The following is a 57,671-nucleotide window of genomic DNA, read 5'->3' as shown; positions in this document are numbered from 1 at the left end:
GGCTGGTCATCATGGCCATCCTGCTGGCCTTCGGCATGCCGCGCATGACCGACTGGCTGGGGGCGACCAGGGCCGCCGGCGCCGCCGGCTTCTACGCCGAAGGTTTTACGGTGGCGCGCATGCAGGCGCTGTCCAACAACAGCCAGAGCCGCCTGGTATTCGTCGCCAACGCCGGTGGCCAGCCCGACTGGCGGGTCGACATCTGCCTGCGCACCACCGACGTGCCGTGCACGCTCGACAGCGACTGGTCGAGCGAAAGCGCCGGCCCCAAGGACGCCAGCGGCGCGCCGGCCGCCTTCCGCTCGATCCGGCGCAGCGCCGCGACCCTGCCGCCCGCCACCCGGCTGGCGGTGACGCTCGGCCCGGGCCTGGGCAACACCGTGTATTTCACGCCGCTCGGCTGGGTCGATGCCAGCCGCGCGCCGCGCGTGACCCGCGTCGGCCTGGCGCCGCCGGCCGGCCAGAGCGACAGCTTCAGGCCCTCGGCCGTGGTCCTGACGCTGGCCGGAGTGGCAGTCACCTGCGATCCGAATGCCGCCGACGGCGCTTCCAACGGGTGTCCGGAATGACGCGCCTTTCGACCATGCTCGTTCGCCGGCGCACCCAGCGTGGCGTGGCCCTGCTCGAGGCGCTGCTGGCGGTGGTGCTGCTCGGGATCGGCCTGATCGGCACCCTGGCATTACAAACCCGTTCGGTGGCGGCGCTGTCCGAAGCCGGCCTGCGTGCCGAAGCCACCATCGCCGCCAACGAGCTGCTGGGCGTGATGAACACCGACCAGGCGCGCTTGGCCGACTACGCGGTCGCCAGGAACGCCAACCCGGGTGCGCGCCTGAAGCCGTGGCACGACGCCGTCAAGTCGCATTTGCCCGGCGCCACCATTGAGGTCACGGTGACGCCGGCCGCCGGCACCACCCGCACCGCGGTCGGCATCTCGATCGGCTGGCAGCGCATCAGCGGCGGCGAAGGCAACGTCCACGAGATCACCTCTTATCTGTCGCAGTCGGAATGAAGCATTCACTCTTGCGCGCCCGGCGCTTTCACGGTGGCTTCTCGCTGGTCGAGCTGATGGTCAGCGTCGTGATCGGCCTGCTGGCGGTGCTGCTGGCCACCCGCATCATGACCGACAACCAGCGCAACAAGGACGCCGCGCTGGGCGGCTCGGACTCGATGCAGAACGGGATGCTGGCCATGTTCTCGATCAGCGGCGACATCGAGCAGGCCGGATATGGCCTCAACGATCCGCTGCTGGTCGGCTGCAATACGCGCTTCACCGACAGCGGCGGCTACCAGCTCGCCAGCGCCAGGCGCGGCGAAGCCACCGTGCGTCCGTTGGCGCCCGCCATCATCGAGCCGGGCGGCGACGACGCCTCGGACGTCATCACCCTGTACGCCGGCAGCGCCGCCGGCGGCACCGCCACTCTGCGCCTGACCGGCAACTACGTCGGCGGCACCACCCTGAATGTCGACCGCCGCCCCTACGGCTTTCGCCTGGGCGACGTGATCGTGGTCGCGCCCGAGCAGGCCGGCGGCGACTGCGCGCTGGCCCAGCTGGCCACCGATCCGGAAACCCATCCGGTGCCGCCGGCGGCCCAGTACGTGCGCATCGGCGGCTCGGGCCTGCGCTTCAACAGCGGCGCGCTCGGGGTCCAGTACCAGGGCAATACGGCGCGCATCTTCAACCTGGGGCAGGGCGCGCGCCTGGCCTTCCATACCTGGTCGGTGGAAGGCAACTACCTGCGCCTGCGCTCGACCGACATGGACGGCGCCGGCGCCAATCCGCAGGCGGTGGCCGACAACATCGTGCTGCTCAAGGCGCAATACGGCTTCGATACCCGCGCCGGCCAGGCGTTCCAGCCGACCCAGGGCACCCGGGTCGGGCAATGGTCGTCGGCCATGATCGACGCCGACGGCGATGGCGTGAACGGGAGCGCCGGCGACTATGGCCGCGTGGTCGCGCTGCGGCTGGCGCTGGTGGCGCGCTCGCGCCATCCCGAGCGTCCCGCCGCCGATGGCAAGTGCAGCGCCACCACCGAGATCAAGCCGCTGTTCGCCAGCGAACAACCGCAAGGCGTGCAGCCGCAAGAAGTGGAGGTCGACCTGGGCACGGCGGCCGATCCGGAAGGCTGGAAGTGCTACCGCTACCGGGTGTTCGAGACCATCGTCCCGCTGCGCAACGCGGGGTGGAGGCCCGCATGAACCATCGTTTCGTGCGCACGCGCGAGTCCGGCATTGCGCTGCCGGTCATGCTGATCATGCTGCTGGTGATGCTGGTGACCAGCATCTACCTGCTGCGCTCGACCAATTCGACCACGCTGGCCGTGTCCAATATGGCGTATGACGCGTCGCTCAGCCGCGCCGCCGACCTGGGCCTGCACACCGGCTTCCAGTGGCTCAAGGAGCAGGCGCTGCTTGATAAGCGCGCCCTCAACCTGGACGTCGACGCCAAGGGCTACAGCGCCATCATGAACCCCGGCGCCACGCCGCGCGACAGCGGCTTCTGGGCCAGGAAGGTGGTGATCCCGGGGCCGGACAACACCAGCGTCGAATACGTGATCCACCGCATGTGCACCATGCCGCTGCCCTATGACGACGCCCGCAACGCCTGCGTCCAGACCGCCGAGGTCAGCGCCGACCTGGGCAACCCGGTGCCGGTCGGCCAGAGCCTGGCCTCGGACGCGCCGACCTTCGCCGGCAGCCCGCAGCTGCACTACGTGATCACGGCCCGTATCGCCGGCGCTCGCGGCGGCAACGTGGTCAACCAGATGGTGGTCATGCTCGGCGTGTGACGCCGCATAGCCGAACTATCCGCACAACAAGCATCATTCGAACCAACCTGGAATGCGCATGCATCGCTTTTCGCACCAACGACTGATTTCCTTCCTCGGCCTGCTGCTGGTCGTGCTGACGTTCGCGCCGGCCAGGGCCGACCCAACCAATATCTCGACCCTGCCGCTGTTGAACATCAGCGGCAGCGGGGCGGTCAAGCCGAACCTGATGCTGTTGTACGATAACTCGGGGTCGATGAACTTCACCTACACCCCCGACTACGTCGCCAACGCCGACACCTGCCGCGCCGGCACCACCATCGCCGACGGCACGCGCGGCTGCACCATCGGCGACCCGCCGTTCGCCAGCAGCGACTTCAATCGCCAGTACTACAACCCCAGGACCCGCTACCGCCCGCCGGTGAGGGCCAACGGCACGTCGTTCAACGACATGACGAGCGCCAACACGCGCCAGTGGACCCAGGTGCCGAACGACGGCTTCGGCATCAACAACGCCGACCTGCTGGGCGAAGACCGCTACAGCACCACCAACCTGGTCAGCGGCTTTCCCGACCTGGCCTGGTGCGACCGCAACCGCGAGAACTGCCAGCTCAACACCACCGGCTACACTTATCCGACCAACGCCCGCTACCGCGCGGCGTACGTCAATGGCGCGCCGTACTACTACAGCATCAACGTGGCCGAGTACTGCACCGACAACACCATGACCAACTGCACCTCGACCGCGGTCAACGGCGACGCGCCGGACGGCTATCCGGTGCTGGCGCGGGTGCGCTTCTGCGACAGCAACAAGCTGACCCGCTGCCAGGCCAAGTTCGTCGGCAACTACAAATACCCGCGCTTCTCGGGCGAGAACCAGAACGCGCCGTGGTGGGGCACGATCACCATCGGCACCTCCAGCGGCAGCAACGCGCTGCGCATCAACAGCGTGACCGCGGTCGGCCTGTCCGGCACCCAGGTCATCACCAGGAGCCATGTCGACGCTGCCAACGGCACCGATACCGCCGACAAGCGCGCCATCGTGGCCAGCGCGCTGGCGGCGCAGATCGTCGCCCAGACCGGCCTGGACAACCCCTTCACCGCCTGCGTCACCACCCCGCGCCACACCTCGGTGCCGGCCTGCTCGAGCTACGGCATCACTTTGGGCGGCGCCAACGTGCTGGCCGTGATCCCGATTTCCTGCCCGGCGGGCGCCGCCGACAAGTCGATCAGCAACTGCTCGCCGGTGACGGACAACAGCCGCGCCGGCGACAACCTGATGGTCTCGTCGGGCACCGGCGCCACCGCGCTGCTGTTTGTCAGCGGCACCACCAACAGCGGCAACAGCCAGATCCTGAAGGGCCTGTACCTGGGCCAGACTTCCCTGATCACGTCGCTCACCCTGGGCAAGGGCATCGGCGCGTCGAGCGTGGTGAGCGCGATGAGGAACGCGATCGGCACCCGCGGCACCGTCACCGCCTACGTCGGCGGCACCCGCCCGTCCTCGCCGCTGTGCGAGGCGCAGAGCAACACCACCCTGTGCCTGATCGATACCGCCTCCAACGCGGCCGGGCGCGACATCTCGCTGAGCGACCTGACCAACAATGGCTCGGGCAACAACACGCGCCTGCGACTGTCGGTCAAGGAAGCGGTCAGCGACGTGGTGCCGACCGCCAGCACCGGCCTCGGGGCTTCGATCTTCGTGCGCACCAACATCGTGTCGTCGCGCCGCGCCTACCCGCGCGACCCGGCCCGCACCGACTGCCAGGGCGAGACCTGCAGCTACGACGAAGAGATGACCAACTTCGCCAACTGGTACGCCTACTATAAAAGCCGCAACCAGATGATGAAGACGGCGGTCGGCCAGGCCTTCGAGCCGGTCACCGACAAGTACAACGTCGGCCTGGTCTCGCTGTCCGAGGCGGCCAGGCAGGGCACCATCAACAAGCCGCTGCCGTTCGCCGGCCAGGACCGCAGCGACTGGTATACGAACCTGTACGGGATGACCACCAGCGGCGCCACCCCGGTGCGCCTGGCCCTGAACGCGATCGGCAAGATGTACGCCAATCGCGAGCCCTACGTCCGGCCCAAGGGCCAGGAAGCGGTGCGCTTCCCGTGCCAGCAGAACTTCACCTTCATCACCACCGACGGCTACTGGAACGGCGAAGCGCCGACCGGCGTGGGCAACACCGACGTGCGCGAAGACCCCGCCCGTTTCTGCCTGCGCTCCAAGGGCTGCGTCGACCCGCGCGCCCAGAGCGTGCCGTCGCTGGCCGACATCGCCCTGTACTGGTACAACGGCGGCAGCAACGAGAACGTCGACAGGCAGAATTCGCTGCGCCCCACCATCGAGGACTGGACCAAGCCGGGCGTGGTGCCGGCCGCCGACGGCGAGAACACGCGCCTGCACATGAAGACCTACGCGCTCGGCCTGGGCGTGGACGGCATCATGACCTATGAGCCGAACTACGACAGCGCGCCTCGGCAGGGCGGCGACTTTTATAAAGTGATCACCGGCGCCACCTCGGGCTGCCCGTGGAGCAGCGACGGGCGCTGGACCTGGCCCGACGCCCAGACCCACCTGGACGGCGGTTCGCTGGCGCTGCAGTCGCGCGTCGACGACCTGTGGCACGCCGCCATCAACGGCCACGGCAAGTATTTCTCGGCGTCCGACCCGCTGCAGGTGATCGAGGGCCTGCGCTCGGCCCTGAGCAATATCGAGGTGCAGGTCGGCGCCGCCGCCGCCGCCGCGACCTCGACCCCGAACATCTCGGCCATCGACAACGACATCTTCGCCGCCACCTTCACCACGGTGCGCTGGAACGGGCGCCTGTCCAAGCGCAAGATCGACCTGAGCACCGGCGCGGTGAGCGAAGACGAAGTCTGGAACACCTCCAGCCTGCTGGGCGCCCGGGTCGACGCCCGCGCCGACAGCCGCCGCATCCTGATGATGGACCCGGGCACGCGCGCCCTGGAAGACTTCACCTTCGCCAACTTCACCGGCACGGTGGAGCGGAGCTGGTTCGAGAACAAGTGCAACGCGTTGCCGCAGTGCGCCAACCTGTCGGATGCCAACCGCACCATCGTCAACCGCGGCGCCACCATCGTCGACTGGCTGCGCGGCCAGCAGCAGTACGCCGACGACACGCTGCTGCGCGCCTACAGCTTCACCGACGCCGCCGACAGCGGCGCGGACGGCGCGCTGCCGATCGTGCTGGGCGATATCGCCTCGTCCAAGCCGGCCTACGTGCGCGACCCGCGCAAGAACTACGACCGCGACGGCTACGCCGATTACCGCGCCGCCAACACCGGGCGCGAGCCGACCGTGTACATCGGCGCCAACGACGGCATGCTGCACGCCTTCCACGCCACCACCGGCGAGGAACTGTGGGCCTACGTGCCGCGCATCACGATGAAGAAGCTGTACCTGCAGGCCAGCACCAACTACGGCGGCAGCCACCAGTACACGGTGGATGGCTCGCCCGAGGTGGCCGACGTCCAGATCGGCGGCAGCTGGAAGACGGTATTGGTGGGCGGGCTGAATCGCGGCGGCCGTGGCTACTACGCGCTGGACGTGACCGACCCCGACGCGCCCAAGGCGCTGTGGGAACTGTGCGCCGACCCTGCGGTGTGCAGCGGCGACAACCTGGAGCCGGAACTCGGCTACACCTTCGGCAACCCGCAGTTCGGCACGATCCAGGAGGGCGACAGGGAGACCTGGGTGGTGTTCCTGACCTCGGGCTACAACAACATCCCGGGCAGCGATGGCGTCAACAGCGGCACCGGCGCCGGCTGGCTGCTGGTGGTGGACCTCGCCACCGGCAAGGTCAAGTACCGGATCTCGACCCGTGTCGGCGACGCCGCCACCCCTTCGGGCCTGGCCAAGATCACCGCGATCACGCCGGATCCGCGCAACGACCCGAAGGTGACCTACGTCTACGGCGGCGACAACACCGGCAAGATGTGGCGCTTCGACTTCACGGTTGCCGGCGCGCCGAGCGTCAAGCTGATGGCCGATGCCGGCGCCGGCCAGCCGATCACCACCCGTCCCGAAGTGACCACCTGCCGCGTCGGCGCGGCAGAGGGCAGCCTGGAGCCGGCCGCCAGGCGCATGGTGGTGTTCGGCAGCGGACGCCTGCTCGACCTGGAAGACGTGGCCGACCCGGCGCTGCAGAGCCTCTATGTGCTGAAGGACAGCGGCGACACCATCGGCTCTGGCGGCTGGCGCAAGGAGCCGACCATGGTGCAGAAAACGCTGGCGCGCCAGAGCGCGAACGACGCCGACTCGCCGTTCGTCTTGTCCGGCAATACGCTCGACTGGGCCAGGCACAATGGCTGGTTCGTCGACTTCAGCGTCAACACGGGCGAGCGCGTCAACATCGACCCCAAGGTGGTGGCGGGGACGCTGAGCGTGGTGACCAACCTGCCGACGTCATCGACCGAGTGCTCGGTGGGCGGCACCAGCAACATCTACCAGTTCAACGTCTGCGCTGCGCTCAATGGCCTGGTGGGCGAGCCGCTGTCGGGCAACGCGGCCGTCGGCACGTCCGAGGTGCGCACGCCGGACGGCGAACTGAAGGTGATCGTCACCGACGCCAAGGGCAAGATGATTCCGAAGGACCTGGCGCCGTCGATCAGCAGCGGGGCGCGCCGGGCCGGCTGGCGCCGCGTGCGTGACTGAGCGGCACTGAGCGGCACTGAGCGGGACTGAGCACGAGCGAGCGACTAATTTACACGGGGCGGTGCGGAAACGTTAAAATCCCGGGTTTCCTTTCACGGGCCGTGACGCGGCCCGACTACTGGGCTCGAACATGGCCAACGACACCGACAACCTGAACGCCGAGAATGGCGTGGACGCCACTCAAGTGGCAAGCGACGCCGGCACCGACGTATCCGCAGCGCGCCAGAGCGGCGCCATCGCGCGCGAAGTGCAGCGCCGCCGCACCTTCGGCATCATCTCCCACCCGGATGCGGGTAAAACCACGCTGACCGAGAAGCTGCTGCTGTTTTCGGGCGCGATCCAGCTGGCCGGCACCGTCAAAGGCCGCAAGAGCGGCCGCCACGCCACCTCGGACTGGATGGACATCGAGAAGCAGCGCGGCATCTCGGTCGCGTCCTCGGTGATGCAGTTCGAGTTCCGCGAGCACGTGATCAACCTGCTCGACACCCCGGGCCACCAGGACTTCTCGGAAGACACCTACCGCGTGCTGACCGCGGTCGACTCGGCGCTGATGGTGATCGACGCCGCCAAGGGCGTCGAGGAACAGACCATCAAGCTGCTCGACGTGTGCCGCATGCGCGACACCCCGATCGTCACCTTCATGAACAAGATGGACCGCGAGACCCGCGATCCGCTCGAACTGCTGGACGAAGTCGAATCGGTGCTCAAGATCGAGTGCGCGCCGGTGACCTGGCCGATCGGCATGGGCAAGAACTTCCGCGGCGTGTACCACCTGCTGAAGGACGAGATCATGCTGTTCAAGGCCGGCGAGGAAAAGGCCGACGGCGCCTTCGAGATCGTCAAGGGCATCGACAACCCGAAGCTGGCCGAGATGTTCCCGCTCGAGATCGAGCAGCTCAAGATGGAAGTGGAACTGGTGCACGGCGCCTCGCACGTGTTCGATATCGAGCGCTTCCTGTCGGGCGTGCAGACCCCGGTGTTCTTCGGTTCCGCGATCAACAACTTCGGCGTGCGCGAGATCCTGTCTGCGCTGGTCGACTGGGCGCCGGCGCCGCGCGAGCGCGACGCCACCGTGCGCGCGGTCGAGCCGGTCGAGCCGAAGTTCTCGGGCTTCGTGTTCAAGATCCAGGCCAATATGGACCCGGCCCACCGCGACCGCATCGCTTTCCTGCGCGTGTGCTCGGGACGCTTCGAGAAGGGCATGAAGGTCAAGCACCTGCGCCTTGGCCGTGAAGTGAAACTGTCGTCGGTGGTGACCTTCATGGCGTCGAGCCGCGAACAGGTCGAGGAAGCCTACGCCGGCGACATCATCGGCCTGCCGAACCACGGCAACATGCAGATCGGCGACAGCTTCTCGGAAGGCGAGCTGCTGACCTTCACCGGCATCCCGTACTTCGCGCCGGACCTGTTCCGCACGGTGCGCATCCGTAACCCGCTCAAGGTCAAGCAGCTGCACAAGGGCTTGCAGCAGCTGGGCGAAGAGGGCGCGGTGCAGGTGTTCAAGCCGGTGCTGGGTTCGGACCTGATCCTGGGCGCGGTCGGCGTACTGCAGTTCGAGGTCGTGGCCAGCCGCCTGCTCAACGAGTACGGCGTCGACGCCGTGTTCGAAAGCAGCAGCATCAGCAGCGCGCGCTGGATCTCGAGCGAGGACAAGAAGTCGCTGATCGACTTCGAAAACCAGCTCGGCCACCAGGTCGCCTACGATGCGGCCGGCAACATGGCCTTCCTGGCCACCTCGGGCGTCAACCTGCGCCTGACCCAGGAGCGCTGGCCGAAGCTGACCTTCCACGCGACCCGCGAGCACGCGGCCAAGCTGGGCTAAGCTCCGGCTACGATGCTGGCCCGATCGCGGCCAGCGTCTGCGTGCGCGCCGCGCCGTTCGGTTCGTGGATGCGCAGCTGCACGGGCATCCACGATTGGCCCGGCGCCAGCCATACCTCCAGCCGGCGTTCGCCGGCTTCCCCGATGCGCGCCAGGCGCACCGTCTCCATCTCGCCGGCGCCGGTCGCGATCCGTTCCGGTCCGATCACGCGATAGCGTTCGATATGCGCGCCGTTGGCGCCGGCGACCCAGAACTCCAATACGTCGCGCATCTGGCTCGGATCGGCCAGGCCCATGCCGGCCAGCTGCGCCAGCAGCGAGGCGGTGTCCTGGCTGCCTTCGGCCAGGCGCTGCGCGTGGGTATCCAAGCCGGTTTGCACGGTGCCGGCGGCGCGGTCGAAGCGGGTGGTGACCGAGCCGGCGCCGTGTTCTTCGGTTGCCTGCGCGGGCGCGATGCCGGCGTCGTCGATCCTGCCGCTGCTGCTGCGCGTTCCCAATATCCCGTCCATTTGCAGGTCGTAGCGATTGCCGTCGCTGCGCCAGGTCAGCGTCGCATCGCCCGATGCACCGGTGACTGTGTAGCTCAGGCGCATCGAGGGCGGCGGCGTGACGCGATAGCGCGCCGGCATCCGGGAGCGGAAGGCGACGCCTTGCTGACCGGGCAGCGCGTCGGGGGCGACGTCGGGCGCGATCTCGGGTGGCGCTGCCGCGCGCGCGTCGGCTGACGGTGCGCGCGGCACCAGGAGCGGCGGCTCGTTGAGCGGTTCGGGCGATGGAGCGGGCGACGCGGGGGCGGGTTCCGGTTGCGTCGACGCCGTGGGCGCAACCACATGCGCCAGGCGCACGGCCAACGTGGTGCTGCCAGCGCTCGGCGGCGGCAAGTCCAGGCGGCGGTCGATCCAGGCCAGCGCCAGCAAGTGCAGCAGCAGCGACAGCAGGCCGAGCGCCAGCAGGCGCCGGTGCCGCGCCAGAAGGACGGAAATGCGGGAAACACTCATGGCGCTAGTGTAGCCGCTGACTCCTGCGCGCAGTCAATCGCGTGACATTGCGCGAGTATCTTTGCGGCACGGCCGATCTATACTCGTCCACTGTATTGACATCGCAACAGGAGCAGCCCATGGAGATCGACCAGTTCCAGCGCATGGTCGCGCGCCTCGAACAGGAAAGCGCTGCCGCGCCCGGCCGCTACCGGGCCAGGGTGGCGCTGCTGGCGGTGCTGGGCTTTGGCATCATCGCCGTGGTGCTGGCCACGCTCGGCTTCGGGCTGGTGGCGCTGGTCGGCGTCGTCGCCGCGCTGGCCTGGAGCGGCGGCGGCCTGCTGCTCCTGCTGCTGGCCAAGCTGGGCAAGCTCCTGTTCCTGCTCGCGATCCCGCTCTGGTACACGCTCAAGTCGGCGCTCGGTTCGCTCTTTGCGCGCTTTCCCGAGCCCGAGGGGCGCGTCTTGCGGCGCGACGAAGCGCCGGAATTGTTCGCGGCGCTGGACGATATGCGCCGGCGCATGGCCGGGCCGCGCTTTCACCGGGTGCTGGTGATTAACGAGGTCAACGCGGCCGTGATCCAGCGTCCGGCCTTCGGCCTGGTCGGCTTCCCACGCAACTACCTGCTGCTGGGATTGCCCTTGCTCGAGTGCCTGGCGCCGGAAGAAGCGCTGGCAGTGGTGGCCCACGAATACGGCCATCTCGCCGGCGCCCACGGGCGCTTCTCGGCATTCATCTACCGCCTGCGCCATACCTGGAGCACGATCCAGGCCCACCTCGACCACTTCCAAGGCTGGTCGGCGAAATTGGTCTCGCCGCTGGTGCGCTGGTACGCGCCTTACTTCAATGCCTACACCTACGTGCTGGCGCGCGCCGACGAATACCGCGCCGACGCCGCCTCGGCCGAGCTGGTGGGCGCCGCCAGCGCCGCGCATGCCCTCAAGCGCGTCAACCTGGTGGCGCCGCACTACCAGCAATACGTCGAGGCGGCGCTGGAGCGCGCTGACCACCAGGCCACGCCGCCGCCGGACCTGCTGCACGGCTGGGCCGAGGATGCGCGCCTGCGCTGCGAAGACGCAACGCTGCAGGGCTGGCTCGACGAAGCGCTGGACCGCGAGGGCCATTTCGCCGACACCCATCCGACGCTGCGCGCGCGCCTGGCCGCATTGGCCCACGACGCTGCCTCGCACCAGCTGCTGCCGCCGGCGCTCGGCGGCGCGTCCGCGGCCCAGGCCTGGTTTGGCACTGGCCTGGCCGGGCTGCGCGCCGAACTGCAGGCGCAGTGGGCCAGCGACCTGGCCGAACCGTGGTCGCAGCGCTTCACCCACGTGCAGGGCGAACGCGAGCAACTGGCGACGCTGCGCGCGCTGGAGACGCGCGACGCCGGGCAGGAACTCGAGATGCTGCGTCTGACCATGAACCGTGAGCCCGACGTCGACCTGCGTGAGGCGCTGGCCGCCTTCAATGTCGTCAATCCGGACCACGCCGTGGGACTGTTCCTGGAAGCGGTGGAACGTCTGAAGCACGATGAGCGCGAAGGGCTGGCGCTGTTCGAGCGCGCCATTGCGCTCGATCCGGATGCGACCGGCGCCGCCTGCGAGCGCGCTCACGCATGGCTCGGCGCGCGTGGCGAAGAGGAACAAGCCGAGGTCTGGGCCGAGCGCTGGCGCATGCACGCGGCATGATCGGCGTTCGCACGCTGCACCTGCATGGGGAGGGCACTGTCGCGCACGCCACAGTGGAGACACGGCGGGCGCCATTCCAAAAGTCGATTTGCGCCTGAGCAAATAATTCCCAAGATCAATGCGGTAACGTCGTCAGGTGCATCGAGCCGCTTCGATGCACCTCAACCGGAGAACGACATGCCCATTTCCCTTTCCGCCCGCACTCCGCGGCTCAAGAGCGCGCCGATCTCCCACTGCCAATCGCGAGTCTGAGCCATGCTGGCCCGCCTCCGCATCGGTCCCAAGTTGCTGCTCGCGCCCGGCGCCGTGCTGCTGTTGCTGGTGCTGCTGTCGATCGCCTCGTACTACGCGATGCTGCGCCAGAACGCGTCGCTGGAAACCATCGTCGGCCAGCGCGCCGCCAGCATGCGCGCCGCCAGCGGCCTGGCCGCGCAGTCGCAGAAGGCGCACGCCGACATCTACCGCCTGCTGAGCTGGATGGGCGGCAGCTTCCCGTTGGCGCGCACCGAACCGCTGCGCCAGGACATCCTGGCCCAGCACCAGCGCATCGCCGCCGGCCTGGATGCGCTGGGTCGGTCCACCGCCAGCCCGGCCGAAGACCGCCACGTGGAGCAGGCCGCGATCGCGCACCGGCGCTATGCGCGCGCGGTGCGCGAGGTGATCGAGATGGCGCCGCTGGACGGCTCGATCGGCGCCAACGCCATGCTCAAGGCCGAAGGCGCGTTTTCGCTGGTGGCGCAGCGCCTGAGCGACCTGACCGCGCTCGAAGAAGCGCTGTCGCGCCAGGCTTCGAACAGCGCCAAGACCGACTTCCGAATGATCTCGTTCCTGACGCCGGCGGTGGTGCTGCTGGCGATCGGGCTGTCGCTGGCGATCACCTTCGCCGTGCGGCGCTACCTGCTGGGCGAGATCCGCGGCATCACGGCGGCCGCCAGCGACCTGGCCAGCGGCGACCTGACGGTGCGCGAGCGCGACTACGGCAGCGACGAGATCGGCGACTCGTCGCGCCTGCTGGACGCCAGCATCCGCCACCTGAACGGCACGCTGCGCACCATCGTCGAATCGGCGCGCCAGATCGGCGCCGCCTCGCGCGACATCAAATTGGGCAGCCTGAGCCTGGGCAGCCGCGCCGTCTACCGCGCCGGTTCGCTGGCCGGGGCCGAAGGCAGCATGCAGGACCTGGCCGTCACCGTCAGCCTCACCGAGGGCGACGCGCGCGCCGCCAACCGCCTTGCGGTGAGCGCGGCCGACGTCGCGCACCAGGGCGGCGACGTGGTCGAGCGGCTGGTGGCGACGCTGGCCTCGGGCAAGCGCAGCGCGCAGCGGGTGGCCGACATCGTCGACCAGCTCGATGCGGTGGCCAGCGAGACCGGCACCCTGGCCCTGAATGCGGCGCTGGACGCGTCGCGCGTGCGGATTGAGGCCGACGATGGCGCCGGCGCCGGGCTGTCTGCGGTGGCGGCCGAGGTGCGGGCGCTGGCGCGGCGGGTGGCGGCGTCGGCGCGCGAGATCCGCACCCTGGTGGCGCAGTCGGTGGCCGAGATGGACGGCGGTGCCGCCTGGGCCGCGCAAGCCGGCAGCAGCATGGAGCGCATCGCCAGCTCGGTGCGCGAGGTGGAGGACATTGTCAGCCGCATCGGCGCGACCAGCCAGGGCCAGGCCAGCAACCTGCAGGAAGTGAGCGGGGCGATCGTCAGGATGGACCAGGTGACGCGCCAGAACTGCACGCTGGTGGAGGAAGCCGCCAGCGCGGCGCGCACGCTGCAGTTGCAGGCGCTGACCCTGTCGCGGACCATGGCGGGGTTCAGGCTGGAGGAGGGGGCGCCGAGCTTGCAGCCGATGCGGCGCAGCAGTGACGGCAAAAGCGCGCTCGACGAGGCGGCGCGCGAGCGGCAGCCGACGCGCGAACGGCGGCGCCATCCGGCGTCGCATTTGCGGCTGGCGTCGAGCCGCAAGTAATCCGGTTTTCCTTCACCACGAAAAAACATCCCCGCGCTCGGCGGGGATGTTTTCATGACTGACGCACGGTGTGCGAGCGATTATTCGTAATCGCTGATCGGCGCACAACCGCAGAACAGGTTACGGTCGCCATACACGTTATCCGCACGGCCCACCGGCGGCCAGTACTTCTTCTTGCGCAGGCCGGCCACCGGGAACGCCGCCACTTCGCGGGTGTAACCGTGGGCCCAAGCGTCCGCCATCACCACTTCGGCGGTGTGCGGCGCGCCCTTGAGCGGATTGTCGGTACGGTCGTACTCGCCGCGCTCGACCTTCACGATCTCGGCGTGGATGGTGATCATCGCCTCGATGAAGCGATCCAGTTCCGCTTTCGATTCCGACTCGGTCGGCTCGATCATCAGGGTGCCCGGCACCGGGAAGCTCATGGTCGGGGCGTGGAAGCCGAAGTCCATCAGGCGCTTGGCCACGTCTTCGTTGCTGATGCCGGTCTTGTCCTGCAGCGGGCGCAGGTCGATGATGCACTCGTGCGCCACCAGGCCGTCGTGGCCGGTGTACAGCACCGGGTAGTGCGGCGCCAGGCGGCGCGCGATGTAGTTGGCGTTCAGGATCGCCACTTCGGTCGCGCTGGTGAGGCCTTCGGCGCCCATCATCGCGATGTACATCCACGAGATCGGCAGGATCGAGGCCGAGCCGAAGGCGGCGGCGCTGACCGCGCCGATGCCGTCTTCGCTGCGCACGTAGCCGGTCGACATCTGGTTCGGCAGGAATTTCGCCAGGTGGGCGCCGACGCCGATCGGGCCCACGCCCGGGCCGCCGCCGCCGTGCGGGATGCAGAAGGTCTTGTGCAGGTTCAGGTGGCTGACGTCGCCGCCGAAGCTGCCCGGCGCGGCCAGGCCGACCAGCGCGTTCATGTTGGCGCCGTCGACGTACACCTGGCCGCCGTGGCTGTGCACGATCTCGCACAGTTCCTTGATGCCTTCCTCGAACACGCCGTGGGTCGACGGGTAGGTGACCATGACGCAGGCCAGGTCACGGCTGTACTGCTCGGCCTTGGCCTTCAGGTCGGCCAGGTCGACGTTGCCGTTCTCGTCGCAGGCGGTGACCACCACCTTCATGCCGACCATGCTGGCCGAGGCCGGGTTGGTGCCGTGCGCCGACGACGGGATCAGGCAGATGTTGCGGTGGCCTTCGCCGCGCGACTGGTGGTACTTCTGGATCACCAAGAGGCCCGCGTACTCGCCCTGCGAGCCGGCGTTCGGCTGCAGCGAGATGGCGGCGTAGCCGGTGGCGGCGCACAGCATGGCTTCCAGCTGGTCGATCATCTCGCGGTAGCCGACGGTCTGGTCGTTCGGCGCCAGCGGGTGGATGCTCGAGAACTCGGGCCAGGTCACGGGAATCATTTCCGAGGTGGCGTTGAGCTTCATGGTGCACGAACCGAGCGGGATCATGGTGCGGTCCAGCGCCAGGTCCTTGTCGGCCAGCGCGCGCAGGTAGCGCAGCATCTCGTGCTCGGCGTGGTAGCGGTTAAAGGTCGGGTGGGTCAGGTAGGCGCTGCTGCGGGCCAGGTCTTGCGGGAAGGCTTCCTGCACGCTCGCGTCCAGGGCGTCGATGTCGACCGCTTTGCCGTTGCCGAAGATGGCGAACAGGTTCTCCAGGTCGTCGCGGGTGACGGTTTCGTCGAGCGACACGCCGACGTGCCTGGCGTCGATTCTCCGCAGGTTGATGTTGCGCGCGGCAGCCTGCTGGTGGATCGCGCCAGCATCTTCCACGCGCACGGTGACGGTGTCGAAGAAGGTGGCGTTGGCCAGTTCGAAGCCCAGCCCCTGCAGGCCGGCGGCCAGGATCGCGGTCTGGCGGTGCACGCGGCGCGCGATGCGTTCCAGGCCGTGCGGGCCGTGGTACACCGCGTACATGCCGGCCATCACGGCCAGCAGCACCTGCGCGGTGCAGATGTTCGAGGTCGCTTTTTCACGGCGGATGTGCTGTTCGCGCGTCTGCAGCGCCAGGCGGTAGGCCTGGTTGCCTTGCGCATCGACGGTGACGCCGACCAGGCGGCCCGACATGCTGCGCTTGAATTCGTCGCGGGTGGCCAGGTAGCCGGCGTGCGGGCCGCCGAAACCGAGCGGCACGCCGAAGCGCTGGCTGTTGCCGACCACCACGTCGGCGCCCCATTCGCCCGGAGGCGTCAGCAGGGTCAGGGCCAGCAGGTCGGCGGCCACGATCACCATGCTGCCTGCCGCATGCAGTTTTTCGCAAGCGGCGCGGTAGTCGCGCACTTCGCCGTTCACGCCCGGGTACTGCAGCAGCACGCCGAAGCAGGTTTCAGTGAGGTTCTCGACGTCGCCAGCGGCGATCGAGCGCACTTCGACGCCGATCGGCAGCGCGCGCGTCTCGATGATCTCGCGGGTCTGCGGCAGCACGTCGTCGGCGACGTAGAACACCTTCGAGGCCGACTTGCCGACACGCTGGATCAGCGTCATCGCTTCGGCGGCGGCGGTGCCTTCGTCCAGCATCGACGAGTTGGCGATGCCCATGCCGGTCAGGTCGGTGATGGCTTGCTGGAAGTTCAGGATCGCTTCCAGGCGGCCCTGCGAGATCTCCGGCTGGTACGGGGTGTAGGCGGTGTACCAGGCCGGGTTTTCGAAGATGTTGCGCAGCACGACCTTCGGCGTGTGGGTACCGTAGTAGCCCTGGCCGATCAGCGACTTCACGACCTTGTTCTTCGACGCCAGGCCTTTCAAGGTCGCCAGCGCTTCTTCTTCGCTGCGCGGCTCGAAGAACTGGCCCAGGTCCAGCTTGTCCTTGCGGCGGATGTTGGCCGGGACCACCGCGTCGATCAGGGCGGCGCGGGTGGCGTAACCGAGGGTCGACAGCATGGCTGCCTGTTCGGATTCGGACGGGCCGATGTGGCGCGGGATGAACGAATCGCGTGCTTCGAGTTGGGTGAGGCTGGAGCGGGTCATGGTAGGGACTTGGTCTGGCGCCGTGCGGCGTCGTTGGATGGAGAAGTCGGTGCTGCGAAAGTCGGTGCTGCAAATTGCGGCCGCCCCGAAGAGCGGCCGGTACTACATGGCTCGATCAGTGATCGGTGGTCTTGCCGTAAGCGTCGGCATCCAGCAGCTTGTCGTAGGCGGCGGCATCCGACGGCTGCAGCTTGAACAGCCAGGCGCCGTAGGCGTCCGAGTTGATCGAGTCGGGCGCGTCGGCGACCGGCTGGTTGACGGCGGTGACGGTCCCCGAGACCGGCGCGTAGATGTCGCTGGCGGCCTTCACCGATTCCACCACGGCGGCGTCGTCGCCGGCGGTGAATGCCTTGCCGACCTGCGGCAGCTCGACGAACACGATGTCGCCCAGCGCGTCCTGCGCGTACTCGGTGATGCCGACGGTCAGGGTGCCGTCTTCTTCGCGGCGCACCCACTCGTGCGATTCGGTGTATTTCAGGTCGGCTGGGATGTTCATGCTGGAGCTCCTAAGGATGGTGAGGCTATGAATATATGGGTTTGTTATTTTGTCGCGGCCTGAATTCAGGCAGCCAGGATTTTACCGTTGCGCACGAACGGCAGCTTGACCACGCTGGCCGCCAGCTGCTTGTCGCGGATGATCACGTGCACGGTGTCGCCGACCGCCACGTCCATCGGCACGCGCGCCAGCGCGATCGCCTGCTGCATGCTCGGGCTGAAGGTGCCGCTGGTGATTTCGCCGAATTGTCCCGATTCCTTGCCCGAGGCGGCGACCACGCGCTGGTGGGCGCGCAGGATGCCGCCTTTTTCGCGCAGGATCAGGCCGACGAACTGCGATTGCTGGCCCTTGGCCTGCAGCGCTGCCTTGCCGATGAAGTCGCGTTCCGAGACCAGGTCGATGGTCCAGGCCAGGCCGGCGTCGAGCGGGTTGACGGTTTCGTCCATGTCCTGGCCATACAGGTTCATGCCGGCTTCCAGACGCAGCGTATCGCGCGCACCCAGGCCGGCCGGCTTGATGCCGGCGGCGGCGAAGGCGTTCCACAGCGCTTCGGCCTGCGATGCCGGCACGCCGATCTCGAAGCCGTCTTCGCCGGTGTAGCCGGTGCGCGCGACCATCGCTTCGCCGAATGCGGTGTCAGGCACGATGGCGGCGTTGAACGGCTTGAGGTTCTCGGTCGCTTCCCTGGTGGTCGGCAGCACGTCCCACACCTTGGCGCGGGCGTTCGGGCCCTGCACCGCGATCAGGGCGATCGGGTCGTTGCCGTCGCGGCGCTGGGTGATGGTGAGGCCGCTGTTGGTGGCGGTGTTCTGCTGGTTCATCCAGGCCACGTCCTTGTCGGCGGTGCCGGCGTTGACGACGATGCGGAACCAGTCTTCGGCCAGGAAGTAGACGATCAGGTCGTCGATCACGCCGCCTTCGGGATTGAGCATGCACGAGTACAGGGCCTTGCCCGGCACCTGCAGCTTGTCGACGTTGTTGGCGAGAAGGCCGCGCAGGAAGGAGCGGGTATTGGCGCCCTTGATGTCCACCACGCACATGTGCGAGACGTCGAACATGCCGGCGTCGCCGCGCACCGCGTTGTGCTCTTCGATCTGGGAGCCGTAGTTGACCGGCATGTCCCAGCCGCCGAAGTCGACCATCTTGGCCCCAAGGGAGCGGTGTGCGGAATTGAGCGGGGTCGCTTTGAGCGTCATGGAATCCTCGGGCAGTAATAGGGGGCGCGCACGGCGGTTCGCCATGCGCTGTCGACCCCTCTGTCCTTGGTACCTGAGAGATAGCGGCCGGTGTCCGGTTCCGCCTGCCCCTTCGGTGGGCCGCGCTGCGACCGCTCTCCAGAGTTGAGCCGGCCGCGCAGTGCGCCGCCGTTCCCTGACCGGTCCTTTTGCCTGAGAGTTTATGGGTAAGTGCCCCTTCGGCGGCAGCCTGGCTGCGCTCTCCCTGTCAAGAGTGCGGAGGATATGTCAGGCAAGGGTGGCTGTCAACCGGAGAAGGGGCCGCCCTCGCTTGAATACCGTGAACCGGCAAATTTGGTTCCTGAAAGCATTGCTTCGCACTATTGATAGTTGGCATCCAACCGGATTTACGTGATTTGTTAAACTTGTTCCATCCAATTTGCAAGCGGAACAATACTATGAACGAAGATACCTCAGTGCAGGAAAAGGAAGCCTGGTTCACGCTGTCGGGCGACGTCAACAGCGATATGGTGCACCGCATGTTCGAGGCCGTGGCCGGCATGACCGAAGACGGCATCGACACCGCCCACGTGCTGCTGCAATCGAACGGCGGCTACGTCAGCGATGGCTTGTGCCTGTATAACTTCATGGCCAGCTCGCCGATCAAGTTCGTGATGTACAACGGCGGTGCGGTGGCGTCGATCGCGGTGGTACTGTACCTGGCCGGCTCGCGCCGCTATGCCAGCGAGACGGCGCGCTTCATGATCCACAAATCGCACGCGACCGCCTCGCCCGGCTCGCGCCCGGACGCGCTCAACATCATCGTCGAAGGCCTGCGCGCCGACGACGCCCGCACCGAGTCGATCCTGCGCAAGGAGATCGAATTGTCGCCCGAGCAGTGGAGCGTGCACCAGTATGGCGACCTGCACCTGACCGCGCGCGACGCCAAGAAGGCCAAGATGATTCACGACGTGGCCGACTTTCGCCCGCCGAAAGGCGCGGTGCTGCGCAATATCTGAAGCCGGTAGCGACCGGCGCCCCGGCCGTTGCGGTGGCCGGGGCGTTTTTGCGTGTGGCTGCACGCACATAAAAGCAAGCCCGCCGGCGCAGGACGCGGGCGGGCTCTCGACAGGTCAGCCGGCGCGGCCGGCCGGACAGCGCTTAGCGCTTCTTGTCGTTCTTGTGGCTCTGGCGGCCGGCAGCGGCGTGCTGCTCAGGCGTGCCGCCCTGGACGCCGGCGCCGGAGCGGCTGCCCGACTGCTGCGACTGTCCCGAACGCGAGCCCGACTGCTGGTTCGACAGCGAGTCCGACTGACGGCTGGCGTCGTTCTTGTGGCTCTGGCGTCCGGCCTGGACGTGCTGCTCGTGGGTGCCACCCTGGTTGCCTGGGCGTGGTGCTTTGTTTTGATTCGAGGCCATGATGTTTCCTTTCAAATTGGGGAAAAATATCCTGCTCGTATCCTGGAACACGTCGTGCGTTTCCGGGAAGACCAATGATGCGTGCTGGACCGTTTCGCCGGAATCGGACCAGTGCCTCTGCCAGTGTAGGTGACGCTCCTACGAATACAACGCGTTTTTCGATCTGCAAAAAGCGCGTGAGCAAGGTTCTTGAATACTGACGAGGCTCCAAGCTCATCCGTATTTTTAAATTGCTGCATGGAAATAATATGGCAGAATAGGGATTGTCCGTTACCCCCTTTGTCTATTCGCCATGGCCAGCGTCACCGCTCCGATTCCCGCCGCGCGCAAGGCCGCTGCCGCCCAGCAGGCGACGCTGGCCGATCTGGCGACGCGCGCCGGCAGCCTGGCGCACGACGGCCTGCCGGAGATGGTGCGGCGCATGGTGTCGGCGCTGCTCGACCTGACCGGCACCGGACTGGATGCACGCGAGGCGATGCGGCGCGTCCGCTCCGGCAACCTACTCAAGGACAACAGCTACGCCTTCTGTCACCTGGCCGAAAGGGCCATCGACAAGGCGCTGCGCACTGCACTCGCCAGCTTGCAGCCGGCGCCGCAGTCCACCGCGCCACAGGAGCTGCGCCTGGTGCCGTTTGACGAGATCGACCAGCAACTGGCGCTGGGCGCGGTCAGCCGGCCCTTCGACCTCGAATTTGCCGACCGCCTGGCGACACTGGGCGTGCGCCTCGGCCTGCTGCTCGGGCGCGACCCGGTGCGCGCCGCCCACAATCCCTTCCGCCCCGAAGTCTTCCTGGGCGCGCTGCACGCCGCCTGGTGCGAGTTCGAACCCGACCCCGAGGCGCATGGACTACTCGCACCGCTGCTGCGCCCTAGCGTGATGTTCGACCTGGGACTGCTGTACGACGCCCTGGTTAACATGCTGCAGCCGGCGCGCGCACGCCAGGAAGCCGAAGCCCGCTTCAACAAGCGCGACGACCGCGCCGCGCGCAAGGCCGAGCGGGCGCGCCGCGATGCCGCCTTGTCCAGCCAGCTGCGGCGCCTGTTCGATGGCGGCGCGCCGGGTGATGGCCTCGACATCCCCATGATCCCGAACCTGCCGCAGGGCAGCGGCGGCTGGCGGCCGAGCGCGGCCAGCGGGTTTGCGGTGGCGGCGCTGCCGACGCAGACCGACATGGTCGACCCTCCATCTTCAGCCGCGCCCATCTCCGGCGCGCACGCCTTTGCGCCGGCCGACCAGACCCTGCTCGACCTGTTGGCCCGCCTCGGCACTTCACCGGCCGTGATGCCCGACCCGGGGCAGGCCGGCACGCCGCACGCCGTGTTCTATCTGCCGCGGGCAAGCCTGCCGCGGGCTGACAAAACCACGCTCGACCTGCTGTCGCGCGTGTTCGAAACCGTGCTGCTCGACGATGCGATTCCTGCAGAGACGCGCGATTTGATCGCCTTCCTGCAGGTGCCGGTCTTGAGGGCGGCGCTGCGCGACCGCAGCTTCTTCTACGAGGAGGCGCACCCGGCGCGGCGCATGCTCGACCTGTTGTCGCAGGCCGACTGGGAGCGGGACGACCCGGCCTGGCGCGCCATGCGCCACAGCGTCGAGCGCGTGCGCGACCAGGACCAGCCCGAGTTCGACGCCGCCCTGGCCGAGCTGGAAGCCGGCATCGCCGCGCGCGAGCGCGCCGAGCAGGCCGCCATCGCCGAACCGGCCGCACGCGCCACCCGCCTCGAAAAGCAGGCCGCCGCCGAGCGCTCGGCGCGCCGCGCGGTCGCGCTGCGCATGGTTGGCGAAGACATGGCGCCGCTGGTCTCGCACTTCCTCGAGCAGCGCTGGACGCAGGTAGTGGGCCTGGCCTACGCGGTCGAGGACAGCCGTCCCGGCGCGGTCGACAATGCAACCCGCACCATGGATGACCTGATCTGGAGCGTCAGGCCGAAGGCGACCCAGGAGGCGCGCCAGGCCCTGATCAAGCGCCTGCCGGCGCTGCTGGCCGCGCTGAACAAATGGCTGGATGCGATCCGCTGGCAGGACGCGCAGCGTCTGGAGTTCTTCGCCGCGCTGGCCGAATGCCACGCCGCCATCGTGCGCGCCCCGATCGAGCTGTCGCCCGAACGCCAGCTGGAACTGGCGCTGGAGGCGGCCCAGCAGGACGCGCTGCGGCGTGCGGCGCAGGAGCAGGCGCAGGCCGATGAACCGGCCGCCGAAGACGATGGCTTGGCCGGTCTCGAACGCGGCCAGCGCTTCGAATTCCATGAAGACGGCGCCGTGCGCAAGCTGCGCCTGGCCTGGGTCAGCCCGCTGCGCACGCTGTTCATCTTCTCGGGCGCCGGTCGCCAGGAAGCGTTCTCGCTGCCGGCTGGGCGGCTGTCGGCCTTGATCGCCAATGGCGCGATGCGCGCGCTGGCCGCCGACGGCCTGGTCAGGCGGGTACTGGACGCGGCGGTGGTCGCGGCCTGACGCGGCCCTTCAGGCCTGTCCCGCCGCTGGTCGGCAATGGTATGATGGGCGCTCCATCTCAACAGCTTTCGCCTCTGCCCATCCGTGCGCCTCTCTTCCATCAAATTGTCGGGATTTAAGTCGTTCGTCGATCCCACCAATTTCCAGGTTCCCGGCCAGCTGGTCGGCGTGGTCGGCCCCAACGGCTGCGGCAAGTCGAACATCATCGACGCCGTGCGCTGGGTGCTGGGCGAATCGAAAGCGTCCGAGCTGCGCGGCGAGTCGATGCAGGACGTGATCTTCAACGGCTCCACCCACCGCAAGCCGGCTGGACGCGCCTCGGTGGAGCTGGTGTTCGACAACAGCGCCGGCAAGGCGGCGGGGCAGTGGGGCCAATACGCCGAGATCGCGGTCAAGCGCACCCTTACGCGCGACGGCACCTCGACCTACTACATCAACGGCCAGCCGGTGCGCCGGCGCGACATCCAGGACATCTTCCTAGGCACCGGCCTGGGGCCGCGCGCCTATGCCATCATCGGCCAGGGCATGATCGCGCGCATCATCGAATCGCGCCCGGAAGAATTGCGCGTGTTCCTGGAGGAAGCGGCCGGCGTGTCGAAGTACAAGGAGCGCCGGCGCGAGACCGAGAACCGCCTGTCGGACACGCGCGAAAACCTGTTGCGGGTCGAAGACATCCTGCGCGAACTGAACGCCAACCTGGAAAAACTCGAAGCCCAGGCCGCGGTGGCGAACCGCTTCAAGCAGCTGCAGTCGGACCAGGAAGAAAAGCAGAAGCTGCTGTGGCTGATGCGCAAGAACGAAGCGAAGGCCGAGCAGGTGCGCTGGTTCCGCGAAATGGAAGAAGCGCAGACCGCGCTCGAAGGCCAAACCGCGAAATTGCGCACCGTGGAGCTCGACCTCGAGCACATGCGCCAGGCCCATTTCGCCACCGGCGACCGCCTGCACACGGCGCAGGGCGCGCTATACCAGACCAACTCCGAGATCGGCAGCCTGGAAGCGCAGATCAAGTTCGTGGTCGAGTCGCGCACGCGCCTGCAAAACCAGATCGTCACGCTCGAAGCCCAGCGCAATCAATGGACGACGCAGGAGCAGGAACTGCGCGAAGGCCAGGAAGAAGCCGAGATGCAGGCCGAGGAACTGGCCGCGCGCGCCGAAGGCGCCCAGATCGCGGTCGAGGTCCACAACGAACGCCTGCCCGAACTCGAAGCCGCCTGGCGCGCCGCGCAGGAACAATCGACCGCCTCGCGCACGCGCATCATGCAGGTCCAGCAGCGCATCGAGCTCGCATCAAGCCATGGCCGCAACGCCGCCGGCATCCTGACCAACCTCGCCACCCGGCGCGAACGCCTGCAGCAGGAAAGGAATAGCCTGAACCTGCCCGACAGCGCCACCCTCGACAACCTGCGCATGCAGCTCGAGGAAAAGCAGCTTGCGCTGGAAGAGCAGACCATGTTGCTGGACGATGCCACGGCGCGCCAGGACGCGGTCGAGGCGGAACGCAAGGACGCGCACGCGGCGGCCCAGCGCGAAAGCGCCGCCAACGCCCAGCTGGAAGCGCGCCTGAACGCGCTGCGCCAGGTGCAGGAGCGGGTCCAGACCCAGGGCAAGGTCCAGCCATGGCTGGAAAAGCATTCGCTGGCCGGCCTGCCGCGCCTGTGGCAGCGGCTGAACGTGGAAGAGGGCTGGGAGACGGCGCTGGAAGCGGTGCTGCGCGAACGCGCCGGCGCGCTGGAAGTGTCGAACATCGACTGGGCCAAGGGCTTCCTGGCCGACGCGCCGCCGGCGCGCCTGACCGTGTTCGCACCAACGGCAGGCAGCCCGGCCCCTGCCGCCGCCGATGGCCTGAAACCTTTCACGAGCGTGCTGCGCGTGAACGATCCGGGCGTGCGCGCGGTGCTGGACGACTGGCTGCACGGCGTCTACGCCGCGCCGGATGCCGACACCGCCTTCGCCGAGCGCGCGCGCCTGCCGCACGGCGGCGCTTTCGTGACGCGCGCCGGCCACGTGGTCACGCGTTCGAGCGTGCGCTTCCACGCGCCCGACGCCGAGCAGGACGGCATGCTGGCGCGCCAGCACGAGATCGAGAATACGGCCAGGCAGCTGCGCGCCCAGGCCCTGCTGCAGGACGAGGCGCGCAGCCGCGCCACCCGCGCCGACGCCGCCGTCACCGACCTGACGCGCCGCCTGCAGGATGCGCGCAGCCGCGTCGGCGCCCTGACGCGCGAAGTGCACGCGCTGCAGATCGAGGTGCTCAAGCAGAGCGAGATCGAGGCGCGCTTCAACCAGAGAAGCGGTCAGATCGCCGCGGACCTCTCGGAGATCGCGGCGCAGGAGGCGGAGCAACGCCAGGCGCAGCTTGAGGCCGAACAGGAATTCGAACAGCTCGACCTGGAACTGGCCGAGCTGCAGGAAGCCCATGAAGACGGCCAGACCGCCTTCCTCGACCAGGAAGCGGCCTTGAACCGCGCGCGCGACCATCTGCGCGAACTGGAACGCAGCGCCCAGGAAGCGCAGTTCGCCGAGCGCGCCCAGCGCAGCCGCATCGACGAAGTACGCCGCACCATGGCCCTTGCTGCCACCCAGGCCGAACAGGTCGGCGCCAGCCTGGCCCAGGCGCGGCTGGAGCTGGAAGCGCTGGAAAGCGGCACCGCCCACGAAGGCTTGCAGGAACTGCTGGCGCGCCGCACCGAACAGGAACAAGCCTTGTCCGACGCGCGCCATGAACTCGACCAGATCGCCCAGCAGCTGCGCGCGGCCGAAGAGGCGCGCATGCTCGGCGAACGCAGCCTGCAACCGCAGCGCGACCGCATCACCGAGATGCAGCTGAAGGAGCAGGCCGCACGCCTGAACCAGGAGCAGTTCCACGAAGCCCTGGCCGCCACCGGCGCCGACGAGGCGGCGCTGTCGGAAAAGCTCGACCCCGAACTCAAGCCGCAATACCTGCAGGGCGAAGTCACGCGCCTGACCAACGCCATCAACGGCCTCGGCGCGGTCAACCTGGCGGCGGTGGACGAGCTGGCCCAGGCCACCGAACGCAAGCGCTTCCTCGATTCGCAGAACGCCGACCTGAACGAAGCGATCAATACGCTGGAAGACGCGATCGGCCGCATCGACCGCGAGACGCGCGACCTGCTGCAGGATACGTTTGATCGCGTCAACGGCCACTTCTCGGAACTGTTCCCGATCCTGTTCGGCGGCGGCAACGCCAGGCTGGTGATGACCGGCGACGAGATCCTGGACGCCGGCGTGCAGGTGATGGCCCAGCCGCCGGGCAAGAAGAACGCCACCATCCACCTGCTGTCGGGCGGCGAGAAGGCGCTCACCGCGACCGCGCTGGTGTTCTCGATGTTCCGCCTCAATCCCGCGCCATTCTGCCTGCTCGACGAGGTCGACGCGCCGCTGGACGACGCCAACACCGAACGCTTCTGCCGCATGGTCAAGCGCATGTCGGACCACACCCAGTTCCTGTTCATCTCGCACAACAAGATCGCGATGGAGATGGCCAGCCAGCTGATCGGCGTGACCATGCAGGAGCAGGGCGTGTCGCGCATCGTGGCGGTGGACATGGAGTCGGCCGCCGACCTGGCCGCGGCGTGATCCTGCACGCGGGCGGAACCGCGTTTTCGGTGTGCTACACTGCCCCAGCCTCAGCTCCAGCCCGACTGCGCCCGAACCGGGACCAAGGACGATGTTTGCCTCATGACTGACGACCGCGAATCGACACCACCCCTGTCCGGCCCCGTGCCGGATGCGATCGGTTTCGCACTGCGCATGGCGTGTGCTTCGCCGGCGCCGATGCTGGTGGTGCGCGGCGACACGCGCCAGGTGGCGCTCAACGACGCCTGCGCCGCGCTGTTCAAGCTTGGCGCGGACCGGCCGCGCTGGTCGCCGCTGGCGGACCTGCTGCCCGCTGCCGCTGGGCTGGTCGACAGCCTGCTGGGCGGCGCGTGTGCAAGCGCCGAACATGCCATCGAAGCCGGCGCCCGGCTGCGCGTGGCCTTGTCGCCGCTGCCTGGCGCCGACGGCGCCACCGCCGGCCTGCTCGGCGTGGCGCAGCCGGTCCCTTCGCGCGCCGGCGACGCCGGCCACGAACTCGATCGCCTGGTCGCATTGAGTCCGGTCGGCGTGGTGCGCTACCGGCTCGACGGCGTCATCGTCGACTGCAATCGTGCCTTCCTCGAGATGCTCGGCCTGAACCGCGCCGACCGCGACGCCGGCCTGAACTGGCGCGACCTGACCCCGCCCGAATGGCGCGACATCGACGACGACGGCATCGTCCGGCTGCGCGAGCGCAACGTGATTCCGCTGTTCCAGAAGGAGTTCCTGCACCGCGACGGCCACCGGGTGCCGGTGCTGGTCGGCGCCGGCAATCTCGAGGCAGACCGCAGCCAGGGCTATGCGATCATCATCGACATCTCGGCGCGGCGCGAGGCCGAACGCGCGCTGGCCGACAGCGAGGCGCGCTTCCGGGTGATCACCAACGCCATGCCGCAGATGGTGTGGACCACGCTGCCCGACGGTTACCACGACTACTACAACGAGCAGTGGTACCGCTTCACCGGCGCGCCGCCCGGCACCACCGACGGCGAAGGCTGGAACGGCATGTTCCATCCCGACGACCAGCCGCTGGCCTGGGAGCGCTGGCGCCATGCGCTGGCCACTGGCGAGCCGTACGAGATCGAATACCGCCTGCGCCATCACAGCGGCGACTACCGCTGGGTGCTGGGACGCGCGCTGCCGGTGCGCGACGCCGCCGGCCGCATCCAGCGCTGGATGGGCACTTGCACCGACATCCACGAACAGAAGCTGACCCAAGACGCGCTGCGCGAAGCCGACCAGCGCAAGGACGAGTTCCTGGCCATGCTCGGCCACGAGCTGCGCAACCCGCTGGCGCCGATCCGCAGCGCCGCCTCGCTGCTGCCGCTGGCCAAGAACGACCCGGCGCGCATCGAGCATATCGGGCGCGTGATTTCGCGCCAGACCACCCACATGACGGGCCTGATCGACGACCTGCTGGACGTTTCGCGCGTCACGCGCGGCATGATCGAACTGGAGCGCGAAGACGTGGCGGTGCGCCACCTGGTGGACGAAGCGGTCGAGCAGGCGCGTCCGCTGATCGAGGCCCGCTCGCACCTGCTGGCCATCACGAATGACGCAGAGGGCGCGGTGGTGCACGGCGACCGCAAGCGGCTGGTGCAGGTGCTGTCGAACCTGTTGTCGAACGCGGCCAAGTACACCCCGGCCGGCGGGCGCATCTCGGTACGCGTTGCGGTGCACGATGCGATGGCGCGCATCGCCGTGCGCGATAACGGCATCGGCATGGCGCCCGACCTGGTCGACAGCGCCTTCGAATTGTTCAGGCAAGGCAAGCGCACGCCGGACCGCGCCCAGGGCGGCCTCGGGATCGGGCTGGCGCTGGTGCGCAGCCTGGTGCAGCTGCACGGCGGGAAGGTCAGCGCGGCCAGCGCCGGCGAGGGGCAGGGCAGCGAAGTGAGCGTCGCGTTTCCGCTGCGCGCGCCGCTGATGGCGCCAACGGCGCACGCCGACGCCGGCGCCGCGCCGCTGCAAGACAGCCTGCGCGTGCTGGTGGTCGACGACAACGCCGATTCGGCCGAACTGGTGGCGATGTACCTGCGCATGGTCGGCCACGTGGTGGCGACCGAATTCAACGCCGCAGCGGCGCTGGAAAAGGCGCGCAGCTTCCGGCCCGAAGTGTGCTTCCTCGATATCGGCTTGCCCGATTTGGACGGCAACGAGCTGGCGCGACGCCTGCGCCGCCTGCCCGGACTGGAAGGCACGCGCCTGGCCGCGATGACCGGCTACGGCCAGCCGCTGGACCGCATGTCGAGCGCCGCGGCCGGAATCGACGCCTATTTCGTCAAGCCGGTGGCGATGGACGAACTGGCGGCCTGGCTGGCGCAGCAGCGCGCCGCATAAGGGTTTGCAAGGCCGCCGACGCAATCGCATGGCGTCCTTGTGGCGGAATTGATATCATTGCAGGCCTTTCGGTGGGCAACGCCGCACCCGGGCACCTTACAGGTAATACCTTTTTTGCAGCACTTCGCTATGAGGCACAAGCAGCATGACTGATCTCCAAATGAGCCTGATCGCGGCCGGCGGCGTTTTCATCGCCGGCGTCATCGGCTATAACAAATGGCAGGAATACAAGGCCAGGAAGAGCGTCGAGCGCGCGTTCGCATCCGACCACGACGACGTCTTGATGCGCAGCGGCGAAGAAGCCGTGGCGATCGATCGCCAGGAACCGGTGCTCGACGTCGGCGCCGCCGCGGTCCCAACGCCAGCTCCCGCCCCGATCCACGCCGAACCGGTGCTCGAACCGATCGTGGCCGACGTCCCGGCGGCGCGTCCCGAGCCGCAATTGGCCGAGCCGAGCCTCGATCCTGTCGTCGCCGCGCCTGCTCCAGCACCGGTGCCTGCCGCCACGGCATCGGCGCCAGCGCCTGCTCCAGCCCCGGCCACTACCTACCGCGCGGGCGGCTCCAGCGCCGCCCAGGACGCCGTCGCCGCTTCGCTGCCGGGCACCCGTCCCGGCATGCCGGCGGCCGAACTGGCCGAATGCCTGGTCGATCCGCTGATCGATTGCATGATCCCGCTGTCGATTGAAACGCCAGTGCGCGGCGACCGCATCCTGCCGGCGCTGCAGAAGCTGCGCCGTGTCGGCAACAAGCCGATCCACTACATCGGCTTCGCCGTCAGCGGCGACTGGGAGCCGATCGTGCACGGCGGCGTTTACACCAAGCTGCAGGCCGGCGTGCAGATGGCGACCCGCACCACCGCCCTGAACGAACTCGAATACTCCGAACTGGTCACGCGCCTGCGCGCGGTGGCCGATGAAATTGGCGCCGAACCCGAAGTGCCGGACATGATCGAGGTGATGAGCGACGCGCGCACGCTGCACCGCTTCGTCGCCGGCCACGACGCCCAGCTGGGCATCAACCTGGCCGCCAACGGCGCGCCGTGGGCGATGTCGACCCTGATCGGCGCCCTCGAAAACGCCGGCTTCGACGTGCGTCCCGACGGCCGCTTCGCCATGCCCGACGGCGACAAGGGCGTGCTGTTCACGCTGTCGACCAATGTCACCCTGGGCGCCGACACCACCTCGCGCCTGACGCTGCTGCTCGACGTGCCGTGCGTGGCCCCGGCGCGCGACGGCTTCGGCAAGATGGTCGAGTGCGCGCGTGGCTTGACGCAGCGCCTGGACGCCACCATCGTCGACGACGGCGACCAGCCGCTGATGGACGAAGCCCTGGACGAGATCAAGAGCCAGGTGGTGGAGTTCTACCAGGAGATGGATGCTTCCGACATTCCGGCCGGCTCCACCCGCGCGCTGCGCCTGTTCAGCTGAGGAAGCCGTGGCAGAGCAACAGCACAGCACACCGGACGAACTGGCACGCATCACGTGGCTGGTGGCGGAACTGAACCGCGCCAGCTACAACTATCACGTGCTGGACGCGCCGACCATTCCCGACGCCGAATACGACCGCCTGTACCGCGAGCTGCAGGTGCTCGAGGAAAAGCATCCGGACGCGATTACCCCGGATTCGCCGACGCGGCGCGTAGGCGACGCCCCGATTCCGGAGTTCAGCCAGGTGACGCATGCGGTGCCGATGCTGTCGCTGAATAACGGCTTCTCGGAAGAGGACATCGACAACTTCGACCGCCGCGTGCGCGAGGGGCTGGAGCGGCGCGAAGTCGCCTACAACGCCGAACTCAAATTCGACGGCCTGGCGATCAGCCTGCGCTACGAGAACGGCCGCTTCGTGCAGGCTGCCACCCGTGGCGACGGCTACACCGGCGAGGACGTCAGCGCCAACATCCGCACCGTGCGCGTGATCCCGATGCGCCTGCATGGGGACGACCTGCCGGCGGTGCTGGAAGTGCGCGGCGAAGTGCTGATGTTCAAGCGCGATTTCGAGCAGCTCAATGAACGCCAGCGCGAAGCTGGCCACAAGGAATTCGCCAACCCGCGCAACGCCGCCGCCGGCAGCCTGCGCCAGCTCGACGCGCGCATCACCAGCGCGCGCCGCCTGCGCTTCTTCGCCTACGGCGTCGGCCAGTTGGAGGGCGCGGAGATGCCCGAGTCGCACTCGGGTGTGCTGGACTGGTTCGACCGTCTCGGCCTGCCGGTGTCGAAAGAGCGCGCCGTGGTCAGCGGGCGCGAAGGCATGCTGGGCTTCTTCAAGGACATCGGCGAGCGCCGCAAGTCGCTGCCGTACGAGATCGACGGCGTGGTCTACAAGGTCGACCGGCTGGAAGACCAGCGCGCGCTCGGCTTCGTGTCGCGCGCGCCGCGCTTCGCGCTGGCCCATAAATTCCCGGCCGAAGAGGCCCTGACCACGGTGCAGGCGATCGAGGTCCAGGTCGGCCGCACCGGCGCCATCACCCCGGTGGCGCGCCTGGTTCCCGTATCGGTCGGCGGCGTCACCGTCACCAACGCCACGCTGCACAACGAAGACGAAGTGCGGCGCAAGGACGTACGCGTCGGCGACACCGTGATCGTGCGCCGCGCCGGCGACGTGATTCCCGAAGTGCTGGGCGTGGTGCTGGAGCGCCGTCCTTCGCCGGAACCGGCGCAGTACGTGCTGCCGGCGCAGTGCCCGGTGTGCGGCTCGCACGTGGTGCGCGAAGAAGGCGAAGCCGTGGCGCGCTGCTCCGGCGGCCTGACCTGCGCCGCCCAGCGCAAGGAAGCGATCCGCCACTTCGCCGGCCGGCGCATGATGGACATCGAAGGCCTGGGCGACCGCTACATCGACAGCCTGGTCGAAGCGAACCTGATCCACGGCGTGGCCGACCTGTATCGCCTGAACCTCGATGATCTGCTCGCCATGAAGCGCCTGGCGGACGAACGCGACGGCACGACGCCCGAGACGGTCAAGCAGGGCAAGGTGGCCACCAGGTGGGCCGAGAACCTGCTGGAGGCGATCGCGTCGAGCAAGTCGCCGCCGCTGGAACGCCTGCTGTTCGCGCTCGGTATCCGCCACGTGGGCGAATCGACCGCCAAGACGCTGGCCGACTGGCTCGGCTCCCTGGCGCTGGTGCGCCGCGCCCCGAGCGCGCTGCTGCGCGTGCTGCCCGACATCGGCGGCACCGTGGCCGACTCGATCGCCGACTTCTTCGCCGAAGAGAAGAACCAGATCGCGTTGAATGCCTTGCTGGAGGCGGGCGTCGCGCCGCGCGACGAACATCCGCCGAAACCGGCGCTGCGCGAGAAGCTGGACGAAACCGAGCTGCTCACCGCGCTCAACATCCCGAAAGTGACCGGCCCGCGCGCGCGCCAGGTGATCGGCGGCGGACAGACCCTGGAGTCGATCGCTTTGCGCACCGACTTCGGCATCTTCGGCCTGCCGGCCAACGTGGCGGCAGCGCTGGAAGCGTGGATCGCGGTGAAGGAAAACAGCGAGCTGGTGATGTCGCTGTCGGCGCTGCGGCGCGAGCTGCTCGATGCGCTGCCGGAAGTGTCCGCGGCCGCCGCGGCCGCAGCGGAAGGCCCGCTGGCCGGCAAGACGTTCGTGCTCACCGGCACGCTGCCGACCATGAGCCGCGACGCGGCCGGAGCGCTGATCGAGGAGGCCGGCGGCAAGGTCTCGGGATCGGTGTCGAAGAAGACCTCCTACGTGGTGGCCGGGGCCGAGGCAGGCAGCAAGCTGGCCAAGGCCGAGGAACTGGGCGTCACCATCCTGGACGAAGCGGCGCTGCTGGCGCTGCTCGGAAAATAATAAAGAGAACCCTATGACCCTGATCCGCAAAGCCGTATTCCCCGTCGCCGGCCTCGGTAGCCGCTTCCTGCCGGCGACCAAGGCGCAGCCGAAAGAGATGCTGCCGATCGTCGACAAGCCACTGATCCAGTACGCGGTGGAAGAGGCGGTCGCTGCCGGCGTGACGGAACTGATCTTCATCACCGGCCGCAACAAGCGGGCCATCGAGGACCATTTCGACAAGGCCTACGAGCTGGAAGCAGAACTGGAAGCGGCTGGCAAGCAAGCGCTGCTCGACACGGTGCGCGGCGTGATCCCGAAGAACGTCAACTGCATCTATATCCGCCAGTCCTCGCCGCTGGGCCTGGGCCACGCGGTGCTGTGCGCGCGGCCGGTGGTCGGCAACGAACCGTTCGCGGTGCTGCTGGCGGACGACTTCATGGACACCGCTGACGGTTGCAAGCCCGTATTGGCCCAGATGGCCGACGTCTACGCCTATGAACGCAGCAGCATCCTGGCGGTGCAGGACGTGCCGCGCGAGCACACCCGCCAGTACGGCATCGTCAGCGCCTCGAGCTATCGCCCGGACCTGGAACTGGTGTCGGGCATCGTCGAGAAGCCGCAACCGGCGGACGCCCCGTCGACCCTGGCGGTGGTGGGCCGCTACGTGCTGTCGCCGTCGATCTTCGACTACCTGGCCAATATCGGCAAGGGCGCCGGCGGCGAGATCCAGCTGACCGACGGCATCGCCGCGCTGCTGCAGGCCGAACGCGTGCTGGCGCACCGCTACCACGGCCAGCGCTACGACTGCGGCTCCAAGCTGGGCTACCTGCAGGCCACCGCCGCCATCGGCCTGAAGCATCCGGAAACGGCCGAAGGCTTCCGCGCCTACCTGGCCGGCCTGCAGACGGGGCACGCCGCGCCATGACCGTGCATGAGATCCTGCGCATGGGCGACCCGCGCCTGCTGCGGGTGGCGCAGCCCGTGCAGGAGTTCGACACGCCGGAGCTGCATGCATTGGTCAATGACCTGTTCGAGACCATGCATGCGGCCAATGGCGCCGGCCTGGCCGCGCCGCAGATCGGCGTCGACCTGCAGGTGGTGATCTTCGGCTTCGGCAAGAACCAGCGCTATCCGGACGCGCCACCGGTGCCGGAAACGGTATTGATCAATCCCGTGCTGACGCCCTTGAGCGAAGAGATGGAAGAGGGCGTCGAGGGCTGCCTGTCGGTGCCCGGCCTGCGCGGCAGCGTGCCGCGCCATACCCGGCTGCGCTACGAGGGCTTCGATCAGTTCGGCAAGGCGATCCGCGTCGACGCCGAAGGCTTCCATGCGCGCGTGGTGCAGCACGAGGTGGACCACCTGCTCGGCATCCTGTACCCGATGCGCATCCGCGACTTTTCCCGCTTCGGCTTCACCGAAGTGATGTACCCCGACCTTGACCCTGGAGCCGACGATTGAGCCGCGCCACCGTACCCCTGGCCGCCCTGTGCGCGGCCTGCCTTGCCGCGCCGCTGGCGCAGGCTGCTGACTTCTTCACCAGGATCGACCCGGCGCCGAGAAGCGAGCTGTGGATCGACACCGGCTTTTATACGGCCCACTTCGACGGCGACAAGGACCTGAACGACAACAACAAGGGCCTGGCGCTGGAGTACCGTTTCAACGGCACCATGACGGCGACCGCGGGGCGCTTCCATAACAGCGACTATGCGTGGTCGAACTACGCGGGCGTGATCTGGCAGCCGGTAGCGGTGGGGCCGGTGCGCGTCGGGCTGGCGCTGGCGGCGTTCAACGGCTATCCGAAGACGCGCGACGGCGGCTGGTTTCCAGGCGCGATTCCGACCCTCACGTACGAGTACAAGCGGGTCGGCCTGAATGTCGGCATCATCCCGAACTACAAGGACCGCCTGTATGGCGGCGTGTCGTTCCAGCTGAAGTTCAAGCTGTTCGATTGATGCGGGGGCGGCGGCAACGCCGCCGATCCAACGCGGGATCAGCCTTCCTTCGGATACGGGTTCGGTCCTCCATCCGCGATGAACTGATCGATCCGCTGCTGCAGCACCGGCAACGGCACCGACCCCAGTTGCAGCACGGTGTCATGGAAGTTGCGGATATCGAACTTCGGCCCCAGTCCTTTCTCGGCCCGCGCCCGCGCTTCCTGGATCGCCATCTGCCCCAGGTAATACGACAGCGCCTGCCCCGGCCACGAGATATACCGATCGACCTCGGTCTCCACCTCGTGCTTCGACAGCGCGGTATTCTCCATCAGGTAAGCCTGCGCCTGCTCGCGCGTCCAGCCCTTGGCGTGGATGCCGGTATCAACCACCAGCCTTGAAGCGCGCCAGGCCTGGTAGCTGAGCATGCCGAAAATCTCGTAGGGCGACTCGTAGATCCCCATCTCGACGCCCAGCCGCTCGGCATACAGCGCCCAGCCTTCGCCATACGCCGGGATGTAGGCGCGGCGGAACGGCGGCACGCCCTTTTGTTCCTGCACGATCGGACCCTGGAAGGCGTGGCCCGGCGCCGATTCGTGCAGCGTCAGCGCCGGCAGGCTGTAGAGCGCGCGCGCCGGCAGGTTATAGGTGTTGACCCAGTAGGTGCCCGGACCGCCGCGTCCCGCGGTCCAGAACGGCGCCTGGTCGTCGGGCACCGGCACGATCGCGAAGCGCCGGCGCGGCAGATAGCCGAAGTACTGGTCGGCCTTGGCGTCGAAGCGCTTCGAGGTCCAGGCCGCCGCCATCAGGAGTTCCTTCGGCGTTTTGGCGTAGAACTGCGGATCGGTGCGCAGGAACTGCAAAAAGGCCGCCAGGTCGCCCTTGAAGTCGACCTGGCGCATCACCTCGTGCATCTCGGCGCGGATCTTGGCCATCTCCGACAGACCGATGGCGTGGATCTGGTCGGCCGTCATATTGGTCGTGGTGAACTCGACGATCTTCGACTGGTAATAGGCTTTCCCGCCCGGCATGGCTTCGGCCGCCAGCGTGGTGCGCGCCTTGGGCACGTATTCGTCGCGGAAGAAAGCCAGCACCCTGGCGTGCGCCGGCTGCACCTTGTCGCGGATCGCGGCCACGGCGCGCGCGCGCAACGCTTCCTGCTCGGCCGCCGGGACCGATGCGGGCATCTGCTTGAACGGGGCGTAGAACACGGTGTCCTGCGGCGATTTTGCGTCCACCACCGACAGCAGCGTGCTGTCGCGACCGGCCAGGGTGACGCGCGGCGGAGTGAAGCCGCGCGCCAGGCCGGCGCGCATATTGCCGACTTCCTGCTCGAAGTAGGCCGGCAGGGCGTCGAGCTGGACCAGGTAGTTGCGGTAGTCGTCGATGCCGTTGAACGGGCGCCGCGCGCCGTAGGTGACGTCGGTCCAGAACGCGGTGTCGGCGTTGACCGGCTGCTCGTACTCGCGGTACAGCTGGGCGTCGTGCAAGGCGGCGATCTGGGCGCGGTAGACCGCGTAGTTGATGCGCTCGGGCGCCGACAGCTCGGCCGGCTTGATGGCGTCGAGTTCCTTCAGGATGCCGGCCCAATAGACGCGGCGCGCTTCCTGCGCCGCGGCGTCGGCGCGCGCCAGGGTCGGGCTGATGCCGCGCTCACCCTCGGCGCGGGCCAGGCGTTCCTTGACGCGCCACTGCCACTCCCTGGTATGGATGCGCTTGAAGCGTGCGTCGGCGGCATTGGCTGTCGCGGTGGCGTTCGGCGCCGGTGTGGCGGCGGCAGGCGCATCGGGCGCAACGGCGAGCGCTGCGGCTGCGAAGGCGAAGGTGGCGGCAAAGACGGCGCCCGGTTTCTTGTTCATCGGTCCCCTGCTGGTAAATGAGCACTATTGCTCAGCAAACAGCATCTTAGCGGGGATCGGTGCGCATGCCTACCGGATACAATACAGTCTGCGCCGGCGTATTGACACCCCGGCGCTGCATAAAATTTTGTTAAATCTCTGGCGAGTGATAGTACAGAGTCAAGATATAATGTTCGTCAATATTTCGGCGGGCAAGCGCACGACGACTCTGCACCCTGGCGTGCATGGACCATTCATGATGATATCGGCAGTAATTGTTTTGCGAACCGGCGATGATGACGAGTAAGGGCGGCCCCGGGCGCTCGGAAGGGCACGCTCATCTCATCCAGTCCTGGCGGCGCCTCGCCGACCAGCTCGGTCCCCTCATCGGCGACAGCGGTTTTTGCGCGCTCTTCGGGCGCGCTTGCCGTGTTGTCGGTCCAGAGTTCAAATGGCTGGCGGATACTCCGCCGTGCAAGACCCGCGACACCCAAATCAACGCGCTGGACGAGATGCTCGCCAGCGTCGCCCCCGAGCACGCGCTCGCCGCACACGCAGCGCTGCTCCAGACCTTCAACGAATTGCTGGCCGCATTGATCGGCCAGGGTCTCGCACGGCGCCTGCTTGACGCCGCCGCGCGCGTCGGGGACGATAAGAATGAACAGGAGCGCAAGTAATGAGCGATAAAGTAACCCTTGGGAAATTGAGTGCCGGTGTGCCGGGCCTCGATGTTCTCCTCGGGGGAGGCCTGAGCGAGTTTTCCTTCAACCTGATCGCGGGCGCGCCCGGATCCGGCAAGACCACGCTCGCGCACCAGATCATGTTTTCGCTGGCAACGAACGAGCGGCGCGCCCTGTTCTTCACCGTGCTCGGCGAGCCGCCCCTCAAGATGCTGCGCTACCAGCAGCAGTACGGCTTCTTCGAGATGGACAAGGTCGGCAGCTGCATCCGCTACGTCAACCTGGCCGAAGACCTGCGCGCCGGCGACTTCAGCGGCGTGCTGGCCCGCATCATGAAGGAAGTCGAAAACTTCTCGCCGAGCATGGTGTTCGTCGATTCGTTCCGCTCGGTGGCCCAGACCGCGCGCAGCGGCAACGAGGGCGTGGCCGACCTCCAGTCCTTCATCCAGGAACTGGGCACGCGCATGACCAGCTGGCAGGCCACCACCTTCCTGATCGGCGAATACCTGCACAGCGACGTCGAGGCCAACCCGATCATGACGGTGGCCGACGGCATGATCTCGCTGGCCCAGCTGCACGAGCAGAACACCGTGATCCGCAAGATCCGCGTGGTCAAGATGCGCGGCCAGCCGCACCTGGCCGGGTCGCATACCTTCCGCATCACCGACGACGGCATCCGGGTCTATCCGCGCGTGCTGCCGCCGCTGGCCGACGACCGCCTGCCGGGCGTCGACGTCGACCAGGAAATGCGGCGCATCCCGACCGGCGTGCCGGAACTCGATGCGATGCTGCACGGCGGCCTGCCGCAAGGCCATGCGCTGCTGGTGACCGGTCCGAGCGGCGCCGGCAAGACCATCCTCGGCACCACCTTCCTGCAGGCCGGCGTCAAGGCGGGCGAGAAGGGCGTCGCCGTGTTCTTCGAGAAGGGGTCCTCGCGCCTGCGCAACGCCGCCCTGGCGCGTATGGTGCAGTCCGGCGAGATCAGCGTGGTCGAAAGCCGCATGATCGACCTCACCATCGACGAGCTGCTCGATGAACTGAACGAGACCATCGACCGCACCGGCGCGCGCCGGGTAACGATCGATTCGCTGTCCGAGATGGCGCTGTACCTGGCGCCGGAAGGGCGCACCCACCTGCGCGAGGTGGTGTTCCGCATGCTGTCGGCGCTGGCCAAGCGCAACGTGTCGGTGATGGTGACGATGGGCGTGGACGACGACTTCACCCGCCTGCGCCTGAGCCAGGCCGACATCGCCTACCTGGCCGACGCCATCGTGCTGATGCGCTTCGGCGAAAGCGGTGGCCAGCTGCGCAAGTTCATCTCGGTAGTCAAGGTGCGCGGAAGTGGCCACAGCCACGATCTGCGCGAGTACACGATCGACGACGACGGCCTGCAGATCACGCCGCTCGGCACCGAGTACCAGGGCGTGGTGCACGGCCTGCCGCTGGTGCGCGGCACATAGGGGATGCACGGCATGGCGAGCGTACCCACCCACGACGATGGCGATCTGGCGCGCCGCCTTGCCGGGCTCGAAGCCGAGAACGCGCGCCTGCGGCGCGAAGTCGACGAGCAGCGCGAACTGGCGGAGCACCTGCGCGAAGCCAACGAACACCTGGTGCTGGCCGCGGTGCACGCCCAGACTTCGCGCGACGACGCCGAAGAGACCAATCGCCGCCAGAACGAATTCCTGGCGATGCTGGCGCACGAACTGCGCAATCCGCTGGTGCCGATCAGCGTCTCCGCCAGCCTGCTCGAGCGCAACCCGGCGGTCGCCGGCACGCTCAGGCAGCTCACCGGCGTGATCGGGCGCCAGGTCGGCCACATGGCGCGCCTGCTCGACGACCTGCTCGACGCCGCCCGGCTTTCGAGCGGCAAGATCACGCTCGCAATCCAGCCGCTGCGCCTGTCCGAGGTGCTGGACCAGGCGGTGGAAACCGTGCTGCCGCGCCTGCGCGAGCGCGGCCAGCAACTCGACGTGGCCCAGGCGGCGCCCGACGTGGTGGTCGATGGCGACGCGGTGCGCCTGACCCAGGTCTTCACCAACCTGCTCAGCAACGCCTCGAAATACACCCAGGACGGCGGCCGCGTGCACGTGGCGGTCGAGTGCATCGACGGCGCCGGCGTCAGCGTGCGCGTGAGCGACAACGGCTCCGGCATGGCCGAAGAGACCATGCTGCGCGCCTTTGATCTGTTCACCCAGGGGCCGCGCTCGCTGGCCCGTTCCGAAGGCGGCCTGGGCGTGGGCCTGAACGTGGTGCGCAACCTGGTCGGCATGCACGGCGGCGGCGTGTCCGCCGCCAGTCCCGGACCGGGGCAGGGCAGCACCTTCACCGTTTCCCTGCCGCGCTCCAGCGCTGCCGCCCCCCACGGCGGCGCGCCCGCGCCGGCGCCCGGGACGTACGCGGCGCGCCGTATCCTGGTGGTGGAAGACAATGCCGACGCCTGCGACGTGCTGCGCATGCTGCTCGAACTCGAAGGACACCAGGTCGCGATCGCGCTCGACGGCCATGCCGGCCTGGCACTGGCGCTGGCGGGCGGCTTCGACGCCATCGTGTGCGACATCGGCTTGCCCGGCATCGACGGCTACGAATTGATGGAGCGCTTGCGCGCCGCCTGCCTGCAACGCCCGCAGGAGCGGCGCCCGCTGGCGGTGGCGCTGTCCGGCTACGGCCAGCCGAGCGACCGCGAACGCGCGCTGGCAGCCGGTTTCGACCGCTACCTGGTCAAGCCGGTGGCGCCCGGCGCGCTGGTCGAGGCGCTGGCGGCAAGCGTGCCGGCTGCCGGCGCGGCCGTCCTGTAGAATGCGGCGCGCCTCCCGGCGCCCCGACCTCCCGACCCCTCTCGACACACACACGCCATGCACAGTGCCCCGATCTCGCAACGCCTTCGCTCTCTGGTTCGCTCGATGCCGCGCACCGGCATCACCTTGAGCGAACTGATTCACCGCGTCGGCAACGACGGCCTGTTGATCCTGGCGGCGCTGCTGACGCTGGTGTTCCTGATTCCGGTGTCGATCCCCGGCGTGAGCACCGTGTTCGGCGCCGCCATCCTCCTGATCAGCGTCAGCCGCCTGTTCCGGCGCAACCTGTGGATTCCGTCGAAGCTGGAGCATCGCGTGATCGGCACCCGCAAGCTGCGCCCGCTGCTGCGCAAGGCGCTGTCGTGGCTCAAAAAGATCGAGACTGTCAGCCGCCCCAACCGCATGGGCTGGCTGGCGGCCGACGGCGCGGTCGGCACGCTCAACAGCCTGGCCCTGATCCTGGGCGCGGTGCTGTTGATGATGCCGTTCGGGCTGATCCCGTTCAGTAACACCTTCCCGGCGGTGGCGATCCTGTTCCTCGCGATCGGCCTGCTACAGAAGGACGGCGTCAGCGTGCTGCTGGGGCACGTCAGCAACGTCGTCACCATCATCTATTTCGGTGTGCTGATCGGCGGCGGCGGGCTGGCGCTGCGCGAAGTGTTCGAGCGACTGACGGCCTGACCCGGCCGATATCCTGACGTAGGGTTGGCGGCTCAGCCGCCGACGCGGCGGCCGGCGTCCGGTGATCGCTGCCGGCTCCGAGATCGCGCCAGAGATTCCACAGCTAACCATCACCGCGTCGGCGGCGAAGCCGCCAACCCTACGATTGCGCGAACAGGCGGCGCAGCCGCTCCACAGCCTCTTCGATCCGCTCGTACCTGGTCGCATACGAGAAGCGCACATGGCGGCCTGGCGCGGCCACCCCGAAATCATCGCCGGGCACGATCGCCACGTGCGAACGATGCAGCACGTCCAGCGCGAACGCCGCGCTGTCGCCGCGCAGCGGATGGGCGACCTGGCCGATGTCGGCATAGACGTAGAACGCCCCGTCCGGCATCACCGGCACCGCGAAGCCCAGTTCGCGCAGCGCCGGCACCAGATAATCGCGGCGGCGCTGGAATTCCAGGCGGCGCTCCTCAAAAATCGCCAGCGCTTCCGGCGCGAAGCAGGCCAGCGCCGCATGCTGGGCCACGGTCGGGGCGCAGATGAACAGGTTCTGCGCCAGCTTTTCGAAGGTCGGCACCAGGCTGTCCGGCACCACCAGCCAGCCCAGGCGCCAGCCGGTCATGTTGAAGTATTTCGAGAAGCTGTTGACGGTGATGACGTCCGGGTCGAGGGCCAGCGCGCTCACCGGCTTGTGGTCGTACGACAGTCCCTGGTAGATCTCGTCGACGATGGCGAAGCCGCCGCGCGCGCGCACGGCGCCCAGCATCTCGCGCAGCTGTTGCGGCGTCATCGAGGTGCCGGTCGGGTTCGAGGGCGAGGCCACCAGCACGCCGCGCGTGCGTTCGCTCCAGCGTTCGGCGACGTGGGCGGCGCTGAGCTGGTAGCGGTCCTCGTGCGAGGACGGCACCAGCACCGGGGCGCCGCCGAAGCTGGCCACGAAATGGCGGTTGCACGGGTAGCTGGGGTCGGGCATCAAGACCTCGTCCCCGTCGGACACCAGCGCGGCGCAGGTCAGCAGCAGGCCGGCCGAGGCGCCGGCGGTGACCACGATGCGGCGCGGGTCGATGTCCAGGCCCTGCACGGCGGCGTAGTGGCCGGAGATCGCCTCGCGCAGTTCGCGCAGGCCGAGCGACTCGGTGTACTGGGTGACGCCACCGCGGATCGTTTCCATCGCCGCCTGGGCCACGATGTCGGGCGCGGTGAAATCGGGCTCGCCCACGCTCATGCTGATCACGTCGTGACCGGCGCGTTTGAGTTCGGCGGCGGCTTTCACCATCTCCATCACGCGGAACGGTTCGATGGCGTGCACGCGCTGCGCGACCTGGAGTGCGCGCGCGGCCTGGGTGTCGGGGGAGGTCTGGGTGGTGGACATGCTTGCAGCCGGAAGGATGGACAGTGAGACCGGCTATTCTATAAGAAGCCGGGCCCGCGCGTGCGGCGGCGCCCGGCTTCCCTTGCGCCCGATCCGGCGCCTCGCCTGCGATCAGCGATGCGCCTGGTGCGCCGCCGTCAGGCGCCGCATCAGCGGCAGCGCAGCCAGTGCGATGAAGGTGCAGGCGATCGCCGCCAGACCCAGCTTGTTGAACAGGCTGGTGTAGATCGGCAGCGTCTGCAGCGGGTCGCTCATCCCCTGCGGCACGCTGGCCATGGTGGCGACCACGCCGCCCAGGTATTGCGAGATGCCGACCGCGACATAATAGGCGCCCATCATGAAGCCGCCCATGCGCGCCGGCACGTAGCGCGCGATCATCGCCAGTCCCAGTCCACTCACCAGGAGTTCGCCCAGCGAATACAGCCCGTAGCCGGCGATCATGATCCACGACGAGGTCAGCCCGCCCACGGCGAAAGCGCCGGCCACGCCATAGGTGAAGAAGCCGGCCGCCACCACCGCAAAGCCGAGCGCGAACTTGGCGGCGATCGACAGGTCGAAGCGGCTGCCGCTGGCGCGGGTGTAGGCCCAGGCCAGGATCGGGCTCAGGACCATGATCCAGATCGCGTTGAGCGCCTGGAACTGGCCCGGCGACCAGGTGAACAGGTGGCTGCCGAACAGGGTGAAGTCGAGGTCGACGTTACGCAGCGCGAACAGCGACAGCGAGGTCGACATCTGCTGATAGAAGATGAAGAAGAACACGGTCTGCAGCGTCAATACCAGCGCCGCCGCCATGCCGGCGCGCTCGCTGGCTTCGCTGGTGCGGATCAGGTAGACGAAAATCCCCAGCACCACGATGCCGGCGACGTACACGAACAGGCGCGCCAGCCACTGGTATTCGAGGATGGTGGCCGATGCCGCCACCGCGATCACGCCGCCGCCCAGCACCAGCGCCAGCTTGCCCCAGTCGAGCGGCAGCGCGTCCGGCGGCGAGCCGATATGGGCGATGGTCCGGCGCAGCACGCCCACCGTCAGCAGGCCAACCCACATGCCGACGCTGCACACCGCGAACGCCACGTGCCATCCGAGTTCGCCGGCGTAGTGGGCGTTGACGTAGTCCTTCAGCGCCGGCGTGGCCAGCATCGAGACGGTGGAGCCGATATTGACGGCCATGTAGTACATGGTGAAGGCAGAGTCGATGCGGGCGTCGTCGCCTTCGTAGATCTTGCGCACCAGGTTGGCGGTGTTCGGCTTGAACAGGCCGTTGCCGACCACGATCACCCCCAGCGCCGAGAAGGTGAGCCAGGTGTTGGTGGTGGGGATCGCCATCAGCGCGTAGCCGAGCGAGAGGATGATGGCGCCGATTACCATGCAGCGGCGGGTGCCGAGCACGCGGTCGCCGACCCAGCCGCCGATCGCCGGCGCCACGTAGATCAGGGCCGCCGCCGCGCCCCACACCAAAGTGGCGCGGGTGTCGTCGAAGCCAAGGCGCTGCACCAGGAAGTAGATGATCAGCGCCTGCATGCCGTAGTAGCCGAAGCGCTCCCACAGTTCGATCAGAAAGACGGTAGTGAAAGACCGGGTTTGCGAAACCTGGCGCCCGGCCTGGCCGGCCGCCGAATACTGCATGTTCATAAAGCTCCTTGCGTGACCGCCCGTCGGGCCACGCCCGGCAGGCAAGCGGCGATGCTATGCCTTCTGCGCCGATTATGCAATCTTGACAGCCGCGCGGCAGGGAAGGTGTGTGCATTGTGTGCGCATTGTGTGCGGGCGCACCGACCGCCGCGCCCGCTCGCCTAGACTGGCCCGACATGAACGGCAATGGGCGAGGGCGAATGACGGAAGTGGCGGTGATCGGTGGCGGCCTGGCGGGGCTGGCGTGCGCAGTGGCGCTGGCCGAACGCGGCATCGCATTGACGGTGATCGAAGGCGCGCAGCAGCTCGGCGGGCGCGCCAGCTCATGGCGCGAGCCTGGCAGCGGCGACGTGGTCGACATCGGTCCGCACATTTTCCACACCGAATACCACAACATGCTGGCGCTGCTCGACCGTCTCGGCACGCGCGACCTGATCTCGTGGCAGCGTGGCGAGGTGCTCACCATCGCCAGCAAGCCGCGGCCCACCGTGCTGCGCCAGACGCGCCTGCCGGCGCCGTTCGGGCTGGTGCCGAGCATCCTGCGCGCGCCCGGCCTGGGAGTGCTCGATTACCTGTCGATGGCGCGCACCGGCTGGCGCGGCATGTGCTTCGGCGAGGAGCAGGTGGCCGAACTCGATCGCATGTCGGCGCTCGACTTCCTACGGCAACAAGGCGTGAGCGAGCGCATGATCGACTGGTGGTGGCGCTTCGCCGCGATGGTGGTCACCAACGTGCCGCTGGAGCGTTGTTCGGCCGCCTCGCTGATGCGCATTCACGCCCAGCTGAGCGGCTATCGCGGGCTGCAGTTCGGCTTCGCCAAGGTCGGGCTGAGTGAGCTGTACACCGAGCAGGCGACCCGCATCGTGCGCCAGGCCGGCGGCCAGGTGCGCATCGGCGTGCCGGCGACGGCGCTGCTGGGCGATGAGCGCGTCGAAGGCGTGCTGCTGGCCGACGGCACCCGCATCGCCACGCCGCAGGTGGTGAGCGCGCTGCCGCCGCACGAACTGAATGCGCTGCTGCCCGCGAGCTGGCGCGGCGAGCGGCCTTTCGATGCATTGGAGCGCTTCGAGCCGAGTCCCTACATCTGCGTCTACTTGTGGTTCGACCGGCCGCTGGGCATGCACCGTTTCTCGACCCACCTGTATTCGCCCGAGCGCCTCAACTACGACTTCTATGACCTGAGCCAGATCCGCGCCGGCTGGGAAGGGCGCCCCAGCGTGGTGGCCTCGAACATCATCTACAGCCATCGCGCGCATCACTTGACGGACGAACAGATCGTGCGCGCGACGGTGGATGAACTGGCCGAATTCGTGCCGGCGGCGCGCGAGGCGCGCGTGCTGCGCTTCGACGTGCACCGGGTGCCGATGGCGATTCCCGGCGCCACGGTCGGCTTCGAGGGCTTGCGTCCGGCCGCGCGCTCGCCGCTACCGGGGCTGACGCTGGCCGGCGACTGGGTCCGGACCCACATGCCGTGCACGATGGAAGGCGCCGTCAAGTCAGGCTTCATGGCGGCCGAAGCGGTGCTGGCGCAGCAGGGCGTTGACGTCAAACTGGCGCAGGACGCGCGCATGGTCGACGACCTGGCGGGCGTGGCGCGGCGCCTGCGCATGCTTACAGTTTCGCGACATTCTGTCGACAATAATCCCGAAAAGAAGCCTGATTGACAACCTAGAATCTCCCACGATCGCATACCGCGCCGGCACGCCCTGGCCTGGACAACATTCATTTGGGGATTCGCATGCACCAACACTTCAAGAACACTGCCATGGCAGTCGCCTGCGCGCTGCTGCTGGCCGCTTGCGGCAGCTCGCACGACGACCCGGCGCCGCAGCCGCAACCACAGCCGCAGCCGCAACCGCCGGTGGTGGTGACGCCGCCGGAGCCGGTGGTCACCAAGCTCGAACTGCTGTCGAGCAGCGCACGCGCGATGGACAGCGTCGCCTTCTACCGCGGCGCCGCCTACGTGTCGCTGGCCAACAGCAAGACCGAAGGTTCGGCCGTGCTGCGCGCCACGCTGCCCTTGACTACCGCGTCGAGCTGGAGCCCGGTGGGCATGGGCGCGTGCGGCATGGCGCCGCAGGGCGACTTCATCATGCGCGCGCCGCGCATCAAGATGGTGGGCGAGAACATGTGGCTGATGCAGCCGTGGTACGACGCGCCCGACACCATGAACGAGCCGTCGACCTGCATCCTGCTGGCCAGCAGCGCCAGCTTCGTCCCGCGCGACCAGGACCTGAAGGTCTGCAACGACTACTTCTGCGAGACGCTGTCGATGCAGGACATCAAGCTGCACAACAATCGCCTGTACAGCAACGCCGGCGGCGGCAGCAACCTGCTCACCTCGAAAGACAACGGCGCCACCTGGCAGGTGGTGCGCGGCGCGAAAGAGTCGATGATGTGCTACAGCTCCAAGTTCCATTTCATCGGCGACCGCGTGTTCGTCGGCGGCGAGTGCCCGCTCGACATGGCCTTCGTCGAGGCCTACCAGCTCAATGCCGACGGCAGCGCGCTGGCCAGCGAAGAGAAGCTGCCGCTCACGCTGCCCGAGATGGAAAACCGCAACGTCCAGTTCATCGACTCGGTGCCGGGCACCCAGCAGGTGTTCATCGGCGTCGAAGGTGGCCTGATGCGCAGCGAGGACAACGGCCGCAGCTTCAAGTTCGTGATCCACGAGCCGCTCAGCGACGCCAAGGGCTATCCGTACATCGGCGCCTTCCTGGCGCTGAAGGACAAGCCGTCGACCCTGGTCATCGGCGGCTTCGACAAGATGCACGGCCGTCCGTACCTGGCCTGGTCGAAGGACGGCGGCACTACCTGGACCGATATCTCGGCCATGGTGCCGGGCTATGCCAACAAGGGTGGAGACGAGAACAGTGTCGGATCGGTCAGCGCGCTGATGCAGGATCCGCAGGGCCGCATCATCGTGGTGGTCAACGAGCGAGCCGATAGCCAGGGGCGCCTGATGCAGCTGACGCTGGGCGACAAGTAACACCGCGCCGGTTGTCGCGACACGCCGTTCCCGTTCGCTCGGGACGGCGTGTTTTTCATTGTGTCTTCAGGTTCGCTTCAATTGCGGCAGGCTGCGCGAATCACCCCTGTTTCATCTGCCAGAATTCTGTCATGCTTCGCCTGCGGCGCCCACGCACCGCTCCGTTCACAATAACGACAGAGACGTTCATGACCAAGACCACGATCGCCGCGGCAGTGCTGTGCCTTTTCGCCAGCCCGCTCGCCATCGCCCAGAACGCCGACCGCCAGCTGCAGGGCGTGTCGCGCAACCAGAACACCCTCGAGATCGCGACCAACGACGGCCGCTACCTGATCAAGCCGTATTCGAGCACCGTGGTCGAGACCACCTTCATCCCGAAGGGCGAGCGCTTCGACCCGCATTCGCACGCGGTGATCCTGGCCCCGACCGCGGCGCCGGCCACGCTCAAGGACGAGGGCGGGCGCATCGTGTTCGCCACCGATGGCATCACGGTCACGGTCGACAAGCAGCCGTTTCGCATCAGTTACGCCTACAAGGGCAATCCGCTGATCGCCGAAAAGCGCGGCTTTGGCCGCGTCGAAGGCCACGACAGTATCGAATTCGCCCTCAGCGACGGCGAAGCGCTGTATGGCGCCGGCGCGCGCGCGGTCGGCATGAACCGCCGCGGCAATCGCTTCCGTCTGTACAACAAGGCCGACTACGGCTACGGCGCCCGTTCCGAGCTGCTGAACTACACGATTCCCGTCGCGCTGTCCTCGAAAAAATACGCGATCCACTTCGACAATCCGCAGATCGGCTGGCTCGACTTCGACAGCCGCAAGGACGGCACGCTGCGCTACGAAGTGATCGGCGGGCGCAAGACCTATCAGGTGGTGGCCGGCGACACCTGGGGCCAGGTCATGCAGGGCTACACCGGCCTGACCGGCCGCCAGCCGCTGCCGCCGCGCTGGGCCTTCGGCAACTTCGCCAGCCGCTTCGGCTATAAAAGCGAGGCCGAGACGCGCGCCGTGGTCGACAAGTTCGCGCAAGAGAAGATTCCGCTGGACGCCGTGGTGCTCGACCTGTACTGGTTCGGCAAGACCGTCAAGGGCACCATGGGCAATATGGCGTGGGACCGCGACACCTTCCCGAACGCCGAAAAGATGATGGCCGACTTCAAGGCCAAGGGCGTCAAGACTGTGGTCATTACCGAGCCGTTCGTGCTCACCACGTCCGACCGCTGGCAGGACGCGGTGGCGAAGGACGTGCTGGCCAAGGACAAGGACGGCAAACCGTTCGTGTACGACTTCTATTTCGGGAACACCGGCCTGATCGACCTGTACAAGCAGGAAGGGCGCGACTGGTGGTGGAATATCTACCGCGACCTGAAAGCTGGCGGCGTCACCGGCTGGTGGGGCGACCTGGGCGAACCGGAGCTGCATCCGTCGGCGCTGCAGCACGCGACAGGCACGGCCGACCAAGTGCACAACATCTACGGCCACGACTGGGCGCGCCTGATCGCGGAAGGCTATAAAAAGGAGTTCCCGAACGAGCGCCCGTTCATCCTGATGCGCGCCGGTTACTCGGGTTCGCAGCGCTTCGGCATGATCCCGTGGTCGGGTGACGTCAGCCGCAGCTGGGCGGGCCTGCAATCGCAGATGGAGATCTCGCTGCAGATGGGCATGCAGGGCCTGGCCTACATGCACTCGGACCTGGGCGGCTTCGCCGGTCCGGTGCTGGACGACGAACTGTATGTGCGCTGGCTGCAGTACGGCGTGTTCCAGCCGATTTTCCGTCCGCACGCGCAGGACGCGGTGCCGTCGGAGCCGGTGTTCCGCTCCGAGCGCGCCAAGGTGCTGGCGCGCGAAGCCGTGTGGCTGCGCTACGCCATGCTGCCTTATAACTACACGATCGCCTTCGACAACCAGCAGACCGGCATGCCGCTGATGCGGCCCCTGATGTTCGTCGAAACCGATCCGGACAAGCCGTTCGAGCGCGCCTCCACGTACCTGTGGGGTCCGGACTTCCTCGTGGCGCCGGTGACCGAGCCGGGCGCCACCCGTCTTGACGTGTATTTCCCGAACAGCGGCAGCGTGTGGTTCGACTTCCATACCGGCCAGGTCCATCGCGGCGGCGTGCTGGAAACCGTGCGCCCAGTCGAAGCGAATATCCCGGTGTACGTGCGCGCCGGCGCCTTCGTGCCGATGGCGAAGGTGGTGCAGACCACGCGCGACTACGACAGCCGCCAGATCGACCTGCACTACTACCACGACGCCTCGGTGCCGGCGTCGAGCGGCAAGATGTACGACGACGATGGCGAGACCGCCAATGCGTTCGAAGCGGGCAAGTACGAGATCGTGCGCTTCACCAGCCGCCAGCTTGAGGGCAAGCTGGAGATCGGCTTTGCCACCGAGACCGGCAAGGCGATGGCCGCCGCCGAACGCGGCTTCTCGCTGAAGGTCCACAACGTGCGCAGTAAGCCGCGCGCCGTGACCCTTGGCGGCGGCGCCGCGCGCTTCACCTGGAACGCGCAGCAGCACCTGCTCGAAGTGAGCATCCCGGCGCGCAAGGGCCAGGACGCGCAGGTGGCGATCACGCTGTGATCTGAGCGTGGCGGGGCAGGGTGGAGGCTTGGCCGTCCACCCTGGTCGCGGTCTGCTTCAGCGTGCCACGATCAGGCGCAGCCCGAGTCCGATGAACACCGCCCCGGCAATCCGATCCAGCCACATGCCGGCCCGCGGCGTGCGATTGAGCCACTGACCGACCGCGCCCGAGAAATACCCGAGCAAGCCGAAGATCAGCGCCGCCTGCAGCGTGAACACGATCCCCAGCATGCCGATCTGCAGATTGGCGTCGCCACGCGAGGCCACCACGAACTGCGGCAGGAACGACAGGAAGAACAGCACCACCTTGGGATTGATTGCCGCCGCCACCAGCCCCTTGGCGAACAGGCGCAGCGCCGGTTCATCCGGCGCGCCGGCAGCCGCCACGCGCGCGCCGCCGCGGCTGCGGATCGCGCCCCATCCCATCCAGATCAGGTACAGGCCACCGGCAATCTTCAATGCCGTGAACGCCGTTGGCGACGCCGCGATCAGCGCGCTCACTCCGATTACCGCCAGCACAGTATGGCTGATGCAGCCCATGGCGCACCCCAGGCCGAAGGCGATGCCGCGCAGGCGTCCCTTGGCGATGCCGGTGCTGAGCACCATCAGGTTGTCGGGGCCGGGGGAGAGGGTGATGAGGACGGCGGCGGCGAGGAAGCCGAAGAACTGTTCGGGCGAGAGCATGGCGAAAAAAAGCGGCATGGCGCAAATGGACGGGGGCGGACAGCATAACGCATGTCCGCCCCCGTCGACAGCATCAGGGTGGCGCCGGCGCCCGCCTTAAGCCTTCTTGCAGCTGATCTCCTTGGCATTCACGCCCCACTTGAGCGTGATCTTGCCCTGGTGTTCCTTGAACTCGTCCTGGCGGTTGCCGTACGCGATCCCGCTGCCGGTCGGCTCGCCGCGCAGCAGCAGTTTCTGGTCGCCGCGCTGGGCCACCATCGACTTGGGCGTGGTGTCGAAGAAGGTGGCTTGCAGCTTGCTCTTGTCGGCGCAGGTATAGTTCACCGGGCCGGTGGTCTTGACCAGCTTGTACTTGGTTTGCAGGTCCAGCATGCGGGTGCCGTAGGCGTTGCTGATGCACGAGCCCATCTGGTTCGAGCCGGCGCATTTCTTGACGCCTTCCCACCACTTGGTGTGCTCTTCCTGCACCGCCTTCTTGTCGCCTTCGGCGACTTTTTCCAGGGCCGAGCGGTACAGCGCGTACACCAGGCCTTCGGCCTCGGTCGAACCCGGATGGGCGCAGACTTGCGCTTCTTCCTTGCCGATGCCCTTGGCGCAGAAGCCCGGCATCGAGACGGCTTGCGCGCCGGCCGACACCAGCAGGGCGGATGCGAGAATGATTGCTTGTTTCATGTTGACTCCTTGTCGAGGTGGCGGCCGCCTCGCGTGTCGCGAGCGCTGCCGCGTATTGGTAAAGGTCTAGGCGCCGATCGCCTTGGCATCGAGTTCGATCCAGGTCGGCGTGTGGTCGCTCGGCTTTTCGCGCCCGCGCATGAACTTGTCCACGCCGGCCGCCTTCAATGCCGGCTGCAGCTTGGGGCTGAGCAGCAGGTGGTCGATGCGCAGGCCGGCGTCGCGCCCGAACGCGTTGCGGAAGTAATCCCAAAAGGTATAAATCGTTTCATCGGGATGCAGGTGGCGCAGCGAGTCGAGCCAGCCCTGCGCCAGCAGGCGCTCGAACGCGGCCCGGGTCTCGGGGCGGAACAGGGCATCCTCCGTCCAGCGCTCGGGCTTGTAGACGTCGCGCTCGGTCGGGATCACGTTGAAGTCGCCCATCAGCACCGCCGGCACGCCGCTTTCCACCAGTTCCGCGCCGCGCGTGATCAGGCGTTCCATCCAGGCCAGCTTGTAGTCGAACTTGGGGCCGGGCGCCGGATTCCCGTTCGGCAGGTACAGGCAGGCGATCAGCACGCCCTGGTAGACCGCTTCGATGTAGCGGCTTTGCTCATCCGAAGGGTCGCCCGGCAGGCCGCGCTGCACTTCCTGGGCCGGCTCGCGGGTGACGATGGCGACGCCGTTCCAGCTCTTCTGCCCATGCCACAGGGCGTGGTAGCCGGCGTCGCGGATCGCCTGCTCGGGAAACTTCTCCTGCGGCGCCTTCAGCTCCTGCAGGCAGACCACGTCGGGCTTCCTCTCCTCGAGGTAGTGCAGGAGGGCGTCGAGCCTGCTGTTGATGCTGTTGACGTTGTAGGTAGCGAGAAGCATGGTGTCTCCGGTGAGGTTGAGGCTATTGTGACAACAGTTTGCCGAAGCAGGCGCACGGGTTGCTCATGAAGCAATGTCCTATATGCTCGCACCTGCATTTTCTTATGGCAAATTATTCGTTTTTACATATAAAACTTTGCTTTATACTCCCACGATTGAATTTTTGCCGTCTGGAGCACCCCCATGATTACCCGCCGCCATCTCATCCTGACCGCCGTTGCACTCAGCGCCTCGTTGGGCGCCGGCCTGGCCCACGCCGACCAGCTGGCCGACATCAAGCAAAAAGGGCAGATCGTGTTCGGCGTGCTCGGCACCGATGAGCCGAACAGCTTCATCGACCCGAAGACGCGCCAGCTGGTCGGCTACGAGATCGACCTCGCCACCGCGGTGGCGAAGAAGATCGGCGTCAAGCCGGTGTTCAAGCAGATGGCGGTCGCCGCCCGCATTCCCGAGCTGCAGCAGGGCCACGTCGACGTCCTGGCCGCCACGCTTACCCACAACAAGGAGCGCGAAGCGCAGGTCGACTTCGCGCTGACCCACTTCGTCACCGGCTCCAAGGTCATGGTGCGCGCCGGCAGCGGCATCACCGCGCTCAACCAGCTGGCCGGCAAGAAGGTGGTCACGGTGCGCGGCGGCACCCAGGAAACCAATATCCGCGCCGCCGTGCCGAGCGCCCAGGTGGTGACGTTCGAGAACACCCAGCAAGCGTTCCAGGCGCTGCGCCAGGGCAAGGGCGTGGCCTACGTGAACGACGAATCGTCGCTGCTGGCCGACTACGGCAAGCTGGGCGCCGCGGCCAAGGGCTTCACCATCCTGGCGCCGTCGATCGGCATTGAAGCGATCGCGCTTGGCCTGCGCAAGGGCGAGAAGGGCCTCAAGAGCGTGGTCGACGCCACCCTGCGCGAACTGGAAGCCAGCGGCGCCGCCGAACAGCTGTTCAACAAGTGGTACGGCCCGGGCACCCGCGCCAACATCGCCAAGCGCGGCTTCAAGATCAGCACCGACAAGATCTGAAAGTAGTCCTTGCATTTCTTCGATCCGGCCATTCTGCAGTCCGGCCAGTACCATGACTGGCTGGTGCAGGGTCTCATCCTGTCGCTGCAGCTGACCGCGGTCAGCTTCGCCTTTGCGCTGCCGTTGGGCGCGCTGCTGGCGGTGATGCGCACCTCGACCTTCGCGCCGCTGCGCGCCATTGGCGCCACGATCGTGGAAGCGATCCGCAACGTGCCGCTGCTGGCGCACCTGCTGTTCTGGTACTTCGCTTTCCCCGAGCTGCTGCCCGAAGCGGCGCGCGAGGTCCTGTATGCCAACAACCCGGAAGCCGTGTGCGCCGTGATCGCCTTGAGCCTGTACAGCGGCGTGCACATGGCCGAGGACATCCGCAGCGGCATCCGCGCGGTGCCGCCGACCCAGCTCGAGGCGGCGCGTTCGCTCGGCCTGGGCCGCGCCGCCAGCGTGCGCCTGGTACTGCTGCCGCAGGCGCTGCGCGCCTCGGTGCCGCCGCTGCTGTCGCAGACCGTCAACCTGTGGAAGGACACCAGCGTGGCCACCGTGATCGGCGCCGCCGAGATGATGTACCAGGCCGCGCGCGTCGAGACCGCGACCTTCCGCAGCGTGGAAGCGTTCACCTTCGCCACGCTGGCCTACCTGACGGTGTCGCTGCTGATCTCTGGCGCGGCCCACCTGTACGGGCGCCGCTATCCGGTGCGGCCAGCATAAGGGGATGCGATGCTCGAACTGATCGATACCTACTGGCTGTACTTCCTGGTCGGCCAATATCCGGACGGTCCGCTCGGCGGCCTGGTGCTGACCATCCTGCTGTCCGGCGCCGCGCTGGTGCTGGCGATGCCGCTCGGCCTGTTGCTGGGCGTGGCCCGCGTCAGCCCGTACCGCGCGCTGCGCTGGCCGACGTCCGTGCTGGTGCAGCTGGTGCGCGCCGTGCCGCTGCTGCTGGTGCTGTTCTGGGTCTACTTCTTCCTGCCGGCGGTGACCGGCGTGAAGACCGGCCAGGCCAGCACCATGCTGATCGTGCTGGTGCTGTTCGACAGCGTCTACCTGGCCGAGATCCTGGCCGCGGGCATTCGCGCGCTGCCGAAAGGGCAGCTCGAAAGCGCCCGTTCGCTGGGCCTGGGCTATGGCGCTGCGCTGCGCCTGGTGGTGCTGCCGCAGACTCTCAAAAATGGCCTGCCGTCGATCGTCAGCCAGCTGGTCTCGACCATCAAGGCGACCTCGCTCGGCTACATCATCGGCCTGTCGGAAGTCTCGTTCATTGCCACCCAGATCAACACGCTGGTGTTCACCCAGGCGGTGCAGGTGTACCTGATCCTGGCGCTGACCTATTTCATCCTGTGCTTCGGCCTGTCGCGCCTGGCCTTCCTGCTCGAGCGGCGCCTGCAGCGCCGCCCGGCGCAAGTCTCCTGAGAGTTTTCCGATGATCGTCCTCGATAAAGTCAACAAGTGGTACGGCGCCTATCATGCCCTTAGCGACATCAGCGAGCAGGTCGCGAAGAACGAAGTGCTGGTGGTGTGCGGCCCGTCCGGTTCGGGCAAGTCGACCCTGATCCGCACCCTCAACCGGCTCGAGGAAATCGACGGTGGACGCATCGCGATCGACGGCCGCGACATCCATGCCAAAGGCGTCGACGTCAACGCGCTGCGCGCCGGCATCGGCTTCGTGTTCCAGAGCTTTAACTTGTTCCCGCACCTGACGGCGCTGGAGAACTGCATGCTGGCGCCGGTGCAGCTCAAACGTGCCACCAAGGCCGAGGCGCGCGAACAGGCGCTGGCGCTGCTCGATCGCGTCGGCCTGGCGCACAAAGCGGACGCCTATCCGGGCGCGCTGTCGGGCGGCCAGCAGCAGCGGGTGGCGATCGCGCGCGCGCTGGCGATGCGCCCGCCGATCATGCTGTTCGACGAGCCGACCAGCGCGCTCGACCCCGAGATGGTGGGCGAGGTATTGCAGGTGATGCGCTCGCTGGCCGGCGAGGGCATGACCATGGTCTGCGTCACCCACGAGATGGGCTTCGCGCGCGAGGTGGCCGACCGCATCTGGTTCATGGCCGAAGGGAAGATCCTGGAACAGGCCACGCCCGAAGCCTTCTTCACCCGTCCGCAGCACCCCCGCGCGCAGCAGTTCCTGGCCGACCGCCGGCGCGACTGATTCCAACGTGCCGCGCTAAGATGGTCGCATCACCTAGCATCGACAGGGCCGCACCATGGCGCACCAATCCATCCTCACCTTTTCCACGAGCGGGCGCGGCACGCGCGACATCACCGATGACGTCGCGGCCGTGGTCGCGGCATCCGGGCTGCAATGCGGCCTGGCGCACGTCTTCGTGCAGCACACCAGCTGCTCGCTGCTACTGACCGAGAACGCCGACCCCGACGTGCGGCGCGACCTGGAAACCATCGTCGGGCGCCTCGCGCCGGACGGCGACCCCGCCTACCGCCACGACGCCGAGGGGCCGGACGACATGTCGGCGCACGGCCGCAGCATGCTCACCGACACCGGCTTGAGCGTGCCGGTCGGGGGCGGACGGCTGCTGCTCGGCACCTGGCAAGGCATCTACCTGTGGGAACACCGCACCGCGCCGCACCTGCGCAAGGTGGTGGTGACGGTGCTCGGAGGCTGAAACATATGCATGCCATGTCGATGGCATGGAATGAAGTAGGGACGTAGATCCGGAGGGCGCCTTCTGGTAGCTTTGCGTGGTTGTGCTTGCATAGTTGTGCTTACATCCGTCGCGTAGCGGCTGCGCCGCCACGTCCCTTTCACCTGATCCGGGACACTCCATGCACGTCGATCCTGCTTCTCACAGACGCATCTCGCTGATGCTGCTGGCGCTCGGCTTCCAGGCCGGCGTGCTGGCCTGGGACCACCTCCATGGCGGCGTGCCGTCACATCACCTGCTGGCGAACCCCGACCTGCCCGCGGTCTCGAACTGGTGGGGCTTGATCCTGATCCCGCTGCTGGCCTGGTTCACCGTCGCTCAGGTGCATCGCCGCCGCGAGCCGGCGCGGCTTTCGTCTCCGGTCTCATCGCGTGCCCCATCACGCTTTCCGCCGCTGGCCGGATTCCTGTGCGCGCTGGCCTATGGTGCGCTGCTGGCAGTGCTGTTCGCCCGAGGCAGTGCGCTGACCGGATATCTGTTCTTCGGATTGCTGCTGGTAGCGTTGGTGGTGCGGCTGTGGCACGGCGAGTATCTGCTCGGCTTCGTGCTGAGCATGTCCTTCGTTGCCGGCCCAGTCTTGCCGGCCATGTTCGGGACTGTCATCGCGCTGTTTTCGTGGCTGGTTCACGCGACGGCGAGGGCGCTGTGGCGCAAGCTGCGCCCGCAGCGCGGCGTGTTCTAGCACGGCCCATATTCATTTCGACAGGAGAATTCCATGCTGTATCAAGGAAGCTGCCACTGCGGCGACGTCGCGTTCGAGGTCGAGGGCACGGTCGACAGCGCGCTGGCCTGCAACTGTTCGATGTGCCGCCGCCGTGGCTCGCTGCTGTGGTTCGTCCCGCACGAGCAGTTGCGCCTGCGCACGCCCGCCGACGCGCTGGCTGGCTACACCTTCAACAAGCACGTGATCGCGCACCGCTTCTGCGCCCGCTGCGGCATCCATACCTACGGCGAAGGCAGCGACCCGCGGGGCAACGTGGTGGCCGCGATCAACCTGCGCTGCATCGACGGCCTCGACCTCGATGCGATCCCGGTCCAGCACTACGACGGCCGCGCGGCATGAACTGAACCGCCCTGATGGCGGTGCGGGAAGGCGGGCCTGCGCCGGGCATCGCTCCGGCATTGGATTACGCCTTTCGTTTCTTGCGCATCGTACGTTGCCGCCGGCTGGTGGCGCGCTCGGCGTGTTGGCGCCGCAGCTTCCACGCGTCCCAGCATATGCCGAGCGTGGCGACGCCCGCCAGCGCCGTGGCGGCGATGGCTGACCAGGCAAGCACGTGCAGGAAGCCGTGTGCGGGGTCGTGGCGCCGGTATTCGTCGGCCGGCACGGCCGCCCATGGGTGCGCGCTCGAATAGGCAATGGCGGCCGGTGGCAGGGAGGACGGCGCGGGGATGTCGCGGCCGCCGCGCGATATCAGACCGCTCTCGACGGTGTAGTCGGCCCCGTCGACCCGATAGCGGTATTCGATCCGGTAGTGGCTGGCCCGGTGCCGGCTGGTGTCGACCGGTATCCCCACCACCGTGCCGGGCGACGCAGCGATCAGTCGCCGGATATAGAGCGCGTACGAGTCGCCGGCGGCCAGAACGACCATCGTCAGCACGAAGAACCCGGCAAACGCGCAGCAGGCGATTTTTCGCATCGCATTCCATCAATCCGTGAAGGCGTTTCAGTATCCCATGAATCGTGCATCCAGCGTGGCCTGGGTTCGCGGACCGGCGGGGCCTTCTGCCACCCTCGCAGCCGGACGCCGGGGCGCCGCCCGGCGCGCCTCATCGCGGCCAGGGCGGTGGCGCGTGGCTCAGGACCGCGCACATCGGATGGGGCGGGCGCATCGTCGCCATCGACGCCCGACGCCGGCGCGGCCGTGCCGCTGGCGCCATGCAGCGCGGCGGCGTCGGCAGCGTCCAACAGGCCGACCGCTTCCTCGTACCAGGTCTGGATCATGGTCTGGTGTTTGCGCTCCTGCAGCAGGGCGTCGCTGAAGCTGTCCACCAGGTCGGTGGGTCCCTGTTCGTGGGCCGGCGCGATCAGCGTCTCCCGACCTGCGCCGTCGCTCGGCTGCGCGGTGAGGATCGCGTGCAACCGTGCGCCCGCATCACGGCTCAGCGGGCAGTATGAGGCCTTTGTTTCAGCGATACGAAAGGACATCCGATGAGCCAACGCTATCAACCGATCACGCGCCTGGGCATGGGCGGCACCGGGCTGGGCGACATGTACCACCGGACCAGTGAAGAGGCCGGCAAAGCCACCGTCGACGCGGCCTGGGAAGCGGGCATCCGCTACTTCGACACCGCGCCGCACTACGGCGCCGGCCTGTCCGAGCACCGCTTCGGCGTCGCCTTGCGCAACCGTCCGCGCAATGAGTACACCTTGTCGAGTAAGGTCGGGCGCATCCTGGTCCCAAGCGAGACGCCCGAGATCGCGGATCCGTTCGTGGGCGGCCTGCCGTTCCGTCGCATCACCGACTACAGCGCCGACGGCGCGCGCCGCTCGGTCGAGGACAGCCTGCAGCGCATGGCGCTGTCGCACCTCGACATCGTCTACGTGCACGATCTGTCGCCGGACCGCTTCAGCCAGGCCGAATACGAGCATTACTATGCGATCGCGGCCGGCAAGGGCGGCGCCTTCGAAGGCCTGGTCAAGCTGCGCGAAGAGGGCGTCATCAAGGGCTGGGGGCTGGGCGTGAACACGGTCGACCCGTGCCTGCGCGCGCTGCGCGATTCCGATCCCGACATCTTCCTGCTGGCCGGGCGCTACACGCTGATGGAGACCACGCCGCTGGAACGACTGTTCCCGCTGTGCGCCGAGCGTGGCGCGCACGTGGTGCTGGGCGGGCCTTATAACTCGGGCTTCCTGGCCGGTGGGCCGAACTACGATTATGCGCCGGCCGGCGCGGACAAGATCGCGCAGCGTGAGCGGCTGCGCCAGGTGGCGGCGCGTCATGGTGTCGACCTGGCGGCCGCGGCGCTGCAGTTCGGGGCGGCGCATCCGGTGGTGGCGGCCACGATTCCCGGGGCCAGCAGCCCGGAGCACCTGAAGCGCAATGCGGCGCTGATGGAGGTGCGGGTGCCAAAGGTGTTCTGGGAAGAGTTGAAGGCGGAGCAGCTGTTGGCGCAAGAGGCGCCGGTGCCGTCGGCGTAACACCGGTACCGCGCTCTGGCCGCGTAGATACCGTCTCGGCCGTCAAGCCC

45 protein-coding genes and 2 riboswitches (1 of these 47 running past the window's edge) are annotated in these 57,671 nt (G+C 67.7%); of the genes, 32 read left to right on the top strand and 13 right to left on the bottom strand.

The annotated features are described in order from the left end of the window. From QPK27_RS19370 to QPK27_RS19345, 6 genes are all read left to right on the top strand, one after another. On the top strand, window positions 1-569 hold the 3' portion of the coding sequence (locus QPK27_RS19370) for a prepilin-type N-terminal cleavage/methylation domain-containing protein (protein WP_290419812.1). It extends 70 nt beyond the left edge of the window; 569 of the gene's 639 nt are visible here — the last part of the coding sequence; its start codon lies off the left edge, out of view; it ends in the stop codon at window positions 567-569. Beyond that, complete coding sequence (locus tag QPK27_RS19365; RefSeq protein ID WP_290419811.1) at window positions 566-1,009, top strand: hypothetical protein; 444 nt, start codon at window positions 566-568, stop codon at window positions 1,007-1,009. The genes QPK27_RS19370 and QPK27_RS19365 overlap by 4 nt, the downstream gene beginning before the upstream one ends. Beyond that, entirely contained in the window at window positions 1,006-2,196 is a 1,191-nt protein-coding gene (locus QPK27_RS19360; protein WP_290419810.1) for a PilW family protein, read from the top strand. The genes QPK27_RS19365 and QPK27_RS19360 overlap by 4 nt, the downstream gene beginning before the upstream one ends. Then, window positions 2,193-2,786, top strand: a complete 594-nt coding sequence (locus QPK27_RS19355; protein WP_290419809.1) for a hypothetical protein — start codon at window positions 2,193-2,195, stop codon at window positions 2,784-2,786. Before QPK27_RS19360 ends, QPK27_RS19355 begins: the two co-directional genes overlap by 4 nt. A gap of 58 nt (window positions 2,787-2,844) precedes the next feature. Further along, window positions 2,845-7,446, top strand: coding sequence for a pilus assembly protein (locus QPK27_RS19350; RefSeq protein ID WP_290419808.1), 4,602 nt, complete (start codon window positions 2,845-2,847; stop codon window positions 7,444-7,446). 130 nt (window positions 7,447-7,576) lie between these two features. Then, window positions 7,577-9,268, top strand: coding sequence for a peptide chain release factor 3 (locus QPK27_RS19345; RefSeq protein WP_290419807.1), 1,692 nt, complete (start codon window positions 7,577-7,579; stop codon window positions 9,266-9,268). A 7-nt stretch (window positions 9,269-9,275) separates the two neighbouring features. On the opposite strand, the gene QPK27_RS19340 is transcribed toward QPK27_RS19345, so the two are convergent. After that, entirely contained in the window at window positions 9,276-10,265 is a 990-nt protein-coding gene (locus QPK27_RS19340; RefSeq protein ID WP_290419806.1) for a DUF3108 domain-containing protein, read from the bottom strand. Between the two features lie 119 nt (window positions 10,266-10,384). On the opposite strand from QPK27_RS19340, the gene QPK27_RS19335 reads away from it, so the two are divergent. Beyond that, window positions 10,385-11,929 carry a M48 family metallopeptidase gene (locus tag QPK27_RS19335; RefSeq protein ID WP_290419805.1) on the top strand — a complete coding sequence of 515 codons (1,545 nt, stop codon included), beginning with the start codon at window positions 10,385-10,387 and terminating at the stop codon, window positions 11,927-11,929. 255 nt (window positions 11,930-12,184) lie between these two features. Continuing rightward, window positions 12,185-13,888 (top strand): methyl-accepting chemotaxis protein, encoded by a 1,704-nt coding sequence (locus QPK27_RS19330; RefSeq protein ID WP_290419804.1) that lies wholly within the window; start codon window positions 12,185-12,187, stop codon window positions 13,886-13,888. 80 nt (window positions 13,889-13,968) lie between these two features. Here QPK27_RS19330 and gcvP read toward each other — a convergent pair whose 3' ends face one another. The 3 genes from gcvP to gcvT form a co-directional block, all read right to left on the bottom strand. Beyond that, window positions 13,969-16,851, bottom strand: a complete 2,883-nt coding sequence (gene gcvP, locus QPK27_RS19325; protein WP_290419803.1) for an aminomethyl-transferring glycine dehydrogenase — start codon at window positions 16,849-16,851, stop codon at window positions 13,969-13,971. A 115-nt stretch (window positions 16,852-16,966) separates the two neighbouring features. Continuing rightward, a complete protein-coding gene (gcvH, locus tag QPK27_RS19320; RefSeq protein WP_290419802.1) occupies window positions 16,967-17,347 on the bottom strand; it encodes a glycine cleavage system protein GcvH in 381 nt (126 codons plus the stop codon). A gap of 65 nt (window positions 17,348-17,412) precedes the next feature. After that, on the bottom strand, window positions 17,413-18,543 hold the full coding sequence (gene gcvT, locus QPK27_RS19315) for a glycine cleavage system aminomethyltransferase GcvT (RefSeq protein ID WP_290419801.1): 1,131 nt from the start codon (window positions 18,541-18,543) through the stop codon (window positions 17,413-17,415). A gap of 50 nt (window positions 18,544-18,593) precedes the next feature. Beyond that, window positions 18,594-18,695, bottom strand: a riboswitch (glycine riboswitch). 18 nt (window positions 18,696-18,713) lie between these two features. Further along, window positions 18,714-18,799, bottom strand: a riboswitch (glycine riboswitch). Window positions 18,800-18,980: 181 nt separating this feature from the next. Between gcvT and QPK27_RS19310 the strand changes: the two genes are divergently transcribed. Continuing rightward, the gene (locus QPK27_RS19310; RefSeq protein WP_290419800.1) at window positions 18,981-19,541 is read left to right on the top strand and encodes an ATP-dependent Clp protease proteolytic subunit; all 561 of its coding nucleotides are present in this window, start codon (window positions 18,981-18,983) and stop codon (window positions 19,539-19,541) included. Between the two features lie 142 nt (window positions 19,542-19,683). Here QPK27_RS19310 and QPK27_RS19305 read toward each other — a convergent pair whose 3' ends face one another. After that, window positions 19,684-19,941: a hypothetical protein gene (locus QPK27_RS19305; protein ID WP_290419799.1), complete on the bottom strand. Its 258-nt coding sequence runs from the start codon at window positions 19,939-19,941 to the stop codon at window positions 19,684-19,686. Between the two features lie 292 nt (window positions 19,942-20,233). Here QPK27_RS19305 and QPK27_RS19300 point away from each other — a divergent pair, with 292 nt between their 5' ends. The 8 genes from QPK27_RS19300 (at window position 20,234) to QPK27_RS19265 (ending at window position 34,064) form a co-directional block, all read left to right on the top strand. After that, on the top strand, window positions 20,234-22,393 hold the full coding sequence (locus QPK27_RS19300; RefSeq protein WP_290419798.1) for a DUF1631 family protein: 2,160 nt from the start codon (window positions 20,234-20,236) through the stop codon (window positions 22,391-22,393). Window positions 22,394-22,477: 84 nt separating this feature from the next. Beyond that, a complete protein-coding gene (gene smc, locus QPK27_RS19295) occupies window positions 22,478-25,990 on the top strand; it encodes a chromosome segregation protein SMC (protein ID WP_290419797.1) in 3,513 nt (1,170 codons plus the stop codon). Between the two features lie 102 nt (window positions 25,991-26,092). Then, window positions 26,093-28,330, top strand: a complete 2,238-nt coding sequence (locus tag QPK27_RS19290; RefSeq protein ID WP_290419796.1) for a PAS domain S-box protein — start codon at window positions 26,093-26,095, stop codon at window positions 28,328-28,330. A gap of 145 nt (window positions 28,331-28,475) precedes the next feature. After that, entirely contained in the window at window positions 28,476-29,759 is a 1,284-nt protein-coding gene (locus QPK27_RS19285; protein WP_290419795.1) for a cell division protein ZipA C-terminal FtsZ-binding domain-containing protein, read from the top strand. Beyond that, window positions 29,707-32,130 (top strand): NAD-dependent DNA ligase LigA, encoded by a 2,424-nt coding sequence (gene ligA / locus QPK27_RS19280; RefSeq protein WP_374047093.1) that lies wholly within the window; start codon window positions 29,707-29,709, stop codon window positions 32,128-32,130. Before QPK27_RS19285 ends, ligA begins: the two co-directional genes overlap by 53 nt. 13 nt (window positions 32,131-32,143) lie before the next feature. Beyond that, on the top strand, window positions 32,144-33,037 hold the full coding sequence (gene galU / locus QPK27_RS19275; RefSeq protein WP_290419793.1) for a UTP--glucose-1-phosphate uridylyltransferase GalU: 894 nt from the start codon (window positions 32,144-32,146) through the stop codon (window positions 33,035-33,037). Further along, window positions 33,034-33,570, top strand: coding sequence for a peptide deformylase (gene def, locus QPK27_RS19270; protein ID WP_290419792.1), 537 nt, complete (start codon window positions 33,034-33,036; stop codon window positions 33,568-33,570). Before galU ends, def begins: the two co-directional genes overlap by 4 nt. Beyond that, entirely contained in the window at window positions 33,567-34,064 is a 498-nt protein-coding gene (locus QPK27_RS19265; protein WP_290419791.1) for a hypothetical protein, read from the top strand. Before def ends, QPK27_RS19265 begins: the two co-directional genes overlap by 4 nt. Window positions 34,065-34,102: 38 nt before the next feature. Here QPK27_RS19265 and QPK27_RS19260 read toward each other — a convergent pair whose 3' ends face one another. Then, window positions 34,103-35,902 carry a DUF885 family protein gene (locus QPK27_RS19260; protein ID WP_290419790.1) on the bottom strand — a complete coding sequence of 600 codons (1,800 nt, stop codon included), beginning with the start codon at window positions 35,900-35,902 and terminating at the stop codon, window positions 34,103-34,105. 272 nt (window positions 35,903-36,174) lie between these two features. Here QPK27_RS19260 and QPK27_RS19255 point away from each other — a divergent pair, with 272 nt between their 5' ends. From QPK27_RS19255 to QPK27_RS19240, 4 genes are read left to right on the top strand one after another with little or no spacing between them, the layout of a single operon-like run. Then, on the top strand, window positions 36,175-36,558 hold the full coding sequence (locus QPK27_RS19255) for a hypothetical protein (protein WP_290419789.1): 384 nt from the start codon (window positions 36,175-36,177) through the stop codon (window positions 36,556-36,558). Then, window positions 36,558-38,021 (top strand): ATPase domain-containing protein, encoded by a 1,464-nt coding sequence (locus tag QPK27_RS19250; protein ID WP_290419788.1) that lies wholly within the window; start codon window positions 36,558-36,560, stop codon window positions 38,019-38,021. Before QPK27_RS19255 ends, QPK27_RS19250 begins: the two co-directional genes overlap by 1 nt. Window positions 38,022-38,033: 12 nt before the next feature. Then, a complete protein-coding gene (locus tag QPK27_RS19245; protein ID WP_290419787.1) occupies window positions 38,034-39,359 on the top strand; it encodes an ATP-binding protein in 1,326 nt (441 codons plus the stop codon). Between the two features lie 57 nt (window positions 39,360-39,416). Further along, window positions 39,417-40,040, top strand: coding sequence for an exopolysaccharide biosynthesis protein (locus QPK27_RS19240; RefSeq protein ID WP_290419786.1), 624 nt, complete (start codon window positions 39,417-39,419; stop codon window positions 40,038-40,040). Window positions 40,041-40,179: 139 nt separating this feature from the next. Here QPK27_RS19240 and QPK27_RS19235 read toward each other — a convergent pair whose 3' ends face one another. Together QPK27_RS19235 and QPK27_RS19230 are read right to left on the bottom strand one after the other, a co-directional pair. Next, on the bottom strand, window positions 40,180-41,397 hold the full coding sequence (locus QPK27_RS19235) for a pyridoxal phosphate-dependent aminotransferase (RefSeq protein ID WP_290419785.1): 1,218 nt from the start codon (window positions 41,395-41,397) through the stop codon (window positions 40,180-40,182). A 111-nt stretch (window positions 41,398-41,508) separates the two neighbouring features. After that, window positions 41,509-43,029: a peptide MFS transporter gene (locus tag QPK27_RS19230; RefSeq protein ID WP_290419784.1), complete on the bottom strand. Its 1,521-nt coding sequence runs from the start codon at window positions 43,027-43,029 to the stop codon at window positions 41,509-41,511. 200 nt (window positions 43,030-43,229) lie between these two features. Here QPK27_RS19230 and hpnE point away from each other — a divergent pair, with 200 nt between their 5' ends. The 3 genes from hpnE to QPK27_RS19215 all read left to right on the top strand — a co-directional run bounded on the left by hpnE (window position 43,230) and on the right by QPK27_RS19215 (window position 48,600). Further along, window positions 43,230-44,693 carry a hydroxysqualene dehydroxylase HpnE gene (gene hpnE, locus QPK27_RS19225; protein ID WP_290419783.1) on the top strand — a complete coding sequence of 488 codons (1,464 nt, stop codon included), beginning with the start codon at window positions 43,230-43,232 and terminating at the stop codon, window positions 44,691-44,693. A 74-nt stretch (window positions 44,694-44,767) separates the two neighbouring features. Beyond that, window positions 44,768-46,018: a hypothetical protein gene (locus QPK27_RS19220; protein WP_290419782.1), complete on the top strand. Its 1,251-nt coding sequence runs from the start codon at window positions 44,768-44,770 to the stop codon at window positions 46,016-46,018. A gap of 188 nt (window positions 46,019-46,206) precedes the next feature. Next, a complete protein-coding gene (locus QPK27_RS19215) occupies window positions 46,207-48,600 on the top strand; it encodes a TIM-barrel domain-containing protein (protein WP_290419781.1) in 2,394 nt (797 codons plus the stop codon). A 57-nt stretch (window positions 48,601-48,657) separates the two neighbouring features. Here QPK27_RS19215 and QPK27_RS19210 read toward each other — a convergent pair whose 3' ends face one another. The 3 genes from QPK27_RS19210 to xth form a co-directional block, all read right to left on the bottom strand. After that, window positions 48,658-49,284: a LysE family translocator gene (locus tag QPK27_RS19210; RefSeq protein WP_290419846.1), complete on the bottom strand. Its 627-nt coding sequence runs from the start codon at window positions 49,282-49,284 to the stop codon at window positions 48,658-48,660. A gap of 96 nt (window positions 49,285-49,380) precedes the next feature. After that, window positions 49,381-49,956: an MliC family protein gene (locus QPK27_RS19205; protein ID WP_290419780.1), complete on the bottom strand. Its 576-nt coding sequence runs from the start codon at window positions 49,954-49,956 to the stop codon at window positions 49,381-49,383. Window positions 49,957-50,022: 66 nt separating this feature from the next. Then, window positions 50,023-50,808: an exodeoxyribonuclease III gene (gene xth / locus QPK27_RS19200; protein WP_290419779.1), complete on the bottom strand. Its 786-nt coding sequence runs from the start codon at window positions 50,806-50,808 to the stop codon at window positions 50,023-50,025. A 183-nt stretch (window positions 50,809-50,991) separates the two neighbouring features. Between xth and QPK27_RS19195 the strand changes: the two genes are divergently transcribed. The 7 genes from QPK27_RS19195 to QPK27_RS19165 all read left to right on the top strand — a co-directional run bounded on the left by QPK27_RS19195 (window position 50,992) and on the right by QPK27_RS19165 (window position 55,542). Beyond that, window positions 50,992-51,822: an ABC transporter substrate-binding protein gene (locus QPK27_RS19195; protein ID WP_290419778.1), complete on the top strand. Its 831-nt coding sequence runs from the start codon at window positions 50,992-50,994 to the stop codon at window positions 51,820-51,822. A gap of 9 nt (window positions 51,823-51,831) precedes the next feature. Then, window positions 51,832-52,527, top strand: coding sequence for an amino acid ABC transporter permease (locus QPK27_RS19190; RefSeq protein WP_290419777.1), 696 nt, complete (start codon window positions 51,832-51,834; stop codon window positions 52,525-52,527). A 9-nt stretch (window positions 52,528-52,536) separates the two neighbouring features. Beyond that, window positions 52,537-53,229, top strand: a complete 693-nt coding sequence (locus QPK27_RS19185; RefSeq protein ID WP_290419776.1) for an amino acid ABC transporter permease — start codon at window positions 52,537-52,539, stop codon at window positions 53,227-53,229. Between the two features lie 10 nt (window positions 53,230-53,239). Next, the gene (locus QPK27_RS19180) at window positions 53,240-53,968 is read left to right on the top strand and encodes an amino acid ABC transporter ATP-binding protein (protein WP_290419775.1); all 729 of its coding nucleotides are present in this window, start codon (window positions 53,240-53,242) and stop codon (window positions 53,966-53,968) included. 55 nt (window positions 53,969-54,023) lie between these two features. Then, window positions 54,024-54,440: a secondary thiamine-phosphate synthase enzyme YjbQ gene (locus QPK27_RS19175; RefSeq protein WP_290419774.1), complete on the top strand. Its 417-nt coding sequence runs from the start codon at window positions 54,024-54,026 to the stop codon at window positions 54,438-54,440. A gap of 160 nt (window positions 54,441-54,600) precedes the next feature. Continuing rightward, the gene (locus QPK27_RS19170) at window positions 54,601-55,161 is read left to right on the top strand and encodes a hypothetical protein (protein ID WP_290419773.1); all 561 of its coding nucleotides are present in this window, start codon (window positions 54,601-54,603) and stop codon (window positions 55,159-55,161) included. Between the two features lie 33 nt (window positions 55,162-55,194). Then, window positions 55,195-55,542, top strand: coding sequence for a GFA family protein (locus tag QPK27_RS19165; protein ID WP_290419772.1), 348 nt, complete (start codon window positions 55,195-55,197; stop codon window positions 55,540-55,542). A gap of 64 nt (window positions 55,543-55,606) precedes the next feature. On the opposite strand, the gene QPK27_RS19160 is transcribed toward QPK27_RS19165, so the two are convergent. Together QPK27_RS19160 and QPK27_RS19155 are read right to left on the bottom strand one after the other, a co-directional pair. Then, window positions 55,607-56,119 carry a hypothetical protein gene (locus QPK27_RS19160; protein WP_290419771.1) on the bottom strand — a complete coding sequence of 171 codons (513 nt, stop codon included), beginning with the start codon at window positions 56,117-56,119 and terminating at the stop codon, window positions 55,607-55,609. After that, window positions 56,074-56,628: a hypothetical protein gene (locus tag QPK27_RS19155; protein WP_290419770.1), complete on the bottom strand. Its 555-nt coding sequence runs from the start codon at window positions 56,626-56,628 to the stop codon at window positions 56,074-56,076. Before QPK27_RS19155 ends, QPK27_RS19160 begins: the two co-directional genes overlap by 46 nt. Before the next feature lie 3 nt (window positions 56,629-56,631). Between QPK27_RS19155 and QPK27_RS19150 the strand changes: the two genes are divergently transcribed. After that, the gene (locus tag QPK27_RS19150; RefSeq protein ID WP_290419769.1) at window positions 56,632-57,621 is read left to right on the top strand and encodes an aldo/keto reductase; all 990 of its coding nucleotides are present in this window, start codon (window positions 56,632-56,634) and stop codon (window positions 57,619-57,621) included. The last annotated feature ends 50 nt before the right edge of the window (window positions 57,622-57,671 follow it).

This window comes from Massilia sp. YIM B02443 (assembly GCF_030411955.1).
Taxonomy (GTDB): Bacteria; Pseudomonadota; Gammaproteobacteria; order Burkholderiales; family Burkholderiaceae_D; genus Telluria.
This window is presented reverse-complemented; position numbering and strand designations above follow the sequence as displayed.

Coding starts and splice junctions, on each gene's coding strand:
- QPK27_RS19365 (WP_290419811.1), top strand. CDS start 566: ATGACGCGCCTTTCGACCATGCTCGTTCGCCGGCGCACCCAGCGTGGC.
- QPK27_RS19360 (WP_290419810.1), top strand. CDS start 1,006: ATGAAGCATTCACTCTTGCGCGCCCGGCGCTTTCACGGTGGCTTCTCG.
- QPK27_RS19355 (WP_290419809.1), top strand. CDS start 2,193: ATGAACCATCGTTTCGTGCGCACGCGCGAGTCCGGCATTGCGCTGCCG.
- QPK27_RS19350 (WP_290419808.1), top strand. CDS start 2,845: ATGCATCGCTTTTCGCACCAACGACTGATTTCCTTCCTCGGCCTGCTG.
- QPK27_RS19345 (WP_290419807.1), top strand. CDS start 7,577: ATGGCCAACGACACCGACAACCTGAACGCCGAGAATGGCGTGGACGCC.
- QPK27_RS19340 (WP_290419806.1), bottom strand. CDS start 10,265: ATGAGTGTTTCCCGCATTTCCGTCCTTCTGGCGCGGCACCGGCGCCTG.
- QPK27_RS19335 (WP_290419805.1), top strand. CDS start 10,385: ATGGAGATCGACCAGTTCCAGCGCATGGTCGCGCGCCTCGAACAGGAA.
- QPK27_RS19330 (WP_290419804.1), top strand. CDS start 12,185: ATGCTGGCCCGCCTCCGCATCGGTCCCAAGTTGCTGCTCGCGCCCGGC.
- gcvP (WP_290419803.1), bottom strand. CDS start 16,851: ATGACCCGCTCCAGCCTCACCCAACTCGAAGCACGCGATTCGTTCATC.
- gcvH (WP_290419802.1), bottom strand. CDS start 17,347: ATGAACATCCCAGCCGACCTGAAATACACCGAATCGCACGAGTGGGTG.
- gcvT (WP_290419801.1), bottom strand. CDS start 18,543: ATGACGCTCAAAGCGACCCCGCTCAATTCCGCACACCGCTCCCTTGGG.
- QPK27_RS19310 (WP_290419800.1), top strand. CDS start 18,981: ATGAACGAAGATACCTCAGTGCAGGAAAAGGAAGCCTGGTTCACGCTG.
- QPK27_RS19305 (WP_290419799.1), bottom strand. CDS start 19,941: ATGGCCTCGAATCAAAACAAAGCACCACGCCCAGGCAACCAGGGTGGC.
- QPK27_RS19300 (WP_290419798.1), top strand. CDS start 20,234: ATGGCCAGCGTCACCGCTCCGATTCCCGCCGCGCGCAAGGCCGCTGCC.
- QPK27_RS19290 (WP_290419796.1), top strand. CDS start 26,093: ATGACTGACGACCGCGAATCGACACCACCCCTGTCCGGCCCCGTGCCG.
- QPK27_RS19285 (WP_290419795.1), top strand. CDS start 28,476: ATGACTGATCTCCAAATGAGCCTGATCGCGGCCGGCGGCGTTTTCATC.
- ligA (WP_374047093.1), top strand. CDS start 29,707: ATGCTTCCGACATTCCGGCCGGCTCCACCCGCGCGCTGCGCCTGTTCA.
- galU (WP_290419793.1), top strand. CDS start 32,144: ATGACCCTGATCCGCAAAGCCGTATTCCCCGTCGCCGGCCTCGGTAGC.
- def (WP_290419792.1), top strand. CDS start 33,034: ATGACCGTGCATGAGATCCTGCGCATGGGCGACCCGCGCCTGCTGCGG.
- QPK27_RS19260 (WP_290419790.1), bottom strand. CDS start 35,902: ATGAACAAGAAACCGGGCGCCGTCTTTGCCGCCACCTTCGCCTTCGCA.
- QPK27_RS19255 (WP_290419789.1), top strand. CDS start 36,175: ATGATGACGAGTAAGGGCGGCCCCGGGCGCTCGGAAGGGCACGCTCAT.
- QPK27_RS19250 (WP_290419788.1), top strand. CDS start 36,558: ATGAGCGATAAAGTAACCCTTGGGAAATTGAGTGCCGGTGTGCCGGGC.
- QPK27_RS19245 (WP_290419787.1), top strand. CDS start 38,034: ATGGCGAGCGTACCCACCCACGACGATGGCGATCTGGCGCGCCGCCTT.
- QPK27_RS19240 (WP_290419786.1), top strand. CDS start 39,417: ATGCACAGTGCCCCGATCTCGCAACGCCTTCGCTCTCTGGTTCGCTCG.
- QPK27_RS19235 (WP_290419785.1), bottom strand. CDS start 41,397: ATGTCCACCACCCAGACCTCCCCCGACACCCAGGCCGCGCGCGCACTC.
- QPK27_RS19230 (WP_290419784.1), bottom strand. CDS start 43,029: ATGAACATGCAGTATTCGGCGGCCGGCCAGGCCGGGCGCCAGGTTTCG.
- hpnE (WP_290419783.1), top strand. CDS start 43,230: ATGACGGAAGTGGCGGTGATCGGTGGCGGCCTGGCGGGGCTGGCGTGC.
- QPK27_RS19220 (WP_290419782.1), top strand. CDS start 44,768: ATGCACCAACACTTCAAGAACACTGCCATGGCAGTCGCCTGCGCGCTG.
- QPK27_RS19215 (WP_290419781.1), top strand. CDS start 46,207: ATGACCAAGACCACGATCGCCGCGGCAGTGCTGTGCCTTTTCGCCAGC.
- QPK27_RS19210 (WP_290419846.1), bottom strand. CDS start 49,284: ATGCTCTCGCCCGAACAGTTCTTCGGCTTCCTCGCCGCCGCCGTCCTC.
- QPK27_RS19205 (WP_290419780.1), bottom strand. CDS start 49,956: ATGAAACAAGCAATCATTCTCGCATCCGCCCTGCTGGTGTCGGCCGGC.
- xth (WP_290419779.1), bottom strand. CDS start 50,808: ATGCTTCTCGCTACCTACAACGTCAACAGCATCAACAGCAGGCTCGAC.
- QPK27_RS19195 (WP_290419778.1), top strand. CDS start 50,992: ATGATTACCCGCCGCCATCTCATCCTGACCGCCGTTGCACTCAGCGCC.
- QPK27_RS19185 (WP_290419776.1), top strand. CDS start 52,537: ATGCTCGAACTGATCGATACCTACTGGCTGTACTTCCTGGTCGGCCAA.
- QPK27_RS19180 (WP_290419775.1), top strand. CDS start 53,240: ATGATCGTCCTCGATAAAGTCAACAAGTGGTACGGCGCCTATCATGCC.
- QPK27_RS19175 (WP_290419774.1), top strand. CDS start 54,024: ATGGCGCACCAATCCATCCTCACCTTTTCCACGAGCGGGCGCGGCACG.
- QPK27_RS19170 (WP_290419773.1), top strand. CDS start 54,601: ATGCACGTCGATCCTGCTTCTCACAGACGCATCTCGCTGATGCTGCTG.
- QPK27_RS19165 (WP_290419772.1), top strand. CDS start 55,195: ATGCTGTATCAAGGAAGCTGCCACTGCGGCGACGTCGCGTTCGAGGTC.
- QPK27_RS19160 (WP_290419771.1), bottom strand. CDS start 56,119: ATGCGAAAAATCGCCTGCTGCGCGTTTGCCGGGTTCTTCGTGCTGACG.
- QPK27_RS19155 (WP_290419770.1), bottom strand. CDS start 56,628: ATGTCCTTTCGTATCGCTGAAACAAAGGCCTCATACTGCCCGCTGAGC.
- QPK27_RS19150 (WP_290419769.1), top strand. CDS start 56,632: ATGAGCCAACGCTATCAACCGATCACGCGCCTGGGCATGGGCGGCACC.